Below are 55,209 nucleotides of genomic sequence, written 5' to 3' on the forward strand. Positions count from 1 at the left end.
CGCTGACGGCGCCAGCGATGCCGGGGGCGGCGAAGTCGGTGGCGGCAAGCCGCAGCCAGCCCTCGCCGGTGGCCGGCACCGGGGCGCCGCCAGCGGTGCCGGTGAAGGTGACGCTGCCCGACAGGCCGGGCGCCGTCACCTCCGCCGCCAGGGTGACGGCCGGCCCGAGGTCGGAGCGCTTGGCGGTGCCGGAGGCGACGGCGCGCAACTCGCCCTCCGGCAGGGTGATGACGGCGGTCGCCCGTTCCACCTTCAGCCGCTCCATGGGCAGGGCGAGGGCGTCGGCGGTCTCGTCGTCGGCGGTCCGGTCGTCGGCTGCCAGCAGGTGACCGAGCGGGCCGAGGTCCAGCCCCTCGGCGGCGGTCCAGCGCCAGCGCGCCTCCGCCTCCGCCACCGTCACCGCGTCCAGCCCGCCGGCCAGGCTGTAGGCGAGGTCGATGCCGGCGAGGCGCAGGCGGCCGTCATCGGCCACCACCTCGGTCACATGGGCGGCGGTCAGGCCGATGCGGCCGATGCGCACGGTGGCATCGGGCACGCCGGCGGCGGCCAGACGCGACTCGATCACCTCGGCGGCGAGGCGGGGCAGGGCGAGCCACGCGCCAACCGCCGCCGCCACCAGCAGGGCGGCGGCCAGAAGGGCGAGGCTCAGGCGGCGGGACATGGGCAGGGGAAACCTCAGGTTGGCCGGGCACGGCGGCCGCTGTCCGCCAGCGTCCGTCGCGGCTCGGCAGGCGTCAAGCGTCGCGGCTCTTCCGCACCGCCGCCGGGCGCTCTATGCTGAGGGAGAAGACCCCGTGCGATCAACAGGTTCCGAACTCACCATGAGGCGTATTGCAGCCGACACCTGTTTTGACGTGGCGTTCTGGTTGATCGACCGGGCGCTGGACGACAACGAATACCTCCAGCCGCAGAAGCTGCATCGGCTGCTGTTCCTGTCTCAGGCCTATTTCGCCGTCGCCACCCACGGCCGCAAGCTGATGCCGGGCACCTTCGTGGCCGACCCGCAGGGACCGCTGGAGCCGACGCTCTACCGCGCCTTCGAGAACGGCCGCCCGCAGGTGGACACCCGCAAGCCGCCCGACGACGCCCGCCAGCTGCTCGACAGCGTGTGGCGCAAGTTCGGCGCCCATTCGGCCGAACACCTGAGCAAGCTGACCCGCAGCCACCCGCCCTATCGCGATGCCTTCGCCTCCGGCGGCGCCGGCGAGGAGATCACCCTCAAGGCGATGATGGACTACTACGGCCGCAAGCCCACCGCCGCCGAGACGGCCGCCGCCAAGACCGTACCGACCGCCGCCGGCGTCCCGGCCGGCGAGGCGCCGGGCCTGACCGAGGTGCTGCGGCCGCGCGTCATGCGCAGCCAGACCGGCAAGCCGGTCAGCGTCCACAAGTGGATGCCGAAGCCGCTGGGCGACCGCAGCGGCGACGAGTGACGACGCCGGCGGCGCCTGCCGCCTTTACTCCTTGCGGCGCGGCAGCAGGATGTCGACGCGGCGTTCCTGCATCACCTTGGCGTTGCCGCCGAAGTGGCCGAAGGCCTCACCGGCGGAACTGGCGACCAGCACCGAGCGCGGCACGCCGGCCTGCGCCAGCACTTCGGCCACCGCTTCCGCCCGCTTGAGGGCGAGGCGGCGGTTGAAGTCGGCGTTGCCCTGGCGGTCGGCCTGGCCGATGGCGCAGACCTTCACCTGATACTTGGCCTCCCGCGCCAGCCGCTGCAGCTCCGCCCGGTGGGTCGGCTTGATGTCGGTCTTGCCGGTGTCGAAGTAGACGCTCAGCACCGCGCTCTGGCCGGCGCGGGCGGCGCTGTCGCACTCGGCATCCTGCGCCCGGGCAGGCGTGGCGGCGGCCGCACCGGCAAGGACGGCGGCGGCAGCGACCGCAACGGCAGACAGCAGCAGGCGGGCGCGCATGGGCGACTTCTCCTTCAGGGGTTAAGTCCGAAGGCGTAGTCTAGCGGATCAGACCAAAGTCGATCTAGTGGTTTTTGTTCTTCATGCGTTCGCGCAGGGCGGCGCAGTGGTCCACATCGTCGGCACGCGGCGAGAACCACACGATGTCGTAGGGCGGCAGGGAGTCCGGCGGCAGGTAGTCGGTGATGGCGACGGCGCCGTCGCGGACCTCCAGCGGCCCGACGGTCAGCATGTGGTCGCGCGGCACCTCCAATGCCTCCAGCCGCAGGGGCACGCCGCGATCCTCCCGGACATGGCCGTTGCCGGCGATCAGGATGGCCATGTCGGTGGCGGGATCGGCGAGCCCCTCCACCACCACCGCCGCCATCATGGCATCGCGACCCCGCTGCACCAGCGCCATGGGCGCCAGCATGGCGTCGGGCATGAGGTCGCAGTGGCCGGCGCGCACGTCGGCGATCAGGCCCTCCTGCACCTCCGGCGCATCGTCGGCGGCCAGCACCAGGCGCTCGGCCAGATCGGGCGGCAGGCTTCCGGCGCCCTGGCGGGCAAGGCTGCGGACGGTCTCCAGCGGCAGGTTGCCGGCCAGGATGGGCAGGCCGGCGGTCAGGGCGGCCTCGGCCATGGGGGCGTAGAGGCTCCACGCCGGCCAGCCGGAGGTCTCCCAGTCCAGCGCGTCGCCCAGGCCGGCGGCATCGGCGGGCGGCGGGTCGCTGCGGCGCCAGGCATCGATGCGCGGCTGCTCGTCGGTCTCCATCATCTCGTAGACCACCGCCGGGCGGCGGCCGGCGGCGATGACGCTGCGGGTGAGCCAGGCCTGCAGGGCGTGGTGATCGGCGTTGTCGTGGCGCTCGCCCAGCAGCAGCACGCGGCTGTCGACGGCGCGGTCCACCACCTGCTCGGGCGACAGGCGCTCGCCGGTGGCGGTGCTCCAGAAGGTGCCGGCCAGGGGATGATCGGCCGCCAGCGGCGAGGCCCACGGCGGCCCCGGCGGCGGCTCGGCGGCGGCGGCGGATGCGGGGGCGGCGGGCAGGGAGGCGGCGGCGAGGACGAGGGCGGCGGCAGCGGCAGCGGCGGCAAGGCGCACGGGCGGGACTCCGGTCAGTCGGCGGATGTCCCTTTCATATGAACGGCAAAGGGCCGGGACACCAGAGGCGCCCGGCCCTTCGTTCACTTTTGCCGGCGATGTGCGCGCGGCGTCAGTTGTACATGGTGCTCGGCAGCCACAGGGACAGCTGCGGCCAGTAGGTGACCACCATCAGGCAGGCGAGCAGGATCAGCAGCCACGGCAGACAGGCCCGCACCACCCACATGATCGGCTTGCCTGTAATGCCCGAGGCGACGAACAGGTTGAGGCCGACCGGCGGGGTGATCATGCCGATTTCCATGTTCACCACCATGATGATGCCGAGGTGGATCGGGTCGATGCCCAGCTGCACGCCGATGGGCATGAGGATCGGCGCCATGATGAGCACGATGGCCGACGGCTCCATGAAGTTGCCGGCGATCAGCAGCAGGATGTTGACGACGATCAGGAAGCCCCACCAGGTCAGGCCCATGTCGGTGATCATGGCGGCCAGGGTGTGGGGGATGCGCTCGGTGGTCAGCACGTGGGCGAACAGCATCGCGTTGGCGATGATGAACAGCAGCATGATGGACACCTTGGCCGCATCCATCAGCACCCGGTGCATGTCCTTGTCGAACGGCGACTTGGGGAAGCCGATGACGATGTGCATCAGGTTGCGGGCGGCGGCGGCACCCAGGCTCTCGCCTTCCTTGCGCCACGGCACGCCCTTCAGCGGGCCGATGTCGCGGTAGAAGAACACCGCCACCAGATAGGCATAGACCGCCGACAGCGCCGCCGCCTCCGTCGGGCTGGCAATGCCGCCGTAGATGGAGCCGAGCACGATGACGATCAGCATGATGCCGCCGATGGCATCCAGGAAGCTGATGCCCACTTCGCGCAGGCCGGGGAACGGCTGGCGCGGCAGCTTCTTGATGTGGGCGATGATGTAGATGGCGATCAGCAGTACCGCCCCGATGCCGAGGCCCGGCAGCACGCCGGCCATGAACATGCGGGCGGCCGACACTTCCGTCGCGGTGGCATAGACCAGCATGACGATGGACGGCGGGATCAGGATGCCGAGGGTGCCGGCATTGGCGATGACGCCGGTGGCAAACGGCAGCGGGTAGCCCGCCCGCACCATGCCGCCGATGACGATGCCGCCGATGGCCGCCACCGTCGCCGGCGACGAGCCCGACACGGCGGCGAAGATCATGCACGCCACCACCGACGCCATGGCCATGCCGCCGCGGATGTGCGCCGTCACCGACAGGGCGAAGCGGATGATGCGCCGCGCCACGCCGCCGGTCGACAGGAAGGCCGACGACAGGATGAAGAACGGAATGGCGAGCAGGGTGTAGTGGCCCGACAGCGCCTCGAACAGCTTGAGCGAGACCGACGCGATGCTGTCGTTGGAGAACAGCAGGATGGTCGCCGCCGACGACAGGCCCAGCGCCACGGCGATGGGCATCCCCGTCAGCATCAGCGCGAACAGGGCGACGAACAGGAAGACGGAGGTCATTTGCGCGGGCCCTCCTTGGCGTCGGAGGCAGGGGGCGGGGTCAGCATGTCGCCCACCTCGGCGTCGATCTCTTCCTTCAGGCGCATGGCGTCCTGGGCCTCGTCATGGTGGCCGAAGCCGTGGGCCTCGCCCTTCACCAGACGCACCAGCAGCAGCACGAAGCGCAGGCCGAACATGGCGATGCCGATGAACAGGATGGAGGTCGCCATCCACCGCGGGATGTGCAGATCCTTCACCTTGATGCCGATCTTGTAGAGCTTGGCGAGGTATTCCCACGCGCCCCAGCAGATGATGCCGACATAGGCGAGGCAGGCCAGCACGGCGATGATGGTCACCGCCCGCTGCACCGGCCGCGGGAACACCCGCACCAGCGCATCGACGCCGATGTGGCCGCCAAGCTTCAGCACGTAGGAAATGCCGAACAGCACCATCCACGCCGAGGCGTAAAGGGTGGCTTCCTGGGCCCACTTGAGGCCGCTGTTGAACACGAACCGCATCACCACTTCGGCGAATACGATCAGTGTCATGGAGACAAGAAGAATGGAGATCACCGCCTCTTCGAGGCGGTTGATGAAACGCGCCACCATGGCGGTATCGTCCTGCCCTGGAATGGGGAAAAGCGCGAGGAGGCTGCGGACCCGGCCCGAAGGCGGGCCCGCAGCCGGTCGGTCGGTCGCGCCGGTTACTGGGTGGCGGCAGCCGCCTCGATCACGTCACGGCCGATGGCCTCGGCGAACTTCTCCCACACCGGTTCCATGGCGACGCGCCACTTGCCCAGTTCCTCGTCGGTGAGCTGGATGATCTCGGTGGTGCCGGCCTGCTTGATCTTCTCGCGGTCGGCCATGGCGATTTCCAGGGCGCGGTCGTTGCCGGTCTTGGTGGCGACCTCGACGCACTCTTCCAGGGCCGGCTTCACGTCGGCCGGCAGGCCGTTCCAGAACTCGGCCGAGGTGACCAGCAGGTAGTCGAGCAGGCCGTGGTTGGTCTCGGTGATGTACTTCTGCACCTCGTGGAACTTCTGGCTGTAGATGTTCGACCACGGGTTTTCCGCACCGTCGATGGCGCGGGTCTGCAGCAGGGTGAAGACTTCCGAGAACGGCTTCTTGATGGCGACGGCGCCGAGCTGGTCGAACTGGGCGTCCAGCACGTCGGAGGCCTGGATGCGGAACTTCAGGCCCTTGGCGTCTTCCGGGGTGCGCAGCGGCTTGTTGGCCGACAGCTGCTTCATGCCGTTGTGCCAGTAGCCGAGGCCGATGAGGCCCTTGTCTTCCATGGAACGCAGCAGTTCCTGACCCTTGGGGGACTGCTGGAAGGCTTCGGCGGCGTTCAGATCCTTGAACAGGAACGGCAGGTCGAAGACCTGGAAGGCCTTGGTGTAGTCCTCGAACTTCGACAGCGACGGGGCGGCCATGTGGACGTCGCCCAGCAGCATGGCTTCCAGCACGTTGTCGTCGTTGAACAGCTGCGAGTTCGGGTAGACCTCGACCACCACCTGGCCCGGCAGCTTGCTTTCGGCGCAGCGCTTGAACTCGTTGGCGGCGATGCCCTTCGGAGTGCTCTCGGCGACCACGTGGGAGAACTTGATGGTCATGGGGGCGGCCTGAGCGGTGGCGGCGGCGGTGACAAGGCCGACGGCGGTCAGGGTGGCGCCGAAGAACGCGGAAAGGCGCATGACTGCTTCCTCCTGGGATGACATCTTGGTTTTGAACCACGTGCCGCAGCCCGAGCGGGCGCGGCGCCAGGAGACATAAGCAGGGCGCATGCCAAGCATGCGCGGTGCGCGGAGCTGCTGCGGCAACCGCCTGATTTGCTTGAGTTTGCCTTGCTGCACCGCAGCGATTGCGGCGGGAATGTGGCGGAAATCCGCCAGGGATGGGGCGGGCCTATTCCGGGATTCCGCCACCGCCGGCGCCGCCGAAGCGGCTGCGGTCCAGGTCGTACTTGCGCAGCTTGTCGTAGAGGGTCTTGCGCGGCACCCCCAGGTCGGCGGCGGCGCGCATGATGTCGCCGCGGGCTTCCGTCATGGCGCGGACGATCAGCGCCTTCTCGAACGCGCCCACCCGCTCCGGCAGGGGCAGGTCGCCGCCGGCGGCCAGGGCCGGCGCCTCGCCGCCCGGCAGCAGCGGGCCGCGACCGTCCAGCAGCACGAAGCGTTCGGCGGCGTTGCGCAGCTCCCGCACGTTGCCGGGCCAGCGATGGCTGACCAGCCGCGCCGCCAGGTCGGCCGGCAGCGGTGGCGCCTCGCGTCCGTACCGGGCGGCGCTGTCGTGAACGAAGTGGCGGAACAGCAGCGCCATGTCGTCGCCGCGCGCCCGCAGCGGCGGCAGGGCGACGCTGAGCACGTCGAGGCGGTAATAGAGGTCTTCGCGGAAACTGCCCTGGTCGGCCGCCTCCCGCAGGTCCACCTTGGTGGCCGCCACCACCCGCAGATCAAGGGCGATGGCGGTGTTCGAGCCCAGCCGTTCGATGCTGCGTTCCTGCAGGGCGCGCAGCAGCCGCACCTGCAGGGCGAGCGGCATGCTCTCGATCTCGTCCAGGAACAGGGTGCCGCCGGAGGCGTGCTCCAGCTTGCCGATGCGGCGGCCGGTGGCGCCGGTGAACGAGCCCGCCTCGTGGCCGAACAGCTCGCTCTCGATCATCGCCTCCGGCATGGCGCCGCAGTTGAGCGCCACGAAGCGGCCGTTGCGGCGGGCGCTGGCCTCGTGGATGCAGCGGGCCACCACTTCCTTGCCGGTGCCGGTCTCGCCCAGGATCAGCACGTCGGCATCGACGGCGGCGGCGGCGGCGACCATGGCGCGCACCTCCTGCATCGGCGGGCTCTGGCCGAGCAGCCGGCTCTCGATGACGTCGGCGGCCGACAGCTGGCGGCGCAGGGTGCGGTTTTCCAGCACCAGCCGGCGCTTTTCCAGGGCGCGGGCGACGGTGCCGGTCAGGCGCTCGCCGCGGTAGGGCTTTTCGATGAAATCGTAGGCGCCGGCGTGCATGGCCTCCACCGCCATGGGCACGTCGCCGTGGCCGGTGATGAGCACCACCGGCAGGTCGCGGTCGGCGGCGAGGATCTGGCGCAGCAGGGTCAGGCCGTCGTCGCCGGGCATGCGCACGTCGGTGACCACGATGCCGGGAAAGTCCTCGCCCAGCGCCGCCCGCGCCTCGGCGGCGGAGGCGCAGGGGATCACCCGCCAGCCGGCGAGGTCCAGGGTCTGCTGGGCGGCGAGGCGGACATCGGGCTCGTCATCGACGAACAGGACGGTATCGACGTCAGGCATGGTGGTCGGCGGCGGCGGTTTCGGCGGGGGCAGGGGCGGGCGAGGGGACAGGGGCGGCGGCGCCGGTGGCGCGGCGCAGGCGCACGGTGAACACGGCGCCGCCGTCGTGGCGGTTTTCCGCCGTCAGCGAGCCGCCGAAATCATGCACGATGCCGTTGGAGATGGACAGCCCGAGCCCGATGCCTTCCCCCGGCCGCTTGCTGGAGAAGAACGGCACCGCCAGATGCGCCAGCCCCTCGGCGGACAGGCCGGGGCCGGTATCGGTCACCGCCACCGCCACCCAGGTCTCGTCGGCGAACAGGTCGATGGTGATGCGCCGGCGCGGCCGATCGGCCAGGGCCTCGACGGCGTTGCGCAACAGGTTGATGAACACCTGTTCCAGCCGCACCCGTTCCCCCAGCACCAGCACGTCAGTGCCGGCGGCGGCGTTGAGGATTTCCAGGTCGGGCAGGCGGGTGCCCACCTGCACCAGTTCGATGCTGGTGCGCAGCACGTCGTCCAGCCGCACCGGCCCGCTTTCCGGCCGGGTGCGGGTGGCGAAGCGCTTCAGCCGGCCCGAGATGTCGGCCAGCCGGTCGATCAGGTCGCCGATGCGGGCGAGGTTCTGCTCCACCTCCCCCAGCCGGTTGCGGGCGAGAAGGATGCGGGCGTTGTCGGCATAGGCGCGCATGGCGGTCAGCGGCTGGTTCAGCTCGTGCGTCACGCCCGCCGCCAGCTGGCCGATGGCGGCGAGACGGCCGGCGTGGACCAGATTGTCCTGGGTCTGGCGGAGATCCGCCTGCACCCGCTCGCGCTCCTCCATCTCGTCGGTGAGGCGGCGGTGGGCCTGTTCCAGTTCCGCCGTGCGCAGGCGGACGCGCTGCTCCAGCTGGTCGTTGGCGCGGCGCACGGCCTCTTCCTTGGCGGCCAGGATGGCGGCGGTGCGGCGTTCAGCCTCCATGCTGGCGCGGTAGCTCTGCAGCCGCAGCCGCACCCAGGCGGCAATGGCGATCACCAGCGCCAGCAGGGCCGCCACCAGCGACACCTGCTTGACCACCTGCTGGTCCAGCGGCCGCAGGTCCGACAGGATGTGGACCGTCCACCCCGCCGAGGCCATGTGTGCCGACTGGTGCAGGAAGCGGCGGGTGCCTTCGGGAAGGCTGAAGAAGGGCAGGCCGGTGGCGCTCTCGCCGCTGCTGCTGGTGCCGCCGCGGCGGCTGTCGCGCTCGCGCAGGGTCAGCAGGGTGGCGTCGGGCTGGTCGCTCGGTCGTTCCACCAGCGGCAGTTCGGTGACGCGGATGCCGGGGTAGCGCAGGGAGTCGGCAATCGCCTCCCGCTCCGCCGCGCCCAGCGGACGCAGGGCGTGGTAGAGCCAGGCCGGATCGCTGGAGATGAAGATGACGCCGTGGGGATCGGTGACGACGATGCGGTCCTCCAGATCCTCCCACACCGTTTCAATCTCGGCCGGATCCATCTTCACCACCACCACGCCGGCGATCTCGTCGCCCATGGTGACCGGGCCGGCGAAATAGTAGCCGCGCTGCAGCGACGTGTTGCCGAGCGCGAAGTAGCGTCCGGTGCGGCCGGCCATGGCCTGCTGGAAATAGGGGCGGAAGGCGAAGTTGCGGCCGACGAAGGAATACTCCGTCCGCCAGTTGGAGGCGGCGATGGTCAGGCCGTTGCGGTCCATGACGTAGATGTCGAGCGCGCCGGTGAACTCCGCCTCCATGGCCAGATGCTCGTTGGCGGCGGCCAGGGCTTCCGGGTCGTCCGGCCGCACCAGGGCGCCGCGCAGCTCCGGCATCTGGGCCAGCAGCTGGGGCAGGGCCTCGAACCGCGACAGGCGGCCGGCGAGGTTGCTGACGTAGAGCTTGAGGATGCCGTCGCCGCGCGCCGCCAGCTCCGCCTCCGCCGCCGTGCGCGCCCACAGGCCGACCGCCGACAGCAGCGCCGCCGCCAGGGCGAGCACGCAGGCTATGACAAGAAGGGTGGTGCGGCGTCCCATGGTGGAAGCCCTGTCGCTGTTCCGCCGGACGGCCCCCGATAATGGCCGACCGGCGGATCAACGGCAAGGTTTGCGCTCGCCTACACGTAGTAGATGAGCAGGTAGACCAGCAGCAGCACCAGCACCGACAGCACCGCCATGCTGGTGCCCCAGGTGCGGGCCAGCAGGCCGCCGGGGCCGTGGTGGGTCTCGACGAAGCCGACGAAGCGGCGCAGCACTGCCTTGCCGCTGCCGAGCAGGCTCTGTCCGGCGCGGCCGGTGGCGATGCCCAGCTCGCGCGCCAGCATCAGACCGAAGCGGCGGTAGAACCAGTCGAAGTCGAGCGTGATGCCCTCCCGCGGCCGGGTCAGCGGCAGGGTGAGGAAGAACACCGCGGCGGCGAACAGCAGCAGCTGCAACTGGTGCACCACATGGCTGACCGTGTAGGGCACGTAATCCACAGGGTAGGGCAGCAGGTCATAGAGCGGCTGCGGCCACACGCCGAGGATCAGGCACAGCGCTGCCATCAGGCCCATGGCGGCCTTCATGCTGAGCGGCGGATCGGCCGGGCGCAGGCCGCTGTCGCGGTCGAAGAACACGAACCACACGAAGCGCAGGCCGACATAAAGGATGGCGGCGGCCGAGGCGGCCTCCAGCAGGAACCAGGCGGCGGCCATGTGCTCCGCCCCGGCGGCGTCGATGATCATCGACTTGCTGACGAAGCCCGAGGTCAGCGGGAAGGCGCAGATGGACAGGGCGCCGATGATGGCGGCGGCGGTGGTGAAGGGCATGGAGCGGGCAAGGCCGCCCAGCTGCGTGCACTTGCCGACGCCGCCGGTCTGGTACAGCACGGCGCCGGCGCTCATCAGCAGCACCGCCTTGTAGAGGATGTGGGCGAAGGCATGGGCGGCGGCGCCGTTCAGCGCCGTCTCGGTGCCGATGCCGACGGCCGTCACCATGAAGCCGACCTGGTTGACGATGGAATAGACCAGGATGCGCCGCATGTCGTTCTCGCGCAGCGCATAGATGACGCCGTAGAAGATCATCGCCAGCCCGATCCACACCAGGATCTCGGTGCCGGGATAGAGGCGGATCAGCACGTAGACAGCGGTCTTGGTGGTGAAGGCGGACAGGAACACCGCCCCCGACCACGAGGCTTCCGGGTAGGCATCGGCCACCCAGGCCCACAGCGGCGGCGCCCCGGCATTGACCAGGATGCCGGCCAGCATCAGCCAGCTGCCGAGGGTGGAGGGCAGCAGCCGCGTCGCGTCGATGGAGCCGGTGTCGACGATGTGCGCCGCCAGGCCCGCCATCAGCAGCACGCCGCCCAGCAGGTGGACCAGGATGTAGCGCATGCCGGCGCGGGCGCTGCGGGCGCTGTTGCCCGACCACACCACCACCGTCGAGGCGATGGCCATGATCTCCCAGAACACGAACAGGGTGATCAGGTCGCCGGAGAACACCACGCCGATGGAACTGCCGGCATAGACGTAGGCGGCGGCCAGCTCGCGCGTGAAGTCCTGCCGCAGGGCGAACAGGCCGCCGCCGAAGGCCGCCAGGGCGAACACGATGCCGAACAGCCGCGACAGCCGGTCGCCTTCCACCACCTGCAGGGTGTAGTCGAGGAAGCCGGCGGTCATCACCACGCCGTCGGGCACCGTCCACACGGCGGCGAGCGTCAGCAGCGGCGCCACCAGCAGCACGGCGGCGCGCAGCGGGCCGCGCACGAAGGGCAGCAGGGCGCCGCCCAGGATGAGCAGCACGCCGGGCGGGAGCAGGTCACTGATCATAGTAGCTGTCCGTCCGCTGCAGGAAGACGCCCACCACCTTGGCGACGATCACCACCGCCACGGCGGCGGCGAAGCCGAACCAGGCGTAGAAGGCGAAGGTGCCGTCGACGCCGAAGTGCGGATGCCCCTCGACGAACGGGTCGGCGACGATCAGCGCCACCAGCACGACGGCGCCGACGATGGCCAGCAGCCGCCGGGTGGCGGGGGCCAGGGTGTCGCCGCCGGCCGGCGCGGCGGCACCGGCGGGCGAGGGGCGGGGCGGCTGGCGGTCGCTCATGGCGCTCCTCCGATCAGCTGGCGGGCCAGGGACAACGGCACGTCGGCCAGGAAGAACAGCAGCACCGTGCCGGCGGCGGTGGTACACAGCGCCAGCACGATGGGCAGCGGCGCCTCGCCGTGGTCATGGTCGTCGTGGTGGCCGTGGCCGTGACCCTTGCCGTGGCCGTGTCCATGCCCGTGGGCATCGGCATGGCCGTGCGGCGCCTCCTTGCGGAAGAAGGCGGCATAGACGATGGGCAGGAAGTAGGCGGCGTTGAGCAGCGTCGACAGCATGATGACGCCGATGGCGAACCACGCCGCCCGGTCATAGGCGCCCATCAGCATGTACCACTTGGACAGGAAGCCGGCGGTCGGCGGCAGGCCGATCATCGACAGGGCGCCGATGGTGAAGGCGGCCATGGTCCACGGCATGCGGCGGCCGATGCCGTTCAGCTCGCTCACCTTGGTCTTGTGGGCGGCGGTGTAGATGGAGCCGGCGGCGAAGAACAGGGTGATCTTGCCAAGCGCATGGGCGGCGATGTGCAGCGCCGCCCCCATCACCGACAGCGGCGCCAGGATGGCGGCGGCCAGGGTGACGTAGGACAGCTGGCTGACGGTGGAATAGGCCAGCCGGCGCTTCAGGTTGTCCTGCTGCAGGGCGATCAGCGAGGCGATGATGATGGACGCCCCGGCGGCATAGAGCAGCCACTCGGCACTCGGCTCGGCGGCCAGCAGGTCGATGCCGAAGACGTAGACGATCACCTTCACGACGCTGAACACGCCCGCCTTCACCACCGCCACCGCATGCAGCAGGGCGGAGACCGGGGTCGGCGCCACCATGGCGGCCGGCAGCCAGCGGTGAATGGGCATCAGGGCGGCCTTGCCGATGCCGAACATGAACAGGAACAGCAGCAGCCCCACTTCCGGCCCCTGCACCGCACCGGCCAGGATGCCGCCGGGGCGGAAATCGGTGGTGCCGGTGGCGACCCAGGTCCAGACGATGGCGGTCAGCAGCAGGGCGATGGAGGTGGAGATGAGGATGCCGAGGTAGGTGCGCCCGCCTTCCCGCGCCGCGGCGTTGCCGTGGTGGGTGACCAGCGGATAGGTCGAGAGCGTCAGCACCTCGTAGAACACGAACAGCGTGAACAGGTTGCCGGCGAAGGCAATGCCCATGGCGGCCGACAGCGAGATGGCGAAGCACAGGTAGAAGCGGGTCTGGTTGTGCTCTTTGTTCCCCCGCATGTAGCCGATGGAATAGACGCTGTTGACGATCCACAGGCTGCCGGCGACGGCGGCGAAGATCATGCCGAGCGGTTCCACCGCGAAGGCCAGCGGCACATGCGGCACCACGTCGAACAGCACTGCCTCCGGCCGGGCGCCGGCCAGCACCTCGGGCAGCAGCATCCACACCTGCACCAGCAGGGCGCCGGCAGTGAGCAGGGTGACGCCTTCACGCAGGTTCGGCTGGCGGCCGGCGAGCGCAATGCCGACGCCGCCCAGCAGCGGCGTCACGAGAATCCACAGAAGCGGGCTCATCCGGCGCCTCCCAGGGCGGCGCGGGCGGCGGCTTCGGCGGCGCCCATGCTGAAGCGGGTATCAAGTCCGAACCAGATGTTGGCGAGCGCCATGCCCCACATGGGCACCAGCATGGACCACGGCGCCTCGCGCGCCTGCACCGCCCCCGGCGGCCGCGGCCGCAGATAGGCCGCCTCTACCACGCGCCAGACATAGATGACGGCCAGCAGGCTCGACAGCACGATCAGCACCGCCAGCCACCACAGGCCGCTCTGGAAGGCGGCCATCATCAGGTACCACTTGGAAATGAAGCCGGCGGTCAGCGGCACACCGATCAGCGACAGGCCGCCGATGACGAAGGCCGCCATGGTCAGCGGCATCTGGCGGGCGATGCCCTCCATGTCCTTGATGTGGACCGAGCCGATGCGCAGGAACACCGCCCCCAGCGCCAGGAACAGGGCGCCCTTCATCAGCGCGTGGTTGAACAGGTGCAGCAGGCCGGCGGTCATGCCGGCGACGGTGATCAGCGACACGCCGAGCACCATGTAGCCGATCTGCGCCACCGACGAATAGGCGAGGCTGCGCTTGATGTCGGTCTGCCAGATGGCGACGGCCGAGCCGGAGAACATGGCCGCCAGCGCCAGCACCATCAGCACCGTCGCGACCGGAATGCCCTCCACCAGATAGGCCGCCCCGAACACCGAGAAGAACACCCGGATCATCACGTAGAGCGCCACCTTGGTGGCGGTCGAGGCGAGGAAGGCGGTCACCACCGAGGGGGCGTAGGTATAGGCGTCGGGCAGCCACTTGTGCAGCGGGAACAGCGCCAGCTTCAGCGCCAGGCCGACGGTGAAGAAGGCCAGCGCCACCTCCAGCGTGCGGTAGCCGGCCGCCTGTTCCATCAGCGTCGCCAGGTCGCCCATGTTGAGCGTGCCGGTCAGCATGTACACGATGCCGAGGCCGATGACGTAGAAGGTGGCGCCGACGGTGCCAAGGATCAGGTAGTGGTAGGCCGCCGAAATGGCCCGCCGCGACCGTCCGAGGGCGATCATGGCGTAGCTCGACAGCGACGAAATTTCCAGGAACACGAAGACGTTGAAGGCGTCGCCGGTGATGACCATGCCGAGCAGGCCGGCAAGGCACAGCAGGTAGGCGACGTAGAACAGGTAGATGCGGCCTTCGTCGATCTCGGCCTCGACCGATTCCCGCGCATAGAGCAGCACGGCGGCGGCGATGCCGGAGATGAGGACCAGCATGTAGGACGACAGCGCATCGACCCGGTACTCGATCCCCCACGGCGCCGGCCAGTTGCCGATGGCGTAGGAGATGGTGCCGGTGGCCTGCACCTGGAAGAACAGCCCGATGGAGCAGGCGAAGGCGGCGACCGCCACAAGGGTCGCCCAGGCCCAGGCAAGGGTCGGCCGCCGCAGGGCGATGCCGATGGGGGCCGACAGCAGCGGCACCACCACCTGCAGGGCGGCGAGGTTGGCGAGGATCACGCGGCGCCCTCCGTCGGCTTGGCCGGCGTGACGACGCCGGCGGCGGCGGCCGCGGCCGCATCGCGGCGGGCCAGTTCGGCGGCGTCCTCGTCACGGTCGAGGTCGATGATCTCGTCCTCCTCCACGGTTCCGTAGGTCTCCTTGACGCGCACCGCCAGCGCAAGGCCGAGCGCCGTGGTCGCCACGCCGACCACGATGGCGGTAAGGATCAGCACGCTCGGCAGCGGGTTGGTGTAGAGCACGGGGCCGGCCTCGGCCACCTCCTCGGCGACCAGGATGGGGGCGGTGCCGCCCTCCACCTTGCCCATGCTGATGTACAGAAGGAAGACGCTGGTCTGGAAGATGTTCAGGCCGACCAGCTTCTTCACCAGGTTGCCGCGGGCGATGACCACATAGAACCCGATCATCATCAGGATGATGAAGATCCAGTAGTTCCAGTGGTCGATGATGATCTCCACGATGCCGGTCATGCCTTGCGCCCCGTGAAGGAGAAGAACAGCAGCATCATCACCGCCGCCACCGTGATGCCGACCCCGGCCTCCACCAGCAGGATGCCCAGGTGCTGGCCGTGCTCGGGGTCGTGCGACAGCACGCTGTAGTCGAGGAAGGGGCCGCCCAGCATCATGCTGACCACGCCGACGCCTCCGAACAGCAGCACGCCGAAGGCCGACAGCAGGCGCAGCAGCCACATGGGCGCGACCCGCCGGGCGTTGGTGACGCCGAAGATCAGGGCATAGAGGATGAAGGCAACGGCAAAGAACACGCCGGCCTGGAAGCCGCCGCCGGGCCCGAAGTCGCCATGGAACTGGACATAGAGCGCGAACAGCATGATCGGCCCGATGAGGTACTTGGCCGTCGCGCGCAGGATGGGATTGTACTTCACGGGCTGCCGTCCTCCGCCGCCTTGGGCTCCGCCGCTCGTTGCGCCTCGCCCTGCGCCGCCAGACGCCGCGCCCGCTCCGTCAGCTCCTGGCGCTCCCGCCGGGTGCGGCCGAGCAGCAGCAGGACGGCAACGGCGGCGGTGAACACCACCGTCGTCTCGCCCAGGGTGTCATAGCCGCGGTAGCTGGCGAGCACCGAGGTCACCAGGTTGGGCACGCCGATCTCGCGCGCCGAGTCAACGATGTAGCGCTCCGCCACGCGGTTCTGCTGCACCGGGCTTTCCGGGTCGCCGAAGGCCGGCATGTCGTAGGTGCCGTACATCAGCGCCGCACCCGTCACCACCACCACCGCCAGGGCGGACAGGTGGTTGGTGCGCCGCGCCGGCTTCTGGAAGCGGCCGGTCAGCGCCAGGGTGCCGAGCATGAGCACGGTGGAGATGCCGGCGCCCACCGCCGCCTCGGTGAAGGCGACGTCGACCGCGTCCAGGGTGGTGAAGATGGCCGCCGACAGCAGGCTGAAGATGCCCATGGTCATGACGATGCCGAACAGGTTGTGCATGCGCACGATGGCGAGCGCCGTCACCACCAGGAACAGCAGCAGGGCGACGTCGACGACGGCGATCATGGCCGGGTCTCCACGATGTCGGCTTCCGCCGGCAGCTCCACCGCCGTCGGCTGCAGGGTGCCGTCGGGCTTGGCGAGCAGCGGCTTGTGGCCCTGGCTGAGGGCGGCGGCGGCCAGGGCGTGGCTCGCCACCGGGCTGGTCAGCAGCAGGAAGGCGAGGATCAGCACCAGCTTGATGGTGACGATGGTCAGCCCGCCCTGCAGCATCAGCCCGCCCAGGATGCCGATGGCGGCCAGGGTGTCGGTCAGCGAGGCGGCGTGCATGCGGGTGTAGAAGTCGGGCATGCGCAGCACGCCCACCGCTCCCACCACCAGGAAGAAGGAGCCGGTGAGCAGCAGGGCCCAGCTCAGGCCGTCGCGCAGCAGGGTGAGGTCCATGGCGTTGTCTCCGGCCTCAGATGTCGCCGCGGTCGTCGCGGTCCGGCGAGGGCGCCACCAGCCCCTGGTACCGGAAGAACTTCATCACCGCGATCATGCCGATGAAGTTGATGAGGGCGTAGGCGAGCGCGATGTCGCCCCATTCCGGCCGCTCGGTCAGGAAGCCGAGGACGGAGATCAGCAGCACGGTCTTGGTGCCGATCATGTTGGCGGCCAGGATGCGGTCCCACACGCTCGGCCCCATGAAGGCGCGCGCCAGGGCGAGCGCCATGGTCACCAGGATGGCGGCAGTGGCGGCGGCGAACATCATGCGGCGGGGCCCTCCAGCCGGGTGACGCGGCGGTCCATCTCCGGGTCGTCGAAGCTCTCGGCACCGTCGCGGGTCAGGGCGTGGACCAGGATTTCCTCGTCGGCCATGTGGACCGAGATGGTGCCCGGCGTCAGGGTGATGGAGTTGGCATAGATCACCCGCCCCATGTCGGTCGCCTGGCTGGCACGCACCGGGCGCACGGTCGGCGAGATGGGCAGCCGCGGATTGAGGATGATGCCGGCGACCGTCAGGTTGCTCTTGACGATTTCCTTCATCAGCCACGGCCAGTAGGTCAGGCCGCGCAACTGCATGCGGATGGGGAAGGATTCGTGATCGATGGCATCCATGCGGTGCAGGATCCACACGATGACCACGCACGACGCCACCCCCAGGCCGAGCAGCAGGGGCAGGAAGTACCCCGACAGCAGAAGCCAGAGGGCGAACAGGGCTAACCCGAGGCCGGCGGCGTGAACCACGAGCAAACTCCGGAAAATGCGGCAGGCAGCGCCCACGGGTGCGGGCGACGGGATGGGGGAAAATAGAACCCTTGGGCTCGTTCATCCAAGCGAAAAGATTGACCGCCGCAGCGGCGCCGCGCAACGTCCTGTCCCGGCGGACGCGCGCGGCGCAATGACTCGCCGCATTTCCGCCGGTTTCGCACCAGCGGAGCGCGGCGGGAGGCAGGCTATTCGCGCGGCAGTTCCACCGCGTAGCGGCTCAGCTCCGGCTGGGCGGCGATCAGGCCCTGGGCCTGGAGGAAGGCGGCGAAGCGGCGATAGCGGGCGGAGTCGAGCGCCGCCGGGGTAAGGTCGAAGCGGGGCAGGGTGTCGGCCCAGGCGCGGCGGTTCAGCTCGTCATTGAGGTCGGGGTAGGCCTTGATGAACAGCTGCCAGCTTTCTTCAGGATGGTTCAGCAGGTAGTGGGTGCCCTGTTCCACCGCGTCGAGGAATCGGGGCAGGCGCGGGTCGGCGATGCGCTCCGCATTGGCCAGCAGCACCAGCTCGTCATAGGGCGGCACGCCGTGTTCTTCGGGGTAGAAGGCGACGCCGGTGTGGCCCTCGATGGACAGCTGGTTCAGTTCGAAGTTGCGGAAGGCGCCGATCACCGCGTCCACCTGACCCGACAGCAGGGCCGGGGACAGGGCGAAGTTCACGTTCACCAGCTCCACGTCCTTCAGGCCGAGGCCGGCCGAGGCGAGCATGGCGCCGAGCAGCGCGTCCTCGAACCCGCCGACGGAGAAGCCGACCTTCTTGCCCTTCAGGTCCGCCAGGCTGTCGATGCCGCTCTCCTGCAGGGTCACCAGCGAGTTGAGGGGCGTCGCCACCAGAGTGCCGATGCGCTTCAGCGGCAGCCCTTCCGCCGCCTGCAAGTGCAGTTGCGGCTGATAGCCGACGGCGATGTCGGCGCGGCCGGCGGCCACCAGTTTGGGCGGATCGTTGGGGTCGGCGGGCGCCACCAGATCGACCTCCAGGCCGCGCTCGGCGAAGAAGCCCTTCTGCTGCGCCACCACCAGCGGCGCGTGGTCGGGGTTCACGAACCAGTCGAGCAGCACCGTCAGCTTGTCGGCGGCGGCGGCCGGCGCGGCGGCGGCAAGGCCGAGGCCGGCGGCCGCGACGGCGGCGCAGGCGAGGCGGGACAGGCGGCGGGTCAGCATCAATGTCTCCTTCCTGGTCAAGGGGGTGTGAGGCGTCTCTGGGGTCAGGGCTGGCGCTGGTCGTCGGGCACCCAGGGCAGGGCCCGGCGCAGGGCGGCATCGACCAGCGCGTAAAGGGTGATGGAAAAGGCCGCCAGCACCAGCAGGGCGGCGAACATCAGCGGCACCTGCATGCGGGCGTTGGCGTGCAGCATCAGGTAGCCGAGCCCGGCCGAGGAGCCCACCCACTCCCCCACCACGGCGCCGATGGGCGCCACCGCCGTCGCCACCCGCAGGCCGGAGGCGAAGGCGGGCAGGGCGGCCGGCAGGCGGATGCGCCACAGCACCGCCCAGCGGCCGCCGCCCATGACGCGGGCGAGGTCCAGCCAGCCGATATCGGTGCGGCGCAGGCCGTCGAAGAAGGCGGCGGTGACGGGGAAGTAGATGATCAGCATGGCCATGGCGACCTTGCTGCCGAGGCCGTAGCCGAGCCACAGCACCAGCAGCGGCGCGATGGCGAAGACGGGGATCGCCTGGCTGACCACCAGCACCGGCATCAGCCACTGCCGCACCGGCCGGAACAGGGCCAGCAGCAGCGCCGTGCCGACGCCGAGCAGGCAGCCGAGGGCAAGGCCGAGCACGATCTCCAGCGCCGTCACCCCGGCATGGCCGATGATGGTGTCCCAGCGCTCCACCAGGGTGGTGACGGTCTGCCACGGCGACGGCAGCAGATAGCTGCGTCCGCCCGCCGCCAGATGGCCGAGGTGCCACAGACCGGCGAGGCCGGCGACGGTGACTGTGGTGCGGGCGAGGCGGGCGGGCAGGCTCATGGCGCGGCCTCCGCCTCCGCTCCGGCGGCGGCGGTCAGGCGGGCGAGCAGCTCCGCCTGCAGGGCCAGCAGCTGCGGGTCGTCCACCGGCCGCGGCGTCGGCCCCGGCGGCTCCAGCGGCGCATCGAGGCGGGCCGGGCGGCCGGACAGAACGTGGATGCGGTCGCCGAGGCGCAGCGCCTCCAGCGGGTCGTGGGTGACCAGCAGCACCGTGCGGCCGCGCAGCAGGTCGGCGGCCAGCGCCTGCAGCCGCAGGCGGATGACGGCATCCAGGGCGGAGAACGGCTCGTCCATCAGGATCACGGGCCGGTCTTCCATCAGCGTCCGCACCAGCGCCACCCGCTGCCGCATGCCGCCGGACAGCTCTGCCGGCCGCTTGACCGCCGCTGCCGCCAGGCCGACCGCCTCCAGCAGCGCCAGGGCGCGGGCGCGGTCCGGCCGGTCGCCGCGCAGCCGGGCGCCAAGCAGGGCGTTGTCGAGAACGGACAGCCACGGCAGCAGCAGGTCGGTCTGGGCCATGTAGGCGACCCGCCCGGTCAGCGGCAGGCCGTCGCCGCAGGTGACGCGGCTGTCGGCATGGGCGGGGGCGAGGCCCGCCACCAGACGCAGCAGGGTGGACTTGCCGACCCCGCTCGGGCCGAGCAGGCAGGTCCAGCGGCCGGCGGCCATGGTGAAGTCGAGCGCGTCGAACAGGGCGGTGTCGCGCCACTCCAGCCGGGCGGCGTGGACGTGGACGGCCGGGGCGGCGGCGGATGCCGTCTCAGGGCAGGAGGCGGAGGCGGATGGCCCGGCGGCGGGCCGGAAAGCAGGTGGCGTCATGGCCTGTCTTCACGCGTCCCTACGCCGGTATGACCCGGATCAGGTTCCAGCCGATGCTAGGGGTCGTCTTCCGCGTGAAGACCTCTCAGCCGGATGATGCCGGCTCCCCCCGGTGATGGGCGCGACTATGACGGCGGTCGCGGCGGGGGTCAAGCGGCGGCGGCGGCCGGGCGCAACAAGAAACGCCGCGCAGGCTGCCGCGCGGCGTTTCTCTTCTCGGGTCCGGGACGGGCCGGCAGATGGGCTGACTGGGGCGGCCCGACGCCGGCGGTACCGCCAGCGGGTGAAACTGGTACGGTACCGGGTCGCATCGAACGAAAGCAGGCTGCGAGTCTACTGCAATGCTCGACAAAAGGAGCATAGCAAAGCACCCGCCAAAGTGCCACAGTAAAGCCGCTTGCAGCGCCGTGTCTTTCCTGGGGCAGGCAGTGACGGCCATGAACTACTGTTCAAAAACCCTTCAAATGCCGGTAAAAGATCACCGGCTCTCCCGTACCCGAGGTGCTGTATGCTGAACGTTTTCCGTAGTCTTCTTCTCGCGCTGCTTGTGACGGTATCGGGGTACGCCCATGGCGGGCAGCCGCAGTCGCTGGAGGCGGAGCCGGTGGTGGTGCAGACGCCGCGCGGGCCGGTGACCTTCATGGCCGAAATCGCCGAAACGCCGGAGCAGCGGGCCATCGGCCTCATGTACCGCGACCGCCTGGGCGACGACAGCGCCATGCTGTTCGACTACCACCGGCCGCAGCCGGCCTTCATGTGGATGAAGAACACCCTCATCCCCCTCGACATGCTGTTCATCGCCGCCGACGGCGTGGTGCTGCACATCGAGGCCGACGCCCAGCCCGGCGACCTGCGCCCGCGCGGCACCATGGAGCCGGTGCGCGGCGTGCTGGAGGTGGCGGCGGGCACGGTGGACCGCCTGGGCATCCGGCCGGGGATGATCGTTCACCACCGCATCTTCGGCAACGAACTGCCGCCCGGCAGCGGCGGGTGACGGCGGCACCGCTGCCGGGCCGCCGCGTCACTTCGCGAACAGCTGGTCCATGTCCTTGAAGGTCTTGAACTCCAGCGCATTGCCGAAGGGATCGTAGAAGAACATGGTGCCCTGCTCGCCGACCTGCCCCTTGAAGCGGATGTAGGGCTCGATCACGAAGCTGATGCCGGCTTCCTTCACGCGGGCGGCCAGGGCTTCCCACTCGGCCCACGGCAGCACGACGCCGAAGTGCGGCACCGGCACGTCATGGCCGTCGACCGGATTGTGGTGCTTGCGGCTGACCTCGCCGGCGGTGTGGGCGACGATCTGGTGGCCGTAGAGGCTGAAGTCGATCCATTCATCGCTGGAGCGACCCTCCGGGCAGCCCAGGATTTCGCCGTAGAAGCGGCGCGCCTCGGTCAGGTCGGTGACGGGGAAGGCGAGGTGGAACGGGGTGATGGCGGTCATCGGCGTCCTTCAACGCTGGGGGAGCAATGCCCCAGTGTGACAGTCGGACGCGGCCGCCGCCAAGGGCCACTGTGGCCCCGGCGACGCTGCGCCGCGCCGCCACTGCCGACGAAGGGCAATGGCGGGCGCGGCAGGCATCGTCACCAGCTGCGGACGCGGCCGGTATCGACGTGGACGAAGCCGCTCTTGGGATAGAAGCCGACGCCGCCGCGCTGCAGGCCGATGGCCGCGTCGCGCAGGTGCTTCAGGCCGGCGCCGTCCATGGAGATGTCGATGGCCATGCCGTCCATGTGCAGGCTGCGCTTGGCAACCCCGCCGGAGGCCGAGGCCAGCATGGCGTTGGTCTTCGGCGAGCGGTAGCCGGAGATGATGTTGAACGTCCCCTTGGGCTTGTCCACCGCGCGGGAGAGGTCCACGAGAATATCGAACAGGGCAGGGTCGATTTCGTGGACATCGCCGGTGCGGTGGTCGCGCAGGATGCGGTTCATCTCGCTCAGCGCGTCGGGCAGGTAGGTGCCCTTTTCCCGGTAGGTCACATCCAGCGTTTCGCCGGTATGCAGATTGTTGAAGCGGAGGCGTCCGGGACTGGACGGGATGCGGGGGATGGCGGCGGAAGCTGGGCCGGTGGCGGTGACGAACGTGGCGGCGGCGGCGAGGCCGGCCAGGCCCGTGAGCACGGCGCGGCGGCTCAGGGCCGATCCGCCCGAACGGGCGGCGGTCCAGGGTCGGAGCATCGTTCCCTCACTCTCTGAATCTCTCTCGAAGCACGGGGCCGGATATTAAGGTTTCCGACCTCCGCTGGCGCCCATGGTAGGTGCGAGAGACTCTCGGGATCAAGAAAAACAATGCCTCCCCGAGGGCAGATTTCAGCCCTTTTTTCAGCGGGCGCCGATCTCCTGCGGCTTCAGCGCGATCAACTTCCTGCCGCCTTCCCGCATCCGTTGCACCACTTCAGGGTCGAGATCGTAAACATCCCGGCGGAACTGGGGCCGTCCGTCCTCCCCCACCCAGGCGGTGTGATAGACCATGCGCACGGGCACGTTCTGGGGCAGGCGGATGGTCATGGTGCGGCCGGTGGCGAGCTGCTGGCGGGCCCGTTCGGCCACCGGGCCGGCGACGAATCCGAGCAGCGCGTCGTAATCCTCCACCCGCACGCAGCCATGGCTGAAGGCGCGGTGCGGCCGGTTGAACAGGCTCTTCGACGGGGTGTCGTGCAGGTAGATGGCGAAGTCGTTGTTGAGAGAGAAGCGCACCAGGCCGAGGGCATTGCCCGGCCCCGCCCGTTCGACGAAGCGGTAGGACAGCCGGCTGGCGCTCATGGCGTGCCAGTCCACCGCCCACGGGTCGATGCGCGCGGCGTCGTGGCTCCAGCCGGCGAAGATGTCCATGTTGCGGCCCTGGGTGTAGCCGGGGTCGCGCCGCAGCTTGGGCAGCAGCTCGTTGCGGGCGATGGACAGCGGCACCGTCCAGGTCGGGTTCAGCACCACGTTGTCCATGTAGTCGGTGAACAGCGGCGTGCGGTTCTCGTCGGTGCCGACCACCACCGTCATGGTCAGGGCCGGGCTGCCGCTGTCATAGCCGACAAGGCGGTAGTCGGGGACGTTGACCTCGATGAACTTACCGGCGGCGGGCGGCGGCGGGTCCCACCGCAGGCGCTCCATGGTGGCCACCACCTGCCGGATGCGGTCGTCGATGGGGACGTTGAGGGTGCGCACGGTGTCGCGGCCGAGGATGCCGTCAACGGTGATGCCGTGGCGGGCCTGGAAGCGCTTCACCGCCTCCACCAGCAGCCGGTCGTAGACCTCCGGCCGCAGCCGGTCCTGCACCACGGCGGCATCCAGGTCGCCGTGCAGCATGAGCGACGCCTGCACCGACGACAGCCGCGGGTCGCGCTCGCCTTCCCGCACGCTGGGACCGTCGGGGATCACCGGCCAGCCGCCGGTCGCGTCGCGCTGCCGGCGCAGCTCCGCCAGCAGGTCCTTCAGCCGGGCATAGGCGGGGTCGGCCGGCTGCACCGCCGCCAGGGCCGCCGCCGGGTCGGGATCGGCCAGCACCTGGGCGAGGCGCAGCGCCGCCGTCGCTTCCTCCGGCGGCTCGCCGTGGGGGTAGCGGTGGTCCGGCCGGTCCTTGGGCGGAATGCGGCCGGAGGTGACGTCGCGCACGTAATGCAGCAGCGCCTCGGTCAGCGTCACGTCCAGCGCGTCGGAGGGCGGCGCCGCCAGCATCTCCGCCGGCGGCTGCGGCAGGTAGTGGGCGGGGTCGAGCCCATGGTCGCCCGCCTGCGCCATCACCGCCAGCATCCCGGCGGCGGCCGGCACCCACTGGCCGCCGTCGTGCCACACCGGCGAATCCAGGCGGGCCTGATAGAAGCTGCGCACCGCCGGATCGGCCTGCGGCAGCGCCAGAGTGACGGCGCCGGCGTTGGGGGAGGTCAGCGGCGTCTCCACCGGCAGCACCGCATCGGGGCGGCTGGTCTCGGCGGCGAGGGGGCCGAACGGCAGGGCGAGGGCTGCGGCAGCAAGGCCGAGGCGGATGAGGCGGATGTGGCGTGGCATGGTGGCACCTCCCTGCGTTGCGGGTAGGCATTAAACGAACGGGTAGGGCCGCAGGGTTTCCAATTATGCCAGAAATTGACCGCAAATCCACGTGAGACCAAGCACTTCGTCCAGGCGTTGACGATCCAGGTCCAATTGCACGTCATCCGGAAGATCGCCGTGCCGCCGTCTCCGCCGCCGTCATCCGCCCCGCCGGACCCACCGCTGGACGATCTGCCGCTGCCCGACTGGCAGGCCTGGGTAGAGACGGCGCGCGAGGGCGTGGAATGGGTGCGGCTTTATGTCTTCATCGCCCCGGTGGCGGCGCAGGTGGTGCTGGCGGTGCTGCTGTGGCTGCTGGCCACCGTGCTGGCCGCCCGGCTGCGGCCACTGGCGCAGCGCTGGGTGGTGCGGCTCAAGACCGTGCGGCCGGTGCAGCGGGTGGCATGGACGCTGACCAAGCAGCTTCGCCTCATCCTGTTCGCCGTGCTGGTGAGCCTGGCCGGCCGCGCCATCGTGTTCTACGGCCCGCTGGAATACGCCCGCGTGCTGGGCGTGCTGTCGAGCCTGCTGACGGCGTGGATCGTCATTCGCGTCGCCACCTCCATCCTGCATAACCGCCTTGCCCGCCGGGCCGCCACGGTGGTGGTGTGGACGCTGGCGGCGCTCGACATCACCAACCTTTACGGCCCGACGGTGCGGGTGCTGGATGCCATGGCGCTGCAGGTGGGGCAGGTGCGGCTGTCGGCCTTGCTGGTGGTGCAGGGGGTGCTGTGGCTGGCGGTGCTGCTGTGGCTGGCGACGCTGCTGGTCACCATCACCGACCGCAAGCTGCAGATGCTGGGCGACATCAGCCCGTCCATCCGGGTGCTGATCGGCAAGCTGCTGCGCTTTTCCCTGGTCGGGCTGGCGGTGCTGCTGGCCTTGAACGCCATCGGGGTGGACATGACGGCGCTGGCCATCTTCGGCGGCGGCCTCGGGCTCGGCATCGGCATTGGGCTGCAGCGGGTGGTGGCCAATCTGGTGGCCGGCGTGGTGCTGCTCATGGACCGCAGCGTCAAGCCGGGCGACGTGATCGAGGTCGACGGCACCTTCGGCTGGGTCATCGCCATGCAGGCACGGTTCGTGTCGCTGGTCACCCGCGACCGCAAGGAAATCCTCATCCCCAACGAGGAGTTCATCACCAACCACGTGGTCAACTGGTCGCATACCGACGATCTGGTGCGGCTGCAGGTGGGCTTTGCCGTCTCCTACGACGCCGACCCGCATATGGTGCGGGCGCTGGCGGTGGAGGCGGCGTCGCGGCCGGCGCGGGTGGTGGCGAAGCCGCAGCCGGTCTGCCACCTGAACGCCCTCGGCCACGACGGGCACGAGTTCATCCTGCGGTTCTGGATCTGCGATGCGCCCAACGGCGTCGTCAACGTCACCGGCGAGGTGCTGCTGGCCCTGTGGGACGCGCTCAAGGCCAACGGCATCACCGTGCCCTACCCGCAGCGCGACGTGCACATGCGCCGCACCGTGCACGTGGTGCGCGAACCGCCGCCGCCTGCCGCGCCGTGACACGCGCTGCTCACCGCCGGCGGCCGTCGCCGGGTCTTGCGGCGGCCGGGCGGTGCTGGTAATCGTCGGCCCCGATCAGCGAACCGGCCGAGATCCCGCCGCCCCATGGACCCCGAGATCCTCCGCCGCCTGGACGGGCGGCTTGCCGACCTGGATGCCGCCGGCCGCCGCCGGTCGCTGCGTCCGGTGCGGCCCGTGGTGGTGGAGCCCGGCGGCGGCGCCATGACGGTGGAGCGCGACGGCCGCCGGCTGGTCAACTTCTCCTCCAACGACTACCTCGGCCTCGCCCGCCACCCGGCGCTGATCGCCCGCGCCCAGGCGTGGGCGGCGGAGTGGGGCGTGGGTGCCACCGCCTCGCGCCTCGTCTGCGGCACCTTCGACCTGCATGCCGAGGTGGAAGCGCGGCTGGCGGCCTTCAAGGGCAGCGAGGCGGCGCTGATCCTCAACTCCGGCTTCCAGGCCAACGAGGCGGTGCTGAGCGCCCTGCTGCTGCCGGAACTGGCCGGCTCGGCGCCGCTGGTGTTCGTCGACCGCCTGGCCCACGCCAGCATGCACGAAGGGCTGAAGGCGGCGGGCGTGCGGCAAATCCGCTTCCGTCACAACGACATGCAGCATCTGGCTGACCTTCTGCGCAAGCATGAGGGGGAGCCGGGGCCGCGCTTTATCGTCACTGAAAGCGTGTTCAGCATGGACGGCGACCGCGCCGACCTGCCGACCCTCTGCGACCTGGCGGAGCGGCACGGCTGCTTCCTCTATGTCGACGAGGCCCATGCCACCGGCGTGCTCGGCCCGCAGGGGCGCGGGCTGACGGCGGAGGCGGGCGTGGCCGGCCGCATCGACCTGGTGATGGGCACCTTCGGCAAGGCGCTGGGCGGCTTCGGCGCCTATGTGGCGTGTTCGGCGCGGCTGCGCGACTGGCTGGTCAACCGCTGCGCCGGCTTCATCTACTCCACCGCCCTGCCGCCGCCGGTGCTGGGCGCCATCGACGCCGCCCTGGAGCTGGTGCCGCAGCTGGAGGCGGAGCGGGAGCGTCTGGCCGGTCATGGCGCCCGGGTGCGGGCGGCGCTGGCGGCGCGCGGCCTCGACACCTGCGGCTCGACCACGCAGATCGTGCCGGCGGTGCTGGGGGAGGAGCGGGCAGCCCTGGCCGCCGCCCGGGCGCTGGAAGAGGCCGGCCATCTGGTGGTGGCGATCCGTCCGCCCACCGTGCCGGCCGGCGGCAGCCGCCTGCGCATCGCCCTCTCCGCCGCCCATGGCGAGGCTGAAGTGGCGGCGCTGATCGACGCCCTGACGACCGCGGTGACGGCGCCATGACCCGCACGGTGGCGCTGGTGCATGGCTGGGGTTTCGATGCCTCCCTGTGGGACGGGGTGCGGCCGCTGCTCGGTGACGATGTGGCGGTGACGGCGCTCGACCTCGGGTTCTTCGGCCGGCCGCGGCTGGAGATGCCGCCGGTGGTCGATCTGGCGGTCGGCCATTCGCTCGGCGTGCTGTGGCTGCTGACCGAGGCGCCCGGCCGCTGGCGCCGGCTGGCGGCGGTGAACGGCTTCCCCCGCTTCACGGCGGCGGCGGATTTCCCCCACGCCACCCCGGCACGGGTGGTGGAGCGGATGCAGAGCCGCCTGGCCACCCAGCCGCGCGAGGTGCTTGACGCCTTCCGCGCCCGCTGCGGCGCCGGCCCGGCGGTGGCGGAGCCCGATCCCGCCCGCCTCGCCTGGGGCCTCGACCTCTTGCGCAGCGGCGACGGCCGATCCGCCCTGCCGGCCGATACGGCGGCGCTGGCCGGGGCGGACGATCCCATTGTATCCACCGTCATGACGCAGGCGGCGTTTCCGCTTGCCTCCCTGCGCCCCGGCGGCCATCTGCTGCCCATCACCGATCCGGCGGCCGTCGCCGCCTTCATCCGGGAGGCTCTGCCCGACCATGAGTAGCTGGAAGCAGCGGGTGGCCGCCCGCTTCGATGCCGCCGCCGACACCTATGACGCCGCCGCCCGCGTCCAACGCATGGTGGCCGACGATCTGGCCGTGCGCATCTCCGGCCTGCCCCTGCCGCCGGGCGCGCGGGTGCTGGAGGTGGGCTGCGGCACCGGCTTCCTCACCGCCTCGCTGGTCGACCGTCTGCAGGAACCGCGCGTGCTGGCCACCGACATCGCCCCCGGCATGGTCGCCGCCTGCGCGGCGCGCGGACTGCCCGGCGTCTCCACCCACGTCATGGACGGCGAGCACCCGGACGCCCCGGCCGACCGCTTCGACCTCGTCTGCACCAGTCTGGCGGCGCAGTGGTTCGACGATCTGGCCGGCGCCCTCGACCGCCTGTTCGCCTGCGTCCGGCCGGGCGGCTGGATGGCGGTCGCCACCCTTGGCCGCGACACCTTCCGCGAATGGCATGCCGCCTGCCGCAGCGCCGACGTGGCGCCCTACGAGCGGCCTTATCCCGATGCCGCCCGACTGGCCGCCATGATGGGGCCGGGCAGCAGCGTCGAGGAGCTGTCGCCGGTGATCGCCAGCGCCTCCGGCCATGCCTTCCTGCGCGACCTCAAGGCCATCGGCGCCCATACCCGCGCCGCCGATCAGGCACCGCTGTCGGCCGGCCAGCTGCGGCGGGTGCTGCGGCAGTTGGAACAGCCCGACGGGCAGGTCTACATGACTTACCACGTCCTCTTCGCCCTCCGCCGGAAGCCGCTGTAATGAAAGGGATTTTCGTCACCGGCACGGATACCGACGTCGGCAAGACGGTGGCCGCCGCCGCCCTGGTGCGGGCGCTGGATGGCGACTACTGGAAGCCGGTGCAGAGCGGCACCGCCGACCTGCCGGAAGGGGACGCCGGCACCGTCGCCGCCCTGGCGGACCTGCCGCCCGACCGCATCGTGCCGACGGTGTTCGCGTACCGCGCGCCACTCAGCCCCGATCAGGCGGCGGCGGAGGAAGGGGCGGTGCTCGACCTCGCGACGCTGCGCCTGCCGCCGCGTGCGCGGCCGGTGGTGGTGGAGGGAGCGGGCGGCCTGCTGGTGCCGCTGACCGCCACCGAGACCATAGCCGACCTGATGGCGCGGCTGGCCCTGCCGGTGGTGGTGGTGGCGCGTTCCGGCCTCGGCACCATCAACCACACGCTGCTGACCCTGGAGGCCCTGGCCCGCCGCGACCTGCCGTGCGCCGGCATCATCCTGATGGGACCGCCCAACCCGCGCAACCGCGACGCCATCATCCGCTTCGGCGGCGCCACCATCCTGGGCGAATTGCCGCATGTGACGCCGCTTACCCCGGCCGCCGTCGCCGATCTCGCCCGCCGCCTCACCCTGGAGCCGCTCCGCCGATGACCCGCGACGAGCTTCTGCGCCTCGACCGCGCCCACGTCTGGCACCCCTTCACCCAGGCCCACACGGCGCCGGAGCCGCTGGTGGTGCGCCGGGCGCACGGGGCGGTGCTGGAGGACATGGACGGGCGGCAGGTGCTCGACCTGATTTCCTCGTGGTGGGTGAACCTGCACGGCCACGCCCACCCGGCGCTGGTGGACGCCATCGCCACCCAGGCGGCGCGGCTGGAGCAGGTGATCTTCGCCGGCACCACCCACGAGCCGGCGGTGCGGCTGGCGTCGCGGCTGGCGGGGCTGCTGCCGGGCGGGCTCGACCGGGTGTTCTTCTCCGACAATGGGTCGACGGCGGTCGAAGTGGCGATGAAGATCGCCCTGCAGTACTGCGGCAACCGCGGCGACGGGCAGCGCAACCGCTTCCTCGCCTTCGACGGCGGCTATCACGGCGATACCGTCGGCGCCATGTCGGCCGGGGTGTCGAGCCGCTTCTTCACCGCCTGGCAGGAGATGCTGTTCCCGGTGGACATCCTGCCGGTCGCCGCCACCTGGCAGGGCGATGCGGCGGTGGAGGCGCGCGAGGCGGAGGCGCTGGCCGCCCTAGACCGCCATCTGGCCGAGCACGGCGCCACCACCATCGCCGCCCTGATCGAGCCGCTGGTGCAAGGCGCCTGCGGCATGCGCATGCATCGGCCGCAGTTCCTGCGCGGCGTGGTGGAGCGCCTGCGCGCCCAGGGCGTGCTGGTGATCTTCGACGAGGTGATGACCGGCTTCGGCCGCACCGGTGATCTGTTCGCCTGCCTCGGCGCCGGCGTGGAGCCGGATTTCGTCTGCCTGTCCAAGGGTCTGACCGGCGGCTTCCTGCCCATGGCGGTGACCGTCACCACCACCGCCATCCATGACGCCTTCCTGGACGAGCGCGTCGACCGCGCCTTCCTGCACGGCCATTCCTTCACCGCCAATCCGCTCGGCTGTGCGGCGGCGCTGGCGAGCCTCGACCTGCTGCTGGATGATGCCTGCACCGCCGCCCGCGCCCGCATCGGCGCCATCCATGCCGACCGTCTGGCGGCGCTGGCGGACCATCCGCTGGTGCGGCGGCCGCGCCTGCAGGGCACCATCGCGGCGCTGGACGTGGAGGTGCCGGGCGGCGACAGCGGCTATGCCGCCGCCGTCGGCCCGCGCCTGCGGCAGAGCTTCGGGCGCGACGGGCTGCTGATCCGGCCGCTCGGCAACGTCGTCTACCTGCTGCCGCCCTACTGCCTGAGCGACGATCAGCTGCACCGCGCCTGGGACGGCATCGCCCGCGCGCTCGACGATCTGGCCGCCGCCGGCGACGGCCTGACTTCCCCCACCTCTCAACCCCTCGGAGTGCCCTGACCATGACCGACGCCGCCGCGCTCGACCGCGCCGCGCCCGCCGCCTCCTCGTCCTGCTGCGGTCCCGCCGCCGGCACGGGCGAAGCCGACGCCGCCCGCTGGAGCCGGGAGGGCATCCTCGCCCTGTTCGAGCTGCCGTTCATGGACCTGCTGGCCAAGGCGCACGAGGTTCACCGCCGCAACTTCGACGCCAACCGCATCCAGCTGTCGACGCTGATCAACATCAAGACCGGCGGCTGCGCGGAAAACTGCAAGTACTGCTCGCAGTCGTCGGAATACTCCACCGGCGTCAAGGCCTCCAAGCTGATGCTGAAGCAGGAGATCCTGTCCAAGGCGGAAGTCGCCAAGTCAGCCGGGGCAGGGCGGTTCTGCATGGGTGCGGCGTGGCGCGAGCTGAAGGACCGCGACCTCGACGCCCTGTGCGAGATCGTCTCCGACGTCAAGGGCCTCGGCCTGCAGACCTGCATGACCCTCGGCATGCTGACGCCGACCCAGGCGGCGCGGCTGAAGGAGGCGGGGCTTGATTACTACAACCACAACCTCGACACCTCGCCCGAGTATTACGAGGAGGTGGTCACCACCCGCACCTTCCAGGACCGCCTGGACACCATCGCCAACGTCCGCGCCGTCGGCATGAACGTCTGTTCCGGCGGCATCATCGGCATGGGCGAGAGCCGCAGCGACCGCGCCGGCCTGATCGAGGCGCTGGCGAACCTGGAGCCTTATCCCGAAAGCGTGCCCATCAACATGCTGGTGCCCATCGCCGGCACGCCGCTCGGCAATCAGGGGGCGCAGCTGGACGTTCTGGAGTGGGTGCGCACCATCGCCGTCGCCCGCATCTGCATGCCGAAGGCGCGGGTGCGGCTGTCGGCCGGCCGTGGCGGCCTGTCGGACGAGGCACAGGCGCTGGCCTTCTTCGCCGGTGCCAACTCCATCTTCTACGGCGACCGTCTGCTGACGACGGAAAACCCGGAAGAGAACCGCGACCTGGCGCTGATGGCCAAGCTCGGCATGCAGCCGGAGCGTCAGTGACCTGACGGCAGCGCGGCCCGGCCCTCCCATTCGGGGCCGGGCCGCTGCGCCTCAGTGTTCCTCGTTCTTCGAGCGGTCCACGAACTTGTGGAAGCGGCTCGGTTCGTCGCTGCTCTTGGTGGTTTCCTGGTAGAGGAAGGCAAGGCCGCGGTCTTCGAAGGTCTTGAAGAAGGCCTCCCACTCCACTTCCTCCAGGCCGCCCTTCTCGGCTTCCTCGCTGAACAGGATGCGCAGGATGCCGGCATCCTTGCCGTGGTGGGTTTCGGCCACCGCCGCCGGCTTGCCGCCGCGGCTTTCCGCCCATTTGCGGATGGTGTCGTGATCGGTGGTGACGTGCGAGCCGTGATCCTGACTCATGGTGTCCTCCGGTTGTCGGTCCAGTACCGTCGCCGGAGAAACGCGGGAGCGGGCGCAAGGATCGGTCCGGCGCCCTCGTGTCTTTCCGTCAGCGGAACGGTCGCCGGCCCGGTACCAGGGCGGCCAGGGCGATCAGCGCGGCGATGGCGACGGCGCCGATGACGACGAAATCCACCGCCGCCGACTTCCACGCCTGTTCCACCATCTCGCGGTCGAAGCTCACCACCGCATGCACCGGCCACTGCGGCAGGCGCTGCACGGTGATGAGGGCCTCCGCCGTCTCCAGCGGCTGGGTCAGGCGGCCGGAGGTGACGGTGGTCAGGATGGGCTCCGGCACGTGCTGGATGTCCACCACCTCGCCGCCCGGCTCGCGCACGATCACGGCGCCATCCCGCTGGCGGACCAGCTGGAGCGTCGGGTTGTAGGGCAGGCGGAAGGTTTCCAGGAAGGACTGGAAGTAGTCGCTGCGGAGCGACACGGCGACCACCCCCAGCAAGGTGCCGTCAGGCCCGTGCCACGGGCGGCTGACGAAGAACACCGGCCGCTTCGCCAGCGGGCCGAAGATAGGGCGGCTGACCAGGCTTTCCTCGCGCGCCCCCGCCGGCCGATTGAGGTGGCCGGTGACGTAGTCGCGGTCGAGCACGTTCAGGGGCGGCGGCGGGAAGTCGAGGGTGGTGAGGCGGACATTGCCCTCGGTATCCACCAGGGTGACGGCGCTGACGTAGGGAAAGCGGCTGACGGTGGCCGACAGCGTCTGCCACAGGGCGCGGTCGGCGCTGATGTCTTCCAACGACCGGCCCGACACCCGCCCGACGGTGTCGATGGCCAGGTACTCGGCCAGATCGAACAGGCGGGCGGAGTTCTGCGCCAGCAGGTTGGCGGCGATCAGCCCCTGCGACCGGGCGGCGGCAAAGGTGTTGTCGCGGACGTAGGTGACATGGCCGACGACGCCCAGGATGACGACGGCAACGGCGAAGATGGCCAGCCAGCGCTTGACGGCGAAGCGCGGCTCCTCGTCCGGCATGTCGAAGGCGTAGACGTTGCGCTCGCGCGCCGTATCCCCTGCTGCTTTCCTGAAGCGTAGCATTCTGCCTGTTCACCCTCCCGCAGCCGCCAAGCAGCTGATCCGACACGGAACGCGGATCCGGCGCAAAGGGTTGCGATTAACTAGATCAACTCTCCACCCGACTCACTCGGGGGCAGCAAAACGGGTTGCGAGTCAAGCGTCCGTTGCAACTCTGACCTTCTCCTGCGCGCCAGAATTGCCTCGCACCGCCTATTGATTTTAGCTTGCCAGTTAGTGCTTGGTCGCAGCGGACGAGGGTACTTGAGTTGCGAAATGAACAGCAGCACCTGCCTCTCACAAGGACTATGAAGCTGCGCTCCAAACTGCGCCTTCATACCCTCTAGACCAATACAGCCACTGCCATAGAATGCTATTGCCAAATATGCGGATGCTACAGAGTTCTTCGGGCGATGCCTCGCGAGAGCAATAGCCAGCAATTGTTCTCGTATCTTTCGGGCGGCGGTGCGCTCATAGCGCTCCGTGACCACCCTTACAAACTGCTGCTCGATAGTACTCGCACCCTGCACGCGGCCGGACACTATTCGTATCCATATAGCGCGAAGCATTGCGATCGGGTCTACGCCGAGGTGGTAGACGCTGCGATGATCTTCTGCCTCGATCAGTGTAGCAACAAATGGGAGAGGTACGGATCCCGAAAATTTGTCGACGGTATTTAGGCACCGCTCCAGATCCGCCGAGAACGTCCCGGATGAAGAGCTTTCAATCCATCTTGAAATGGTAATCAGGGGGGTCGACAGCAATAAAATTAACAATCTTAGAATTCGTCTCTTTGCCATCTGACGTCGCCGGATTGGTTCGCCACCATTGAACTGAATGTGCCTGTCATTTCGTTCTCCTCCGCTATTAGGTCATAGAAGTTGGTGGACTCGCGCCCGTGGCCTACTTCGATAACGTGCAATAAGAGCCTATCTTTTCCAAAGTAGCTTTTTTCTATATAGCCTTCTACCTGTCCTCTGGTGCGTTTCGTTCCCACAAAATCTCTTTCTCCGGTCGAGGAGTTTTCGTAGATCTTTTCGACGGTTCCTCCAACCCTGCTCCCCTCGCGCCAGAGCATAGCAACATATCGGAGAATCATCCCCTCGTACGGCTTGTAAGCTGTTTCAACCGTGCGGACCTCGAAGTACCAGCGCCCGGTAACTTTTGGCAAAGGCGCAACTCTTTCACGGAACCAGAAAAAAAGGACAGCCAGTATTACACCGCCAATCAGGGTAGCCAAAATATCCGCCCAGAAAGATTCAAAGCTCACCTAATGTCTCCTCCCACTGGACCGGCGTTAACTTTCCTACTGACTATTTGTCGCGCAAACATAGAGGTGACTGATAAGATGTTCTGCAGTTTCTTAGCGAGCGGTAGGGGCGGAGGGGCCTGAAGGAGACATTGACCGGAAGCAACGGCATCCTCGCCGGCGCAGTCTCTGAGATTGAAGCTGGGCACCTCCGTCGGGAGGTGCCCAGCATCGCCGCCAACTGGCGCGCCCTGCAGGATTCGAACCTGCGACCGTCCGCTTAGAAGGCGGATGCTCTATCCAGCTGAGCTAAGGGCGCCGCGCGGGCGCCGGCGCTGTCGGGCCGGCGCCGGAAGGCATCAGACGTTGTGCTTGATGCGGTAGGGCTCCGGCGTCTTGCTGTAGGCGAAGTTGTCGGCGTAAGCCTTGGGCTTCACGCGGCGTTCCTTGGGCTCGGTCACCTTGTAGTCGTAGCCCTGCTGGCGGGCGTAGGCGATCGCCTCTTCCTTGGAGGCGAACCACAGCTTCACCTGCTGGCGGGTATCGCGGCCGCTGGTCCAGCCCATGAGCGGATCAACGGTGCGCGGCGCCTGCGGTTCGAACTCCAGCAGCCACCGACGGCTGTTGCCGTAGCCCGACTGCATGGCCGTCTTGGCCGGCCGATGAATGCGCACGGAGATCGCCATGGTCCCTGTCCCTCGTGGTCGTCTGATCCTGGTCGGGGCGAGAGGATTCGAACCTCCGGCATCCAGCTCCCAAAGCTGGCGCTCTACCAGGCTGAGCTACGCCCCGGTGGGAGGGAAACCTATGGGGTCGCACACCGTTTGGCAAGCCTGCATGCGCGCCCGCCGGCCGGGGTCATAACCTCATTGCGACAAAGGTCTCGAAACTGTAAAATGGCACCATTCCAGACCCCCGGCGCGGAGCCCCTGACCATGCCCTTCATGGAGTGGCGGGACGAATACAGCGTGCATCACGCCACGCTGGACTTCGACCACCAGATGCTGATCAACATCATCAACCAGCTGCACGACGCCATCCAGACGAAGCAGGACACGGCGGTCATCGGCATGGTCATCGGCAGCCTGAAGCGGTACGTCGAAACCCACTTCAAGCGGGAGGAGACGGTGATGCGCGAATGCCGCTTCCCCGACCTCAAGGCCCACGCCCGCAAGCACCGCGAGATCGAGGCAACGGTCAACGACGTGCTCACCCTGTTCCAGCGCGCGCCGCAGGAAGTGGACAGCCAGGAAGTTCTGCGCTTCCTGAAGACGTGGCTGGTCAATCACATCCTGAAGAGCGACATGAAGTACGCGCCTTATGTGGAGCACGAGGGCCGCCTGCCGGCGGCGGTGGATTGATCGGCCATACCCGACCGCGCCGCAGAGCCTTGATCGCCTGACAAAAAGAGACCGCTCCGGGAGCCCCGGGGCGGTCTTTCAGGCTTTAAGAGGGGACTGATCATGTCGCATTCTCAGCCAAGTCCTAGCGTGCCACTGCGACATTGACCTGTCAACGAAGAACTGCCGTGATTTGCCGTTCTTCTGCGGTATTTACCTGCTCAACTCTTGTGGAATAGCTGCGGCGCAGCACGATCAGGCGCCGCGGTACTCATCGCCGCCATCGGACAGGGCGGCTCGCACCAGCTTTTCCACCGCCGCCGGGCTGAGATCGCGGGTGATGAACACCAGGCGGGAGCGGCGGTCGCTGCCCTCCGGCCAGCCGGGCAGGGCGGCGGGCGGGTGGAAGACATGCTGCACGCCATGCACCGCCACCGGTGCCGCCTCGCCGCGGACGTTGAGGATACCCTTCAGCCGCAGCAGGCTTTCGCCCTTGGCGGCGATGATCATCTCCAGCGCCTCGACCAGATGCTGCCACTCCACCGGCTCGTCCAGGGTGAGGCAGAAGGCGGCGATGCGGTCGCCGTGGCGGTTGACGTCGTGGTGATGGTGGTGGTGATGGTGGTGGTGGTGATGGTCATGGCCGCCGTGTCCATGTCCGTGCCCATGCCCGTGATCCTCCGTCCCGTAGGCTTCCGCCCGCAGCCAGTCGGCGACATCGGGGATCTTGCCGTCGGCCTTGAACAGCCCCGCCTCCAGCAGCGCCGAGGGCTCCACCGCGCCGTGGTCGGCGACCAGACGCGGCGCCGCCGGGTTGAGGGCATCCAGCCGCCGCGCCACCGCCTCCCGCCCGGCCTCGTCCACCAGGTCGGCCTTGGTCAGCACCAGCCGGTCGGCGACGGCGATCTGCTTGGCCGCCTCCGGGTGCTCCGCCAGCTGATCGAGGATGTGGCGGCAGTCGACCGTGGTCACGATGCCATCGAGCCGATAGCGGCTGGCGATCAGCGGGTCGGTCATGATGGTGTGGAGGATGGGGGCCGGATCGGCGAGGCCGGTGGTCTCGATGATCAGGCGCCGGAACTCCACCTCGCCGCGCACCCGCTTCAGGAACAGGTCGCGCAGGGCGGTGATCAGGTCGCCGCGCACGGTGCAGCACAGGCAGCCGGAATTGAGCAGCACGATATCGTCGTCCACCTTGCGCACCAGCAGGTGGTCGAGGCCGATCTCGCCAAACTCGTTGATGAGCACGGCGGTATCGGCCAGCTCCGGCCGCTGCAGCAGGCGGTTGAGCAGGGTGGTCTTGCCGCTGCCGAGGAAGCCGGTCAGCACCGTGACCGGAAGGGTTTCCGTCATTGGCCGTACAGCTCCTCCGGCGGGATGACCGGCTCGGTCACGGCGGCGACGCGGCCGTCGCGCAGGGCATTGAAGAAGCAGGTGCGGCGGCCGGTGTGGCAGGCGACGCCCTGCTGGTCGACCACGGCGAGCAGGGTGTCGCCGTCGCAGTCCACCAGCAGGTCGAGCAGGGTCTGCACCTGGCCGGAGGTTTCGCCCTTGCGCCACAGCTTGCCGCGCGAGCGGGAAAAGTAGCACACCCGGCCGGTGGTGAGGGTTTCCGCCACGGCGTCGCGGTTCATCCACGCCATCATCAGCACCTCGCCGGTGTCGTGCTGCTGGGCGATGACGGCGACCAGGCCGTCGGCATTGAAGCGGATGACGTCCAGCAGCGCCGCGATCTCCTCGGCGGAGGCGGGCGTGCGGGTGAGGGCGGCAGCGGCGGCGGTGTCGGTCATGGCTCTTTCGCGGATGGCAGGGGGTCAGGCGCCGGCAGCGGCGGCGCGGAAGGCGGCGAAGCCGCGCTCCAGGTCGGTCTTCAGGTCGGTCACGTCCTCCAGCCCGATGTGCAGGCGGATGGTGGGGCCGGCCGGGTTCCAGGTGGTCGCGGTGCGGTGGACGGAGCCGCTGGTCGGGATGGCGAGGCTTTCGAAGCCGCCCCAGGAATAGCCGAGGCCGAACAGGGTCAGCGCATCCAGCATGGCCTCCATGGCCGCCACCGGCGCCGGCCGCAGCTCCACCCCGAGCAGGCCGGAGGCGCCGAGGAAATCGCGCTTCCAGATGGCATGGCCGGGGTCGTCGGGCAGGGCAGGGTAGAGCACCCGCGCCACGTCCGGCTGCTGCTGCAGCCAGGTGGCCACCTCCAGGGTGCTGGCCTGGTGGTGGGCCAGCCGCACCGACAGGGTGCGCAGGCCGCGCAGGCCGAGGAAGGCGTCATCGCCGGCCAGGCTGTAGCCGAAGGCGGTGACGGTGGACTTGATGCGGTCGAACAGGGCGTCGGTGCGGCAGACGATCAGCCCCAGCATGGCATCGGAATGGCCGACGATGTACTTGGTGCCGGCGTGGACCGACACGTCGACGCCCTTCTCGAACGAGCGGAAGTAGAGCGGCGTCGCCCAGGTGTTGTCCATCACCACCAGCGCGCCGGCGGCATGGGCGGCGGCGGCGATGGCGGGAATGTCCTGCATCTCGAAGGTCAGCGAGCCCGGCGCCTCGGTGAACACCACCTTGGTTTCCGGCCGCATCAGGTCGGCGATGCCGGCGCCGATGAGCGGGTCGTAGTATTCCACCGTGACGCCGAAGCGGGTCAGCACGGTGTCGCAGAAGCGGCGGGTGGGGAAATAGGCGCTGTCGGTCACCAGCACATGGTCGCCGGCCGCCAGCAGGGCCGACAGGGTGCCGGCGATGGCGGCCAGGCCGGAGGAGGTGGCGATGGCGCGGGCGCCGCCCTCCAGCTCCGCCACCGCGTCCTCCAGGTCCATGGTCGAGGGCGTGCCGGTGCGGCCGTAGCTGACGGCATCGAAGCGGGCGCGCGCCTTGGCCTTCAGGTCGGCGACGCTGTCCGACAGGATGGTGGAACAGCGGTAGACCGGCGTGCTGACGGCGCCATGGAAACGGCTGGGGTGGCGGCCGGCATGAACAATGCGCGTATCCGTCTTCATGGCGGTATCCTGACTCCCTGCCCGGGGGCGGCGGCGGTGCCTGCCTGCGGTTGTACCAAGCGGGCCATATTGCCCCCTTGCCGGCCGCGTTTCCAGCCTTTCGCCGCCACCCGCCTGACGAAGGTCGTAGATGATGATAAAGTGGCTTGTGTGCGGTGCAAAAAGAGCGCAAATTATCTCCAACGGGTGCCCGCAACCCGGTCGAAGACGGCGCGTTCCTTGGCTGTGCGCCACATCGAACGGTTGATGCAGGGGCACTGGTTTTAAAACAGACGCTGCCTTATATTGCAATGCAACACGACATGGCGGCCCGAACCGCCGTGCGGAGGGAATCAGTCCGGCGCCAACCGCTAGGCTGAACCTGTAGGAGAGACTTCATCATGCCCGGTACCCCGACGGCACACCACGCTCTCAACCTGTTCTCGCTGACCATGGAAAGCCGCCATGGCTGCGACTGGAAGGACAAGATCGCGCCCCACACGGTGGCCATGCTGGCGGACGAGATCGTGCTCGGTTTCGGCGCCGAGCCGCTCAGCCCCACCTCCACCCAGAGCGGCGGATCGGTCCCGACCGTGTGGCGTTTCCCCGACGGCTCCACCTGCCGCACCGGCTTCTTCGGCCTGAAGATGGAAGAGGCGCTGCGCAAGACCGCCTGACGGCGCTACCGCGCTCGCCGCCCCTTCTGCCGACATGGCCGCCGCCGGACCCCTCCGGCGGCGGCCTTCGTCGTTGCGGCGGGAGGGAAAGGCGAGGGGTCAGGACCGCTCGTTGGGCGGCGGCTGCACCCGGCGGGACATCACCAGAACGGGGTCCCGGTCGTAGCCGAGGCGGCGGTAGAAGTCCTGCACGGCGGCGTTGGTGTCGCGCACCATCAGCATGACCTTCCAGATGCCCTGCGCCGCCAGCCAGTCCTCGCCCGCCCGCACCAGCCGGCGGCCGAGGCCATGGCCGCGGTGGTCGGGGTGGACGGCGACGTAGTAGAGCCAGCCGCGATGGCCGTCATGGCCGCACAGCACCGATCCGACGACGCGGCCGTCCGCCTCCACCGCCGCCAGCACTTCCGACGACGGGTTGGCACGGGCGAAGGGGATGTCCCACGTCGGCGGGTTATGGGGCCGGGTCAGGCCGCAGGCATCCCACAGGGCGCCCAGGGCCGCCTCTTCTCCGTCCGTCGCCGGGCGGATGACCGCCGCCGACGGCGCGGCCGTCTCCAGCGCCGCCGTCATTCGCCCTGGTCCACCGGGGTGTCGGGGTGATTGCCCCATTCGGCCCACGAGCCGTCGTAGACCGCCACGTCCACCTTGCCCACCTCGTGCGCCGCCAGCGCCAGGGTGCAAGCGGTGACGCCGGTGCCGCAGCTGGCCACCAGCGGCCGCGCGAGGTCGATGCCGGCCGCCTCCAGGCGGGCGCGCAGGCGGTCGGGCGGCAGCAGGGTGCCGGCTTCGGGGTCGTAGAGGTCGGCCCACGGCAGATTGGCGGCGCCGGGGATGTGGCCCTTCTTGGCCGACGGGCGCGGCTCGTCGGCGTCGCCGCGATAGCGCGGGGCGGCGCGGACGTCGACCACCTGCTCGCGCCGGCTGTCCAGGTTCGCCATCATGTCCTTCAGCGACCGCACCAGGGTGGAGTTCATGCGCGACGTGAAGTGGCGCGGGCTCGGCACCGGCGGGATGTCCTCGGTCGGGCGGCCCTCGCGCTGCCACTTGGGCAGGCCGCCGTCGAGCACGAAGACGCTGCGGGCGCCGAACACGCGGAACATCCACCACGCCCGCGCCGCCGCCATGCCGCCGCCGTTGGCGTCGTAGAGCACGATGGTGTTGCCGTCGCCCAGGCCCAGCTTGCGGACCTTGGACGAAAACACCTCCGGCGCCGGCAGCATGTGCGGCAGGTCGGTGCTGTGGTCGGCGATGTCGTCGATGTCGAAGAACACCGCGCCGGGGATGTGGCACTCGCGGTACTCCGCCGCCGCATCACGGCCGGAGCCGGGCAGGAAGCTGGTGGCGTCCACCACCCGCACGTCGGGCGCGCTCAGGTGGTCGGCCAGCCACTGGGTGCTGACCAGGGCCGACGGCTTGGCGTTCTTCGTCATGTCTCCATCCCTGACGGTTATCCGTGGAGAGCCATGCTAGTCCATCCAGGGCGGCGTGGGCAGCCCCTTGGAGCGCAGGAACTCCGGGTTGAACAGCTTGCTCTGGTAGCGCTGGCCGCCGTCGCACAGGATGGTGACCACCACCGCGTCCTCCGGCAAGTCGCGGGCGATGCGCATGGCGGCGGCGACGTTGATGCCCGACGACCCGCCGAGCACCAGCCCCTCGTGCTTCACCAGGTTGAAGACGACGTCCAGCGCCTCGTCGTCGGGGATCTGCACGGCGTCGTCCAGGGGCGCGCCTTCCAGGTTCTTCGTCACCCGGCCCTGGCCGATGCCTTCGGTGATGGAGGTACCCTCGGCCTTCAGCTCGCCCAGCTTCTTCCACGAGAACAGGGCCGAGCCCATGGGATCGGCCAGCACGATGCGGACATCGGGGTTCTTTTCCTTCAGTGCCAGGGCGATGCCGGCCAGGGTGCCGCCGGTGCCGGTGGCGCAGGTGAAGGCGGTGACGCGGCCGTTGGTCTGCTGCCAGATTTCCTGTCCGGTGGTGGCGTAGTGGCCGTCGCGGTTGGCGATGTTGTCGAACTGGTTGGCCCAGACGGCGCCGGTTTCCTCGGCCATGCGGCGGGAGACGTGGACGTAGTTGCCCGGGTCCTTGAACGGCACCGCCGGCACCAGATGCAGGTCGGCGCCCAGCAGCCGCAGGGTGTCCTTCTTCTCCTGGCTCTGGGTTTCCGGCATGACGATGATGGTGCGGTAGCCGAGCGCGTTGCCCACCACAGTCAGGCCGATGCCGGTGTTGCCGGCCGTGCCCTCGACGATGGTGCCGCCGGGCTTCAGCACGCCGCGCGCCTCGGCATCGCGGATGATGGCGAGCGCCGCGCGGTCCTTGACGCTGCCGCCGGGGTTCATGAACTCCGCCTTGCCGAGGATGGTGCGCCCGGTCACCCGCGACGGCCATTCCAGCTTGATGAGCGGCGTGTTGCCGACGCTGCCGACCAGACCATTTCTCACGTCCATGGTGTGAAATCCCGTCAAAGAACAATATGGCCTGAGCGTATGGCGGCGGGGCGCAAGGTTCAAGGGCGCTTCGGCCACAGTCGGCGCAGTTCCGCCCGATTGAGCACCAGCCACTGGGCGGCGATGAGGGTCATGGCGTTGCCGATGCCGCCGGCGAAAACCTTGCGTTCCAGTTCGGCATAGGGCAGCACGACGACGCGGATGTCCTCCCCTTCCTCCGGCAGGCCGTGGATGCCGCCGGCGTGGCGGCTGTCGACGCGGGCGCAGAAGACCTCCACCGTTTCCGACGATCCGCCGGGGGAGGACAGGTAGCGGGCCACCGGCACCACATCGCCGACCACCAGACCCGACTCTTCCTCGGCCTCGCGGCGCACCACCGCCTCGGGCGTTTCGCCGTCCTCGATGATGCCGGCGATGCACTCCAGTTCCCACGCCGGCATGCCCGCCGACCACGCGCCGACGCGGAACTGTTCCACCAGCACCACGGCATCGGCGTCGGGATCATAGAGCAGTCCGGCGACGGCATGGCCGCGCTCGAACACCTCGCGCGTCAGTTCGGGGCTCATGCCGCCGGCGAACAGGCTGTGGCGCAGGCGGATGGAGTCGATGCGGAAATAGCCCTTGTAGGCGGTCTGGCGGCTCAGGATCTCGACCTTGTGTTCGGTCATGGCGGGGTGGCTCCTGCGGCGGGGCGGACGGGATCAGCGGCCGCGCCGCACCGCCTGCACGGCGTCTTCCAGCGCCTGCAGCACGCGCGAGCGGTCAGCCTTGGTGAAGGAGGCGGGGCCGCCGGTGATCTCGCCGGTTTCCCGCAAGGTGGCCATCAGGTCGCGCATGGCCAACGCATTGCCGATGCTGTCGGGGGTGAAGGGCTTGCCGGTGTTGCCGATGGCCTTGGCGCCCTTCTCCAGGCAGCGGGCGGCGAGCGGGATGTCCTGGGTGACGCAGATGTCGCCGGCGCCGATGTGTTCGGCGATCCAGTCGTCGGCGGCATCGGGCTCGGCCGGCACCACCACCCGCTTCAGGCGCGGGTTCTCGGGCAGGCGGATCCAGCGGTTGCCGACCATGTGGACGATCAGCCGGTGGCGGTCGGCGACGCGCATCACCTCCTCTTTCACCGGGCAGGCATCGGCATCGACGAAGATCTCCAGCACGGCGGTCGTTCCTGGCGGCGGCGGTCACGGGCCGCCAGGGTGGCGCGCGGCGGCCTCCCGGTCAACGCCCGTGCTGCGGAAAAAGCCGCACCTGACGTCCGGTTGCGCTACCATTCGGCGGGATGAACCCTGGGGGAGCCCGAGGAATGCGCATGGACATGGGGGCCGCCACGGTGGCGGCGGTGACGGCAGCCCTGAGCGAATACGGCGCCATGTCGCGCGGCGGACGGCTGGCCGACCGGGTGCCGGTGGGCCTGACGCTGGCGGTGCTGGCGCGGGAGCTGCTGGCCGGCTTCGAACGCACCGAAAGCCGCGCCTACGTTACGCTCGAAACCCGCTATGCCGATGCCCTGGCCGCCTCCGGCCTGCCGCGCCCGACCAGCCTGCCGCCGGTGCTGATGACGGCGCGCGCCGGGCTGATGGTGTGGAACCACCGCGACCTGCCGCGCGGCGCGGTGGAGGTGCTGCCGCAGTGGGACCCCAACGGAGTCGTCGCCGCCATCGCCCGCCTGTCCGCCTTCAACTCCGCCTGCGGGCCGGATACCGGCGGCACGGTGCGCTACGGCCTGCTGGTGATCCTGTCGGCCGCACCGCTTGAGGCGGCGCCGGTGGAGGAGTTGTGCCGGGCCCTGGCCGGAGATGATGTGCGGGTCCTGCCGGTGGCGCCGGTGGAATGGGCCGATGGCCGCCGCGCCGGCGGGTTCATCGTCGAGATCGCCACCGCCGATGCCCCCACCCCCTGCCAGCAGGACGGCGGCGGCCACGACTGAGCGGGCAGCTCATGCCGCCGGGCGGCTGGCACCGGCGCAGGCTTCGCGCGAGGCGATCAGCAGGTCCGCCACCGCCCGCGCCGCCGGGCTGAGGGGCTGGCGGGCGAACAGCGCCACCTGCGCCTCCGGCAGCGGCGGAAAGCCGTCCTCCGGGCCGAGGATGCGGCTGCCGGGCGGGATCTCCGCCCGGTCGAGCAGGCTGATGCCGAGCCCCGCCGTCACCGCCGCCTGCACGCCGGCCAGGTTGGGGCTGGTATAGGCGATGCGCCACGCCCGCCCCATGACCTCCAGTTCGTGGACGGCATGGTTGCGGTAGATGCAGCCCTGCGGGAACACCACCAGCGGCAGCGGATCTTCCGCCAGCGCCCGCCCGTCGGCGCCGGCCACCCAATAGAGCGGCTCCACCCAGGCGGCGAGGGCATCGGGCCGCGGCCGCAGCTGCTTGACCAGGGCGAGGTCCAGGTCGCCCGCCTCCAGGTCAGCCAGCATGGCGATGCTGAGGCCGCAGCGCACGTGCAGCCGCACCGCCGCGTGCTCCGCCGCGAAGCGCGACAGCAGGGCGGGCAGGCGGTCGGCGGCGTAGTCCTCGGTGATGCCCACCCGCACCACTGCCTCCGCCCGCCGGCCGGTGAACAGCGCCCGCGCCTCGCTCGACAGGGCGAGGATGCGGCGGGCGTGGGCCAGCAGGCGCTCGCCGTCGTCGGTCAGCCGCAGATGCCGGGCGGAGCGGTCGAGCAGGGGCACCCCGGCCTCGTCCTCCAGCTTGCGGATCTGCTGGCTGATGGTCGACTGGGTGCGGTGCAGCCGTTCCCCGGCGCGGGTGAAGCCGCCCGCATCCACCACCGAAACGAAGGCGCGCAGCAGGGCGAGGTCGAAGTCGGCCATGGGGGAGGCTCCGGCAGATTCATTACGAAACGCGATGCCATGCAGTCTAACATCGAATTTCCAAATCCTGAAACGGAGTCCTAGCCTGGGGTGAATGACACTCCACAGCCGAAGGAGGCCGCCATGGCCGCCGCACCTAGTTCCCGGCCCGTCGCCCTGCTGGTGATTCCGTTCTGCCTGATCTGGAGTTCCGCCTTCGCGGTCGGACGCTTCGCGCTGGAGGATTGCCCGCCGCTGACCTTCGTCGCCCTGCGCTTCCTGCTGGCGGGGGCGCTGATGGTCGCCTGGGCCGGCTGGCGCGGCGACCTGCGCGGACTGACGGGGCGGGCGCTGGCGGTGGTCGCCGTGCTGGCCCTGTTCAACCAGGCGCTTTACCTCGGCCTCAGCTTCGGGGTGCTGGGGCGGGTGTCATCGGGACTGACCAGCCTGATCGTCTCCGCCAACCCGGTGCTGACGGCCGGCGCCGCCGCCCTTCTGCTGGGCGAACGGCTGAGCGGGCGGCGGCTGGTCGGGCTGACGCTCGGCATCGGCGGGGTGGCGCTGGTGGTGCAGTCGCGGCTGGGGGCGGGGGTGGAGGATGCGGCGGCGCTGCTGTTCACCTTCGGCGCCCTGGCGGCGCTGACCACCGGCACGCTGCTGTTCAAGGCGCTGGACAGCCGCCTGCCGCTGCTGGCCAACGCCGGCCTGCAGAGCCTGCTGGGCGGGCTGATGGTGCTGCCGGCGGCGTGGCTGGTGGAGGGGGTGACGCTGCCGGCGGTCACGCCGCAGTTCGTCGCCGCCACGGCCTGGATGGTGCTGGTGTCGTCCATCGGCGGCTATCTGGCGTGGTTCGCCCTGCTGGCGCGCGGCAGTGCCACCACCGCCAGCGCCTGGCACTTCACGCTGCCGCCGCTCGGCCTGCTGTTCGGCTGGCTGCTGCACGGGGAGCCGCTGGCGTGGACCGACCTGGCCGGCATCGTGCCGGTGGCGGCGGGCATCGCGCTGGTGACGCGGCCCCCCGGCACGCCGCTGATCAGTCTTCCGCGTCGTCTTCGCCGTCTTCGCCGGTCGCAGGACGCTCGCCCAGCGGCAGACGGATGCGCACCAGGCCCTTGAAGTCGTCGGGGTCCTGGGCCTCGCCCTTGCGGGTGATCTCCACCAGCCCCTGGCGGGCCAGCGCGACCATCTGCTGCTTCACCGGCACCATGTAACGGCGCCAGTCCTCGTCGCGGTCCTTGGGCCGGCGGTGCATGGCGAAGTAGGAGCGGGCGGCATCTTCCGGGCGGATGCTGCTCTTCTCGCCGCACAGGGCGAGGATGTGGTCGGCGAGCGGGTCGCGCTTCGGCCGGGTTTCGTCGGCGGAACTCATGGCATCTCTCTGGATCTGATCAAGCGCCATTCCTAAACGCACGCCGCCCCGACCGCAAGGGCCGGGGCGGAACGGCAGGCAGAAAGCCGGCGCGGTCAGTTGGTGGTCGCCGCCTTGGCGGCTGCCGCCTTCTCCTTCTGCGCCTTCATCAGCGGCTGGAACGGGCCGTACTTGTGCTGCTCGGCCGGGAAGTCGTCGTAGTAGGGGGCATAGGGGCTGTCGACCGGCTTCTTCGACAGGTCGGGATAGTCCTTCTCCACCCCCTCGCGGATCGGCCGCTGGTGGGAGTTGATGTAGGCCGCCACGTCGTAGGCCTCGTCATCGGTCAGCAGCGGCGCTTCGTGGGTGGTGCCAAGCGGCATGTTGGCCTGGATGAAGGCGGCGGCGGTCAGCACCCGGTGCATGCCGGCGCCGTGGTTGTAGGTATCCGGCCCCCACAGCGGCGGATACTCGTAACCCTTGGCATCGCCCGGCTCGCCCCGCCGCACGCCGAGGCCGTCGTCGCCGTGGCAGGCGGCGCAGTGCTCGGCATAGACGGCGGCGCCGGCGGCCGGGTCGGCGGCCCGCTCCGGCGGGTTGAAGACCGGCGTCTGCCGCCCCTCCACCTTGGCGCCGACCGGAATACCGCGCGACATGAAGGCGATGTAGGCCACCATCGCCCGCATCTCCGGGCTGGTGTGGGGCAGGGACTTGCCGTTCATGGACCGCTGCATGCAGCCGTTGATACGGCCTTCGATGGTGCCGACGGTGTTCTCCCGCCCGCGGTACTGCGGGAAGTCGGCGTAGACGCCGATCATCGGGATGCCGAACTTCTGGGTGCCGGCCTCCAGATGGCAGCTGCCGCAGGCCAGGTTGTTGCCGGCGAAGCGCTTTTCCGGGTCGGCCACTTCCGGTCCGATGTGGGCGTAGGTTTCGGTGAACAGGGTGCGGCCGCGACGCACGAAATCGCCGTAGACGTCGTTCGGCAGGCTGTCGACGTCGGGCACCGTCCACGCCGCCGGTTCGGCGGCGAAGGCGGGCAGGGCGGTCGTCGAAAGGCCGAGGGTGGCGGCGGCAGTGGCGGCGGCAAACAGGGCCGCCGCGCCGACGGTGGTGATGCGGGACATGGTCGTGTCTCCCCTGGGCGCCGCCGCCGGTTCTTGTCGACCGGGCGGGCGGCGATGGCTGATCCGTTGTCTCAGGCCCTCATGGTAGGAGCGGAAGAAGAACCATTGCCATTGGGGTTTACCCTAATGCCGCCTCGCCCGGCCGTGCCGGCGCCTCAGGCCCGCCGGATTTCCCGCAGGAAGCCCTCCACCGACCGATGCAGGGTATCGGCCTTGTCCTGCAGGTCGCGGGCGGCGCCGGAGACCTCGCCCGACGCGGTATCGGTGCGGCGGGCGGTTTCCAGCACCGCCTGCACGTTCTCCGACGCCTCGCCGGTGCCGCGGGCGGCGGCCTGGATGTTACGGGCGATTTCGGTGGTGGCGGCGCCCTGCTGCTTCACCGCCTCGGCGATGTCGAGGGTGATGCCGCCGATGCTCTCGATGGTCTGGGCGATCTCCCGCGTGGCGGCGACGGCGAGCCCGGCCTCCGCCTGGACGGAGGCGATGTGTTCCGCAATTTCCTCGGTGGCGCGGGCGGTCTGCGAGGCCAAAGCCTTGACCTCGTTGGCTACCACGGCGAATCCCTTGCCGGCATCGCCGGCGCGTGCCGCCTCGATGGTGGCATTGAGGGCGAGAAGGTTGGTCTGGCTGGCGATGTCGTTGATCAGCTTCACCACCTCGCCGATCTTGTCGGCGGCGGCGGACAGGCCGGTCATGGTGGCGTTGGTGGACCGCGCCTGCTGCTCGGCGCGGGCCGCCACCTGGGTGGATTCGGCCACCCGGCTGGCGATCTCGCGGATGGACTGGTTGAGCTGGTCGGTGGCGGCCGCGACGGTTTCCGCATTGCCGGTGGCCGCGGCGGCGGCATCGGCGGCGGCAACGGCACGGGTGTTGGTCTGCTGGGCGGAGCCGGCGAGGGTGGTGGCGGTGCTGTTGAGGGTCTGCACCGAGCCGCTGACGGCGCCGAGCAAGCCGGAAACGGCGGTTTCGAACTCCGACGTCAGCTGGTCCATGCGGCGGGCGCGCTCGGCCTGACGCTCGCGGTCGGCCATTTCGCGGGCCCGCATCTGCTCCCGTTCCTGGGCATTGGCCTTGAAGGTGCCGAGGGCGTGGACGATGTCCCCCACCTCGTCGCCGCTGCGCACCGCCGGCACCGCCACCTGCAGGTCGCCGTCGGCCAGCCGCAGCATCACCCGCGTCACGTCGCGCAGCGGACGCACGGCGCGGATGTTCCACAGGGCGAAGGCCGCCGCAACCGCCAGGGCGACCAGGCACAGCGTCAGCATCAGCGCCACGAAGTCGCCGGCGACCGCGCGGGTGTCGTCGGAGGTCGCCTGGGTCTTGCTCTCCTGCAGGTCGATGAAGGCGTTGATGCGCGCCAGCCACTCCACGAAGGCCGGTCGCGCCTCGGCCATCAGCAGCGCATCGGCCGCCGCCACGTCGCCGCTGCGTCGGCTGGCGATGACGCGGGCGATGAGCGGCATGGTGCGGGCCTCGGTCTCCTTGATGGCGGCCAGCAGGGCGCGTTCCTCCGCCGGCACGTCCATGGACGCGAACATGGCATCCAGCGCCGTCGCCGCCTCCTGATAGAACGCGGCCAGCCGGTCGATGTCGGCCAGCACCGCCGGCAGTTCCGCATCCTCCACCAGCACGACGTCGCGCAGGGCGATGGCGCGGTCGTGGACGCTGCCACGGAAGTTGATGGCGAAGCGCTGCTTGACGCCGTTGACGTCGCTGATCTCGGTCAGGCTGGCGCTAATCTTGTTCACCTGGACGGCGGCGATGGCGGTCAGCGCCACCATCAGCAGCAGCACGACGGAAAAGGCGATGATCTGGCGGCCGGCGATGGAGAGGGAGCGGCGGCTTGCCTCCGCTCCGGGTGCCGCAGGCGACGCGGCGCTGGCAATGGTCATGGACGGTCCTCCGGCGGGCCCTTCGGCCTTGGAAATGGGATTAGTGACTATCCGCCTGGATACGTGATCGCGTCCAACCTGGATCTCCCACAAAATTAATCGGAAATTCCGTTTTTGACGGCGGGTGGAAAGGCCGCGAAGCCCCCTCCCGCCGCAGCCGCATCCTCTGCTATGGTCGCTCCATCATGACCGACACCGCCATCGCCGCCGCCGCCAGCTTCGTCCACCTGCGCGTCCACACCGCCTATTCCATGTCGGAGGGCGCCATCTCGACCAAGGCGCTGCCCAAGCTCTGCAAGGAGATGGGCATGCCGGCGGTCGCCATCACCGACAGCCGCAACATCTTCGGCGGCCTGGAGTTTTCAGTCGGCTGCGCCGATGCCGGAGTGCAGCCGGTGATCGGCTGCCAGGTCGCCCTGCGGCGCAAGGCGGAGCAGGGCAACGGCTTCGGCGCCCGCGAGGTCCGCCAGCCCGACCCGGACGAGCTGGTGCTGCTGGCGCAGAACCCGGACGGCTACCAGAACCTGCTGAAGATCGTCTCCAAGGCCTTCCTGGAGACGGAGGGGGTGGAGGCGCCGCAGGTGGGCCTGGACGCCCTGCGCGCCCACGGCGACGGCCTCATCTGCCTGACCGGCGGGCCGCTGGGCCCGGTCGGCCGCATGCTGCTCGACGGCCAGACCGAACACGCCGAGACCTGCCTGCGCACCCTGGCCGAGATCTTCCCCGGCCGCCTCTATGTCGAGATCCAGCGCCACGGCATGGAGCGGGAAGACCTGACCGAACCCGGCTTCATCGACCTCGCCTACAAGCTCGACCTGCCGCTGGTGGCGACCAACGAGTGCTTCTTCCCCAAGCGCGAGATGTACGAGGCGCACGACGCCCTCATCTGCATGGCGGAAAAGAGCTTCCTGTCCCACACCAACCGCCGCCGCCTGACGCCGGAGCACTATTTCAAGAGCCCGGCGGAGATGCGGGAGCTGTTCAAGGACCTGCCGGAAGCGGCGGACAACACGCTCGTCATCGCCAGGCGCTGCGCCGTCATGGTGGAAAAGCGCAAGCCCATCCTGCCGCGCAGCCCCAAGGCGGGCGACCGCACCGAGGACGAGGCGCTGCGCGAGCTGGCCGAGGAAGGCCTGCGCAAGCGCCTGCACGTCCACGTCTTCACGCCGGGCATGACGGATGAGGAAAAAACCGCCGTCGCAAAGCCTTACTGGGAGCGGCTGGAGTTCGAGCTGAACGTCATCATCAAGATGGGGTTCCCCGGCTACTTCATGATCGTGGCCGATTTCATCCAGTGGGCCAAGGACCACGACATCCCCGTCGGGCCGGGCCGCGGCTCGGGCGCCGGCTCGCTGGTCGCCTGGGTGCTGACGATCACCGACCTCGACCCCTTGCGCTTCCAGCTGCTGTTCGAGCGGTTCCTGAACCCCGAGCGCGTCAGCATGCCCGACTTCGACATCGACTTCTGCCAGGACCGCCGCGAAGAGGTGATCCGTTACGTGCAGAAGGAATACGGCCGCGACCGCGTGGCGCAGATCATCACCTTCGGCAAGCTGCAGGCCCGCGCCGTGGTGCGCTCGGTCGGCCGCGTGCTGGAGATGCCGCTCGGCTACGTCGACAAGATCTGCAAGATGATCCCCAACAACCCGGCCAACCCGGTGACGCTGGCCCAGGCGCTGGAGCAGGAACCGCAGCTGGCCGACCTGCGCGACAGCGACCCGCAGGTCGGCAACATGCTGAACCTGGCGCTGAAGCTGGAGGGGCTGTATTCCCACGCCTCCACCCATGCCGCCGGCGTGGTGATCGGCGACCGGCCGCTGGACGAGCTGGTGCCGCTCTACCGCGATCCGCACTCCGACATGCCGGTCACCCAGTTCAACATGAAGTGGGTGGAGCAGGCGGGGCTGGTGAAGTTCGACTTCCTCGGCCTCAAGACCCTGACGGTCATCAACACCGCCGTGAAGCACGTGCGCGAACAGCACGGGACGAACCTCGACATCTCCGCCCTGCCGCTGGACGAGCCCAAGTCCTACCAGATCCTGGCGCGCGGCGAGACGGCCGGCGTGTTCCAGCTGGAAAGCACGGGCATGCGCGACGTGCTGACCAAGCTGAAGCCCGACTGCCTGGAAGACATCATCGCCGTGGTGGCGCTCTACCGCCCCGGCCCCATGGACAACATCCCCTCCTACATCCGCCGCAAGCAGGGCGAGGAGGTGGTGGAGTACATGCACCCCGACCTGGAGCCGATCCTGAAGGAAACCTACGGGATCATGATCTACCAGGAACAGGTGATGCAGGCCGCCCAGGTGCTGGCCGGCTACTCCCTCGGCGGCGCCGACCTGCTGCGCCGCGCCATGGGCAAGAAGATCAAGGAGGAGATGGACCAGCAGCGGGCCATGTTCTGCGACGGCGCCGAGGCCCGCGGCATCGCCCGCGAGAAGGCGTCGGAGATCTTCGACACCATCGCCAAGTTCGCCGGCTACGGCTTCAACAAGTCGCACGCCGCCGCCTATGCCCTTGTCGCCTATCAGACCGCCTACCTGAAGGCCAACTATCCGGTCGAGTTCATGGCCGCCACCATGACCTACGACATGCACAACACCGAGAAGCTGGAAAGCTTCAAGGCCGAGCTGGGGCGTCTGAAGATCGAGCTGCTGCCGCCCGACATCAACCGGTCGGAGGTGCTGTTCGCGGTGGAGAAGGGCGCGGTGCGCTATGCCCTGGCCGCCATCAAGAACGTCGGCGCCCAGGCCATGGAGGTGATCGTCGAGGAACGCCGCCGCAACGGCCCGTTCAAGGATCTGGCCGACTTCGCCCGCCGCCTGGACACCAAGGCGGTGAACAAGCGGCTGCTGGAAAACCTGGTGCGGGCCGGGGCGCTGGACTGCCTCAACCGCAACCGCGGCCAGACCTTCGCCGCCATCGAGACCATCATGCGCCACGCCCAGGCGGCGGCCGAGGAACGGGCGTCGAGCCAGGTGAGCCTGTTCGGCGGTGGAGCGCAGGGAGCGCCGCCGCTGGTGCTGCCCAAGGTGCCCGACTGGACCTCCATGGAAAAGCTGGAGAACGAACTGGGCGCCATCGGCTTCTACCTGTCGGCGCACCCGCTCGACACCTTCGACCGCACGCTGAAGCGCCTGTCGGTGGTGAAGTCGTCGGACCTGGTGACCTACCTCAAGAACGGCGGCGCCAACCCGGTGAAGATGGCCGGCTCGGTCGGCGGCCGGAAGGAGCGGGTGGGCAAGAACGGCAGCCGCTATGCCTTCGTCACCCTGTCCGACGCCGGCGGCACCTTCGAGGCCATGTTCTTCTCCGAGGTGCTGAAGGCCTCGCGCGAGCTGCTGGAAAGCGGCAAGCCGGTGCTGGTGACCATGGACGCGCGCCTCGACGGCGAACAGGTGCGCCTGGGCGCCAAGGCGGTGGAAGACCTGGAGGAAGTGGCAGCGCGCTCCGCCAAGAAGATCATGGTCCACCTCGTCGACCCCGAGCCGGTGGAGCGCCTGAAGCAGATCATCAGCCGCGACGGCCCCGGCAACGGCCGCATCGTCCTGGTGGCGGAACTGGACGACCATTCGGTGGAGGTGGAGTTCAATCGCACCTTCCAGCTCTCCGCCCAAACCATCGGCGCGCTGCGCAACACCCCCGGCGTGCTGGACGTGGTGGAGGTGTGATCCGGGGGCGGCGGTGGCGGTGGGTTTTTTGAACCACCAAGACACCAAGCCTTCCCGCTGCGCGGGAATGAGTGTGAGGGAGGCTCGCCTCCCTCACACTCCCTCCACGAGTAGATCGGCGCGCGGCCCGTCCGTCAGCACGGCCTCTTTGCCTTCGTGTCTTGGTGGTTCAACATCGCGCCGGCGGCACCTCAGCAAGGCACCAAGGCACCAAGCCTTCCCGCTTCGCGGGAATGATTGTGAGGGAGGCGAGCCTCCCTCACGCTCCCTCCGGGAGTTGATCAGCGCGTGGCCTCGCCGTCAGCACGACCTCTTGGTGCCTTTGTGCCTTCGTGGTTCAAAAGCCCCCTGGCGGCACCTCAGCAAGGCACCAAGACACCAAGCCTTCCCGCTGCGCGTGAATGATTGTGAGGGAGGCGAGCCTCCCTCACGCTCCCTCCACGAGCGGATCAGCGCGCGGCCCGGCCGTCAGCACAGCCTCTTGGTGCCTTTGTGCCTTGGTGGTTAAAAAGCCCCCGAGGCCCAACGCACCGCGGCACCGTCAGCACAACCTCTTGGCGTACTTGGTGTCTTGGTGGCCCAAACCCCCGCCCGAACAAGAAAACGGCGCAGGAGCCTTAGCCCCTGCGCCGTCGTCGTCACATCAGCAGATCCGTGGTCGATCAGCGGCTGCTCATCGGCACGAAGTCGCGCTTCGTGTGGCCGGTGTACAGCTGGCGCGGACGGCCGATCTTCTGGTGCGGGTCCTCGATCATCTCGTTCCACTGGGCGATCCAGCCGGTGGTGCGGGCGAGGGCGAACAGGCAGGTGAACATGCTCACCGGAATGCCCATGGCGCGGAAGATGATGCCCGAGTAGAAGTCGACGTTCGGGTACAGCTTCTTCTCGACGAAGTATTCGTCTTCGAGCGCGATCTTCTCCAGCTCCATGGCGATTTCGAGAAGCGGCTCGTCCTTCACGCCCAGCACCTCAAGCACTTCATGGCAGGTCTTGGCCATGATCTTGGCGCGCGGGTCGTAGTTCTTGTAGACGCGGTGACCGAAGCCCATCAGGCGGAACGGATCGTTCTTGTCCTTGGCGCGCTTCACGAACTCGGGGATGTTCTTCTTGTCGCCGATCTCGGTCAGCATCTTCAGCACGGCTTCGTTGGCGCCGCCATGGGCCGGCCCCCACAGCGAGGCGATGCCGGCGGCGATGCAGGCGAACGGGTTGGCGCCCGACGAACCGGCCAGACGGACGGTGGAGGTCGAGGCGTTCTGCTCGTGGTCGGCGTGCAGGATCAGGATGCGGTCCATGGCGCGCGACAGGACCGGGTTCTCGACCCAGTCATCGCACGGCGTGGCGAACATCAGGCGCAGGAAATCAGCGGCATAGCGCAGGTCGTTCTTCGGGTACATGAACGGCTGGCCGACCGAGTACTTGTACGCCCAGGCCGCGATGGTCGGCATCTTGGCGATCAGGCGGTAGCTGGCCACCATGCGGTGGTGCGGGTCGTTGATGTCCAGCGAGTCGTGGTAGAACGCCGACAGGGCGCCGACGACGCCGCACATGACGGCCATCGGGTGGGCGTCGCGGCGGAAGCCGGAGTAGAACTTGGTCAGCTGCTCATGCACCATGGTGTGGTGCGTGATGTCGAACTCGAACTTGGTCTTCTGCTGCTCGTTCGGCAGTTCGCCCTTCAGCAGCAGGTAGGCGACTTCCATGAAATCGCAGTTCTCGGCGAGGTCTTCGATGGCATAGCCGCGGTGCAGCAGGATGCCGTTGTCGCCGTCGATGTAGGTGATCTTCGATTCGCACGAACCGGTGGAGGTGAAGCCCGGGTCGTAGGTGAACATGCCGGTGTCGGCATAGAACTTGCGAATGTCGACGACATCCGGCCCGGTGGAACCTCCCATGATCGGGAAGTCAAAGGTCTTCCCGTTCTTGTTGTCCGTTACCGTGACCGTGTTTTTCTTGCCGGCATCAGTCATCTTGTTCTCCGTTCGAAGATTTTCCCTGAAACTTTCGGGCTGTCACCGTTTTTGACGGCCTTTTTTCTTTACTGTGCGTCTTGGTCCACGGCATCGCGGATGCGGGCCAGGGAAGCGTCGCGCCCCAGGATCTCCATCACTTCGAAGATCGGCGGCGAGACGGTGGAGCCGGACAGCGCGGCTCGCAGCGGCTGGGCGACCTTGCCGAGCTTGACGCCGGCGGCCTCGGCGGCCTGACGGGCGTGCTCTTCCAGGGCGGCGGTCGTCCACTCCAGCGTTTCGAGGGCCGGCAGCATGGCGCGCAGCATGGCGCGCCCGCCGTCGGCCAGGATCTTGGCGGCCTTCTCGTCCACCGGCAGCGGCCGCGCGCGGAACAGGAAGGCGGCGCCGTCGGCCATTTCTACCAGGGTCTTGGCGCGCGGCTTGAGGTCCTTCATGGCCCGCCGCAGCATGCCGCGGGCCGCCTCGTCCAGCGTCAGGCCGTGGTTTTCCGCCAGGAACTCGGCCACCAGGGCGGTCAGGCGGTCGTCGTCCGCCTCGCGGATGTAGTGGCCGTTGAGGTTGTGCAGCTTGTCCATGTCCATGCGCGACGGCGAGCGGCCGACGTCGACGATGTCGAACCACTCGACGGCCTTGTCGGTCGGAATGATCTCGTCGTCGCCGTGGCCCCAGCCGAGGCGCAGCAGGTAGTTGCGCATGGCTTCGGGCAGGATGCCCATGTCGCGGTAGGCTTCGACCCCCAGCGCCCCATGGCGCTTGGACAGCTTGGCGCCGTCGGAGCCGTGGATGAGCGGG

Annotated in this window: 57 protein-coding genes and 2 tRNA genes (1 of these 59 only partly in view); 14 read left to right on the forward strand and 45 right to left on the reverse strand. The window is 69.4% G+C overall.

Annotated features, from left to right (window positions below; translation table 11 throughout):
* Positions 1-661: intermembrane phospholipid transport protein YdbH family protein (locus ABD056_RS01590; RefSeq protein ID WP_343863750.1), on the reverse strand; the 661-nt coding region annotated here is incomplete at its 3' end.
* Between the two features lie 160 nt (positions 662-821).
* Between ABD056_RS01590 and ABD056_RS01595 the strand changes: the two genes are divergently transcribed.
* The gene (locus ABD056_RS01595) at positions 822-1,433 is read left to right on the forward strand and encodes a Panacea domain-containing protein (protein ID WP_343863752.1); all 612 of its coding nucleotides are present in this window, start codon (positions 822-824) and stop codon (positions 1,431-1,433) included.
* A 24-nt stretch (positions 1,434-1,457) separates the two neighbouring features.
* Here ABD056_RS01595 and ABD056_RS01600 read toward each other — a convergent pair whose 3' ends face one another.
* From ABD056_RS01600 to ABD056_RS01695, 20 genes are all read right to left on the reverse strand, one after another.
* On the reverse strand, positions 1,458-1,913 hold the full coding sequence (locus ABD056_RS01600) for an OmpA family protein (RefSeq protein ID WP_343863754.1): 456 nt from the start codon (positions 1,911-1,913) through the stop codon (positions 1,458-1,460).
* Between the two features lie 64 nt (positions 1,914-1,977).
* Entirely contained in the window at positions 1,978-2,997 is a 1,020-nt protein-coding gene (locus ABD056_RS01605; protein ID WP_343863756.1) for a ChaN family lipoprotein, read from the reverse strand.
* Between the two features lie 112 nt (positions 2,998-3,109).
* On the reverse strand, positions 3,110-4,495 hold the full coding sequence (locus ABD056_RS01610; protein WP_343863758.1) for a TRAP transporter large permease: 1,386 nt from the start codon (positions 4,493-4,495) through the stop codon (positions 3,110-3,112).
* Positions 4,492-5,082 carry a TRAP transporter small permease gene (locus tag ABD056_RS01615; protein WP_343863759.1) on the reverse strand — a complete coding sequence of 197 codons (591 nt, stop codon included), beginning with the start codon at positions 5,080-5,082 and terminating at the stop codon, positions 4,492-4,494. The genes ABD056_RS01610 and ABD056_RS01615 overlap by 4 nt, the downstream gene beginning before the upstream one ends.
* Before the next feature lie 95 nt (positions 5,083-5,177).
* Complete coding sequence (locus tag ABD056_RS01620) at positions 5,178-6,167, reverse strand: TRAP transporter substrate-binding protein (RefSeq protein ID WP_343863760.1); 990 nt, start codon at positions 6,165-6,167, stop codon at positions 5,178-5,180.
* A 211-nt stretch (positions 6,168-6,378) separates the two neighbouring features.
* On the reverse strand, positions 6,379-7,761 hold the full coding sequence (locus ABD056_RS01625; protein ID WP_343863761.1) for a sigma-54-dependent transcriptional regulator: 1,383 nt from the start codon (positions 7,759-7,761) through the stop codon (positions 6,379-6,381).
* Positions 7,754-9,745, reverse strand: a complete 1,992-nt coding sequence (locus ABD056_RS01630) for an ATP-binding protein (RefSeq protein WP_343863762.1) — start codon at positions 9,743-9,745, stop codon at positions 7,754-7,756. The genes ABD056_RS01625 and ABD056_RS01630 overlap by 8 nt, the downstream gene beginning before the upstream one ends.
* Before the next feature lie 80 nt (positions 9,746-9,825).
* Positions 9,826-11,514 (reverse strand): Na(+)/H(+) antiporter subunit D, encoded by a 1,689-nt coding sequence (locus ABD056_RS01635; protein WP_343863764.1) that lies wholly within the window; start codon positions 11,512-11,514, stop codon positions 9,826-9,828.
* Positions 11,504-11,791, reverse strand: a complete 288-nt coding sequence (locus ABD056_RS01640; protein ID WP_343863766.1) for a hypothetical protein — start codon at positions 11,789-11,791, stop codon at positions 11,504-11,506. The genes ABD056_RS01635 and ABD056_RS01640 overlap by 11 nt, the downstream gene beginning before the upstream one ends.
* Complete coding sequence (locus ABD056_RS01645; RefSeq protein WP_343863768.1) at positions 11,788-13,308, reverse strand: proton-conducting transporter transmembrane domain-containing protein; 1,521 nt, start codon at positions 13,306-13,308, stop codon at positions 11,788-11,790. Before ABD056_RS01645 ends, ABD056_RS01640 begins: the two co-directional genes overlap by 4 nt.
* Positions 13,305-14,786: a monovalent cation/H+ antiporter subunit D family protein gene (locus ABD056_RS01650; protein WP_343863770.1), complete on the reverse strand. Its 1,482-nt coding sequence runs from the start codon at positions 14,784-14,786 to the stop codon at positions 13,305-13,307. Before ABD056_RS01650 ends, ABD056_RS01645 begins: the two co-directional genes overlap by 4 nt.
* Positions 14,783-15,256 carry a cation:proton antiporter subunit C gene (locus tag ABD056_RS01655; protein ID WP_343863772.1) on the reverse strand — a complete coding sequence of 158 codons (474 nt, stop codon included), beginning with the start codon at positions 15,254-15,256 and terminating at the stop codon, positions 14,783-14,785. The genes ABD056_RS01650 and ABD056_RS01655 overlap by 4 nt, the downstream gene beginning before the upstream one ends.
* Positions 15,253-15,669: a Na(+)/H(+) antiporter subunit B gene (locus ABD056_RS01660; RefSeq protein ID WP_343863774.1), complete on the reverse strand. Its 417-nt coding sequence runs from the start codon at positions 15,667-15,669 to the stop codon at positions 15,253-15,255. The genes ABD056_RS01655 and ABD056_RS01660 overlap by 4 nt, the downstream gene beginning before the upstream one ends.
* Complete coding sequence (locus ABD056_RS01665; protein WP_343863776.1) at positions 15,666-16,292, reverse strand: DUF4040 domain-containing protein; 627 nt, start codon at positions 16,290-16,292, stop codon at positions 15,666-15,668. The genes ABD056_RS01660 and ABD056_RS01665 overlap by 4 nt, the downstream gene beginning before the upstream one ends.
* On the reverse strand, positions 16,289-16,669 hold the full coding sequence (gene mnhG / locus ABD056_RS01670; RefSeq protein ID WP_343863778.1) for a monovalent cation/H(+) antiporter subunit G: 381 nt from the start codon (positions 16,667-16,669) through the stop codon (positions 16,289-16,291). Before mnhG ends, ABD056_RS01665 begins: the two co-directional genes overlap by 4 nt.
* A 16-nt stretch (positions 16,670-16,685) precedes the next feature.
* Positions 16,686-16,979, reverse strand: coding sequence for an MrpF/PhaF family protein (locus tag ABD056_RS01675; RefSeq protein ID WP_343863780.1), 294 nt, complete (start codon positions 16,977-16,979; stop codon positions 16,686-16,688).
* On the reverse strand, positions 16,976-17,455 hold the full coding sequence (locus tag ABD056_RS01680) for a Na+/H+ antiporter subunit E (RefSeq protein ID WP_343863782.1): 480 nt from the start codon (positions 17,453-17,455) through the stop codon (positions 16,976-16,978). The genes ABD056_RS01675 and ABD056_RS01680 overlap by 4 nt, the downstream gene beginning before the upstream one ends.
* A 209-nt stretch (positions 17,456-17,664) precedes the next feature.
* Positions 17,665-18,633 carry an ABC transporter substrate-binding protein gene (locus ABD056_RS01685; RefSeq protein WP_343863784.1) on the reverse strand — a complete coding sequence of 323 codons (969 nt, stop codon included), beginning with the start codon at positions 18,631-18,633 and terminating at the stop codon, positions 17,665-17,667.
* Positions 18,634-18,677: 44 nt separating this feature from the next.
* The gene (locus tag ABD056_RS01690) at positions 18,678-19,442 is read right to left on the reverse strand and encodes an ABC transporter permease (protein ID WP_343863786.1); all 765 of its coding nucleotides are present in this window, start codon (positions 19,440-19,442) and stop codon (positions 18,678-18,680) included.
* Entirely contained in the window at positions 19,439-20,260 is an 822-nt protein-coding gene (locus ABD056_RS01695) for an ABC transporter ATP-binding protein (RefSeq protein ID WP_343863788.1), read from the reverse strand. Before ABD056_RS01695 ends, ABD056_RS01690 begins: the two co-directional genes overlap by 4 nt.
* A gap of 508 nt (positions 20,261-20,768) precedes the next feature.
* Here ABD056_RS01695 and ABD056_RS01700 point away from each other — a divergent pair.
* Positions 20,769-21,254 (forward strand): DUF192 domain-containing protein, encoded by a 486-nt coding sequence (locus ABD056_RS01700; protein WP_343863790.1) that lies wholly within the window; start codon positions 20,769-20,771, stop codon positions 21,252-21,254.
* A gap of 27 nt (positions 21,255-21,281) precedes the next feature.
* Here ABD056_RS01700 and ABD056_RS01705 read toward each other — a convergent pair whose 3' ends face one another.
* The 3 genes from ABD056_RS01705 to ABD056_RS01715 form a co-directional block, all read right to left on the reverse strand.
* Positions 21,282-21,701 carry a VOC family protein gene (locus ABD056_RS01705; RefSeq protein ID WP_343863792.1) on the reverse strand — a complete coding sequence of 140 codons (420 nt, stop codon included), beginning with the start codon at positions 21,699-21,701 and terminating at the stop codon, positions 21,282-21,284.
* Positions 21,702-21,841: 140 nt separating this feature from the next.
* On the reverse strand, positions 21,842-22,435 hold the full coding sequence (gene mepK / locus ABD056_RS01710; RefSeq protein WP_343863793.1) for a peptidoglycan L,D-endopeptidase MepK: 594 nt from the start codon (positions 22,433-22,435) through the stop codon (positions 21,842-21,844).
* 144 nt (positions 22,436-22,579) lie between these two features.
* A complete protein-coding gene (locus ABD056_RS01715; RefSeq protein ID WP_343863795.1) occupies positions 22,580-24,256 on the reverse strand; it encodes a L,D-transpeptidase family protein in 1,677 nt (558 codons plus the stop codon).
* 159 nt (positions 24,257-24,415) lie between these two features.
* Here ABD056_RS01715 and ABD056_RS01720 point away from each other — a divergent pair, with 159 nt between their 5' ends.
* The 7 genes from ABD056_RS01720 (at position 24,416) to bioB (ending at position 31,510) form a co-directional block, all read left to right on the forward strand.
* Entirely contained in the window at positions 24,416-25,795 is a 1,380-nt protein-coding gene (locus ABD056_RS01720; RefSeq protein WP_343863797.1) for a mechanosensitive ion channel family protein, read from the forward strand.
* A gap of 105 nt (positions 25,796-25,900) precedes the next feature.
* Positions 25,901-27,109, forward strand: coding sequence for an 8-amino-7-oxononanoate synthase (gene bioF, locus ABD056_RS01725; protein WP_343863798.1), 1,209 nt, complete (start codon positions 25,901-25,903; stop codon positions 27,107-27,109).
* Positions 27,106-27,726 (forward strand): alpha/beta fold hydrolase, encoded by a 621-nt coding sequence (locus ABD056_RS01730; protein WP_343863799.1) that lies wholly within the window; start codon positions 27,106-27,108, stop codon positions 27,724-27,726. The genes bioF and ABD056_RS01730 overlap by 4 nt, the downstream gene beginning before the upstream one ends.
* Positions 27,719-28,483: a methyltransferase domain-containing protein gene (locus ABD056_RS01735; RefSeq protein ID WP_343863801.1), complete on the forward strand. Its 765-nt coding sequence runs from the start codon at positions 27,719-27,721 to the stop codon at positions 28,481-28,483. The genes ABD056_RS01730 and ABD056_RS01735 overlap by 8 nt, the downstream gene beginning before the upstream one ends.
* Entirely contained in the window at positions 28,483-29,112 is a 630-nt protein-coding gene (bioD, locus tag ABD056_RS01740; protein ID WP_343863803.1) for a dethiobiotin synthase, read from the forward strand. Before ABD056_RS01735 ends, bioD begins: the two co-directional genes overlap by 1 nt.
* The gene (gene bioA, locus ABD056_RS01745; RefSeq protein ID WP_343863805.1) at positions 29,109-30,479 is read left to right on the forward strand and encodes an adenosylmethionine--8-amino-7-oxononanoate transaminase; all 1,371 of its coding nucleotides are present in this window, start codon (positions 29,109-29,111) and stop codon (positions 30,477-30,479) included. Before bioD ends, bioA begins: the two co-directional genes overlap by 4 nt.
* Positions 30,480-30,481: 2 nt before the next feature.
* Positions 30,482-31,510 carry a biotin synthase BioB gene (gene bioB / locus ABD056_RS01750; RefSeq protein ID WP_343863807.1) on the forward strand — a complete coding sequence of 343 codons (1,029 nt, stop codon included), beginning with the start codon at positions 30,482-30,484 and terminating at the stop codon, positions 31,508-31,510.
* Between the two features lie 51 nt (positions 31,511-31,561).
* Here bioB and ABD056_RS01755 read toward each other — a convergent pair whose 3' ends face one another.
* The 7 genes from ABD056_RS01755 to ABD056_RS01780 all read right to left on the reverse strand — a co-directional run bounded on the left by ABD056_RS01755 (position 31,562) and on the right by ABD056_RS01780 (position 34,971).
* Complete coding sequence (locus ABD056_RS01755; protein ID WP_343863809.1) at positions 31,562-31,867, reverse strand: hypothetical protein; 306 nt, start codon at positions 31,865-31,867, stop codon at positions 31,562-31,564.
* 88 nt (positions 31,868-31,955) lie between these two features.
* Positions 31,956-32,954, reverse strand: a complete 999-nt coding sequence (locus ABD056_RS01760) for a PDC sensor domain-containing protein (RefSeq protein WP_343863811.1) — start codon at positions 32,952-32,954, stop codon at positions 31,956-31,958.
* An 80-nt stretch (positions 32,955-33,034) separates the two neighbouring features.
* On the reverse strand, positions 33,035-33,730 hold the full coding sequence (locus tag ABD056_RS22880) for a biosynthetic peptidoglycan transglycosylase (RefSeq protein ID WP_425544996.1): 696 nt from the start codon (positions 33,728-33,730) through the stop codon (positions 33,035-33,037).
* Entirely contained in the window at positions 33,709-34,200 is a 492-nt protein-coding gene (locus tag ABD056_RS01765; RefSeq protein ID WP_343863813.1) for a hypothetical protein, read from the reverse strand. Before ABD056_RS01765 ends, ABD056_RS22880 begins: the two co-directional genes overlap by 22 nt.
* Before the next feature lie 221 nt (positions 34,201-34,421).
* Positions 34,422-34,498, reverse strand: a tRNA-Arg gene (locus tag ABD056_RS01770).
* A 40-nt stretch (positions 34,499-34,538) separates the two neighbouring features.
* Positions 34,539-34,865: an ETC complex I subunit gene (locus tag ABD056_RS01775; protein ID WP_343863814.1), complete on the reverse strand. Its 327-nt coding sequence runs from the start codon at positions 34,863-34,865 to the stop codon at positions 34,539-34,541.
* Positions 34,866-34,894: 29 nt separating this feature from the next.
* Positions 34,895-34,971: transfer RNA gene (locus ABD056_RS01780), tRNA-Pro, on the reverse strand.
* A gap of 143 nt (positions 34,972-35,114) precedes the next feature.
* On the opposite strand from ABD056_RS01780, the gene ABD056_RS01785 reads away from it, so the two are divergent.
* Entirely contained in the window at positions 35,115-35,540 is a 426-nt protein-coding gene (locus tag ABD056_RS01785; protein ID WP_343863816.1) for a bacteriohemerythrin, read from the forward strand.
* A 234-nt stretch (positions 35,541-35,774) separates the two neighbouring features.
* On the opposite strand, the gene ABD056_RS01790 is transcribed toward ABD056_RS01785, so the two are convergent.
* The 3 genes from ABD056_RS01790 to metC are packed head-to-tail and all read right to left on the reverse strand — an operon-like array spanning position 35,775 to position 38,512.
* On the reverse strand, positions 35,775-36,872 hold the full coding sequence (locus ABD056_RS01790) for a CobW family GTP-binding protein (protein ID WP_343863818.1): 1,098 nt from the start codon (positions 36,870-36,872) through the stop codon (positions 35,775-35,777).
* Complete coding sequence (hisI, locus tag ABD056_RS01795) at positions 36,869-37,309, reverse strand: phosphoribosyl-AMP cyclohydrolase (RefSeq protein WP_343863819.1); 441 nt, start codon at positions 37,307-37,309, stop codon at positions 36,869-36,871. The genes ABD056_RS01790 and hisI overlap by 4 nt, the downstream gene beginning before the upstream one ends.
* A 24-nt stretch (positions 37,310-37,333) precedes the next feature.
* A complete protein-coding gene (gene metC, locus ABD056_RS01800) occupies positions 37,334-38,512 on the reverse strand; it encodes a cystathionine beta-lyase (protein ID WP_343863821.1) in 1,179 nt (392 codons plus the stop codon).
* A 380-nt stretch (positions 38,513-38,892) separates the two neighbouring features.
* On the opposite strand from metC, the gene ABD056_RS01805 reads away from it, so the two are divergent.
* Complete coding sequence (locus ABD056_RS01805) at positions 38,893-39,168, forward strand: hypothetical protein (protein WP_343863823.1); 276 nt, start codon at positions 38,893-38,895, stop codon at positions 39,166-39,168.
* 99 nt (positions 39,169-39,267) lie between these two features.
* Here ABD056_RS01805 and ABD056_RS01810 read toward each other — a convergent pair whose 3' ends face one another.
* The 5 genes from ABD056_RS01810 to ABD056_RS01830 are packed head-to-tail and all read right to left on the reverse strand — an operon-like array spanning position 39,268 to position 42,769.
* Entirely contained in the window at positions 39,268-39,738 is a 471-nt protein-coding gene (locus ABD056_RS01810) for a GNAT family acetyltransferase (protein ID WP_343863825.1), read from the reverse strand.
* Positions 39,735-40,598, reverse strand: coding sequence for a 3-mercaptopyruvate sulfurtransferase (sseA, locus tag ABD056_RS01815; RefSeq protein ID WP_343863827.1), 864 nt, complete (start codon positions 40,596-40,598; stop codon positions 39,735-39,737). The genes ABD056_RS01810 and sseA overlap by 4 nt, the downstream gene beginning before the upstream one ends.
* Before the next feature lie 36 nt (positions 40,599-40,634).
* Entirely contained in the window at positions 40,635-41,618 is a 984-nt protein-coding gene (locus ABD056_RS01820) for a cysteine synthase A (RefSeq protein ID WP_343863829.1), read from the reverse strand.
* A gap of 59 nt (positions 41,619-41,677) precedes the next feature.
* A complete protein-coding gene (locus ABD056_RS01825; RefSeq protein ID WP_343863831.1) occupies positions 41,678-42,286 on the reverse strand; it encodes an NUDIX domain-containing protein in 609 nt (202 codons plus the stop codon).
* Positions 42,287-42,319: 33 nt separating this feature from the next.
* Entirely contained in the window at positions 42,320-42,769 is a 450-nt protein-coding gene (locus ABD056_RS01830; protein ID WP_343864182.1) for a YaiI/YqxD family protein, read from the reverse strand.
* A gap of 149 nt (positions 42,770-42,918) precedes the next feature.
* Between ABD056_RS01830 and ABD056_RS01835 the strand changes: the two genes are divergently transcribed.
* The gene (locus ABD056_RS01835) at positions 42,919-43,542 is read left to right on the forward strand and encodes a hypothetical protein (protein WP_343863833.1); all 624 of its coding nucleotides are present in this window, start codon (positions 42,919-42,921) and stop codon (positions 43,540-43,542) included.
* A 9-nt stretch (positions 43,543-43,551) separates the two neighbouring features.
* Here the strand turns inward: ABD056_RS01835 and ABD056_RS01840 are convergent, their stop codons facing one another.
* Entirely contained in the window at positions 43,552-44,427 is an 876-nt protein-coding gene (locus ABD056_RS01840) for a LysR substrate-binding domain-containing protein (RefSeq protein WP_343863835.1), read from the reverse strand.
* A 123-nt stretch (positions 44,428-44,550) separates the two neighbouring features.
* Between ABD056_RS01840 and ABD056_RS01845 the strand changes: the two genes are divergently transcribed.
* Positions 44,551-45,522 carry a DMT family transporter gene (locus ABD056_RS01845; RefSeq protein WP_343863837.1) on the forward strand — a complete coding sequence of 324 codons (972 nt, stop codon included), beginning with the start codon at positions 44,551-44,553 and terminating at the stop codon, positions 45,520-45,522.
* Here ABD056_RS01845 and ABD056_RS01850 read toward each other — a convergent pair.
* From ABD056_RS01850 to ABD056_RS01860, 3 genes are all read right to left on the reverse strand, one after another.
* Positions 45,440-45,775 (reverse strand): DUF3253 domain-containing protein, encoded by a 336-nt coding sequence (locus ABD056_RS01850; RefSeq protein ID WP_343863839.1) that lies wholly within the window; start codon positions 45,773-45,775, stop codon positions 45,440-45,442. The two genes, ABD056_RS01845 and ABD056_RS01850, sit on opposite strands and share 83 nt — an antisense overlap.
* A 95-nt stretch (positions 45,776-45,870) precedes the next feature.
* Complete coding sequence (locus tag ABD056_RS01855; protein WP_343863840.1) at positions 45,871-46,881, reverse strand: c-type cytochrome; 1,011 nt, start codon at positions 46,879-46,881, stop codon at positions 45,871-45,873.
* A 155-nt stretch (positions 46,882-47,036) separates the two neighbouring features.
* Positions 47,037-48,773 carry a methyl-accepting chemotaxis protein gene (locus tag ABD056_RS01860; RefSeq protein WP_343863842.1) on the reverse strand — a complete coding sequence of 579 codons (1,737 nt, stop codon included), beginning with the start codon at positions 48,771-48,773 and terminating at the stop codon, positions 47,037-47,039.
* Between the two features lie 185 nt (positions 48,774-48,958).
* Here ABD056_RS01860 and dnaE point away from each other — a divergent pair, with 185 nt between their 5' ends.
* Positions 48,959-52,444, forward strand: coding sequence for a DNA polymerase III subunit alpha (gene dnaE / locus ABD056_RS01865; RefSeq protein WP_343863844.1), 3,486 nt, complete (start codon positions 48,959-48,961; stop codon positions 52,442-52,444).
* 662 nt (positions 52,445-53,106) lie between these two features.
* Here the strand turns inward: dnaE and gltA are convergent.
* Positions 53,107-54,414 (reverse strand): citrate synthase, encoded by a 1,308-nt coding sequence (gene gltA / locus ABD056_RS01870; RefSeq protein WP_343863846.1) that lies wholly within the window; start codon positions 54,412-54,414, stop codon positions 53,107-53,109.
* 68 nt (positions 54,415-54,482) lie between these two features.
* Positions 54,483-55,209, reverse strand: the 3' portion of a protein-coding gene (gene gltX / locus ABD056_RS01875) for a glutamate--tRNA ligase (protein ID WP_343863847.1). 683 nt of this gene lie beyond the right edge of the window; only the last 727 of its 1,410 coding nucleotides appear in the window; its start codon lies off the right edge, out of view; its stop codon occupies positions 54,483-54,485.

It is taken from the genome of Caenispirillum bisanense, assembly GCF_039523075.1.
Lineage (GTDB): Bacteria > Pseudomonadota > Alphaproteobacteria > Rhodospirillales > Rhodospirillaceae > Caenispirillum > Caenispirillum bisanense.

Coding starts and splice junctions, on each gene's coding strand:
- ABD056_RS01805 (WP_343863823.1), top strand. CDS start 38,893: ATGCCCGGTACCCCGACGGCACACCACGCTCTCAACCTGTTCTCGCTG.
- ABD056_RS01675 (WP_343863780.1), bottom strand. CDS start 16,979: ATGATGTTCGCCGCCGCCACTGCCGCCATCCTGGTGACCATGGCGCTC.
- ABD056_RS01810 (WP_343863825.1), bottom strand. CDS start 39,738: ATGACGGCGGCGCTGGAGACGGCCGCGCCGTCGGCGGCGGTCATCCGC.
- ABD056_RS01595 (WP_343863752.1), top strand. CDS start 822: ATGAGGCGTATTGCAGCCGACACCTGTTTTGACGTGGCGTTCTGGTTG.
- bioB (WP_343863807.1), top strand. CDS start 30,482: ATGACCGACGCCGCCGCGCTCGACCGCGCCGCGCCCGCCGCCTCCTCG.
- ABD056_RS01715 (WP_343863795.1), bottom strand. CDS start 24,256: ATGCCACGCCACATCCGCCTCATCCGCCTCGGCCTTGCTGCCGCAGCC.
- ABD056_RS01850 (WP_343863839.1), bottom strand. CDS start 45,775: ATGAGTTCCGCCGACGAAACCCGGCCGAAGCGCGACCCGCTCGCCGAC.
- ABD056_RS01700 (WP_343863790.1), top strand. CDS start 20,769: ATGCTGAACGTTTTCCGTAGTCTTCTTCTCGCGCTGCTTGTGACGGTA.
- ABD056_RS01655 (WP_343863772.1), bottom strand. CDS start 15,256: ATGACCGGCATCGTGGAGATCATCATCGACCACTGGAACTACTGGATC.
- ABD056_RS01855 (WP_343863840.1), bottom strand. CDS start 46,881: ATGTCCCGCATCACCACCGTCGGCGCGGCGGCCCTGTTTGCCGCCGCC.
- mepK (WP_343863793.1), bottom strand. CDS start 22,435: ATGCTCCGACCCTGGACCGCCGCCCGTTCGGGCGGATCGGCCCTGAGC.
- ABD056_RS01820 (WP_343863829.1), bottom strand. CDS start 41,618: ATGGACGTGAGAAATGGTCTGGTCGGCAGCGTCGGCAACACGCCGCTC.
- ABD056_RS01685 (WP_343863784.1), bottom strand. CDS start 18,633: ATGCTGACCCGCCGCCTGTCCCGCCTCGCCTGCGCCGCCGTCGCGGCC.
- ABD056_RS01760 (WP_343863811.1), bottom strand. CDS start 32,954: ATGCTACGCTTCAGGAAAGCAGCAGGGGATACGGCGCGCGAGCGCAAC.
- ABD056_RS01635 (WP_343863764.1), bottom strand. CDS start 11,514: ATGATCAGTGACCTGCTCCCGCCCGGCGTGCTGCTCATCCTGGGCGGC.
- ABD056_RS01620 (WP_343863760.1), bottom strand. CDS start 6,167: ATGCGCCTTTCCGCGTTCTTCGGCGCCACCCTGACCGCCGTCGGCCTT.
- ABD056_RS01730 (WP_343863799.1), top strand. CDS start 27,106: ATGACCCGCACGGTGGCGCTGGTGCATGGCTGGGGTTTCGATGCCTCC.
- bioF (WP_343863798.1), top strand. CDS start 25,901: ATGGACCCCGAGATCCTCCGCCGCCTGGACGGGCGGCTTGCCGACCTG.
- ABD056_RS01615 (WP_343863759.1), bottom strand. CDS start 5,082: ATGGTGGCGCGTTTCATCAACCGCCTCGAAGAGGCGGTGATCTCCATT.
- ABD056_RS01610 (WP_343863758.1), bottom strand. CDS start 4,495: ATGACCTCCGTCTTCCTGTTCGTCGCCCTGTTCGCGCTGATGCTGACG.
- ABD056_RS01690 (WP_343863786.1), bottom strand. CDS start 19,442: ATGAGCCTGCCCGCCCGCCTCGCCCGCACCACAGTCACCGTCGCCGGC.
- ABD056_RS01840 (WP_343863835.1), bottom strand. CDS start 44,427: ATGGCCGACTTCGACCTCGCCCTGCTGCGCGCCTTCGTTTCGGTGGTG.
- ABD056_RS01775 (WP_343863814.1), bottom strand. CDS start 34,865: ATGGCGATCTCCGTGCGCATTCATCGGCCGGCCAAGACGGCCATGCAG.
- ABD056_RS01735 (WP_343863801.1), top strand. CDS start 27,719: ATGAGTAGCTGGAAGCAGCGGGTGGCCGCCCGCTTCGATGCCGCCGCC.
- ABD056_RS01845 (WP_343863837.1), top strand. CDS start 44,551: ATGGCCGCCGCACCTAGTTCCCGGCCCGTCGCCCTGCTGGTGATTCCG.
- ABD056_RS01705 (WP_343863792.1), bottom strand. CDS start 21,701: ATGACCGCCATCACCCCGTTCCACCTCGCCTTCCCCGTCACCGACCTG.
- ABD056_RS01645 (WP_343863768.1), bottom strand. CDS start 13,308: ATGAGCCCGCTTCTGTGGATTCTCGTGACGCCGCTGCTGGGCGGCGTC.
- metC (WP_343863821.1), bottom strand. CDS start 38,512: ATGAAGACGGATACGCGCATTGTTCATGCCGGCCGCCACCCCAGCCGT.
- sseA (WP_343863827.1), bottom strand. CDS start 40,598: ATGACGAAGAACGCCAAGCCGTCGGCCCTGGTCAGCACCCAGTGGCTG.
- ABD056_RS01785 (WP_343863816.1), top strand. CDS start 35,115: ATGCCCTTCATGGAGTGGCGGGACGAATACAGCGTGCATCACGCCACG.
- bioD (WP_343863803.1), top strand. CDS start 28,483: ATGAAAGGGATTTTCGTCACCGGCACGGATACCGACGTCGGCAAGACG.
- ABD056_RS01640 (WP_343863766.1), bottom strand. CDS start 11,791: ATGAGCGACCGCCAGCCGCCCCGCCCCTCGCCCGCCGGTGCCGCCGCG.
- ABD056_RS01790 (WP_343863818.1), bottom strand. CDS start 36,872: ATGACGGAAACCCTTCCGGTCACGGTGCTGACCGGCTTCCTCGGCAGC.
- ABD056_RS01600 (WP_343863754.1), bottom strand. CDS start 1,913: ATGCGCGCCCGCCTGCTGCTGTCTGCCGTTGCGGTCGCTGCCGCCGCC.
- ABD056_RS01625 (WP_343863761.1), bottom strand. CDS start 7,761: ATGCCTGACGTCGATACCGTCCTGTTCGTCGATGACGAGCCCGATGTC.
- ABD056_RS01695 (WP_343863788.1), bottom strand. CDS start 20,260: ATGACGCCACCTGCTTTCCGGCCCGCCGCCGGGCCATCCGCCTCCGCC.
- ABD056_RS01860 (WP_343863842.1), bottom strand. CDS start 48,773: ATGACCATTGCCAGCGCCGCGTCGCCTGCGGCACCCGGAGCGGAGGCA.
- ABD056_RS01665 (WP_343863776.1), bottom strand. CDS start 16,292: ATGATCGCCGTCGTCGACGTCGCCCTGCTGCTGTTCCTGGTGGTGACG.
- ABD056_RS01755 (WP_343863809.1), bottom strand. CDS start 31,867: ATGAGTCAGGATCACGGCTCGCACGTCACCACCGATCACGACACCATC.
- mnhG (WP_343863778.1), bottom strand. CDS start 16,669: ATGGACCTCACCCTGCTGCGCGACGGCCTGAGCTGGGCCCTGCTGCTC.
- gltA (WP_343863846.1), bottom strand. CDS start 54,414: ATGACTGATGCCGGCAAGAAAAACACGGTCACGGTAACGGACAACAAG.
- hisI (WP_343863819.1), bottom strand. CDS start 37,309: ATGACCGACACCGCCGCCGCTGCCGCCCTCACCCGCACGCCCGCCTCC.
- ABD056_RS22880 (WP_425544996.1), bottom strand. CDS start 33,730: ATGGCAAAGAGACGAATTCTAAGATTGTTAATTTTATTGCTGTCGACC.
- ABD056_RS01630 (WP_343863762.1), bottom strand. CDS start 9,745: ATGGGACGCCGCACCACCCTTCTTGTCATAGCCTGCGTGCTCGCCCTG.
- ABD056_RS01835 (WP_343863833.1), top strand. CDS start 42,919: ATGCGCATGGACATGGGGGCCGCCACGGTGGCGGCGGTGACGGCAGCC.
- dnaE (WP_343863844.1), top strand. CDS start 48,959: ATGACCGACACCGCCATCGCCGCCGCCGCCAGCTTCGTCCACCTGCGC.
- bioA (WP_343863805.1), top strand. CDS start 29,109: ATGACCCGCGACGAGCTTCTGCGCCTCGACCGCGCCCACGTCTGGCAC.
- ABD056_RS01825 (WP_343863831.1), bottom strand. CDS start 42,286: ATGACCGAACACAAGGTCGAGATCCTGAGCCGCCAGACCGCCTACAAG.